The 57671-nt window shown below is 40.7% G+C and carries 51 protein-coding genes and 1 pseudogene (1 of these 52 cut by a window edge); 32 read left to right on the top strand and 20 right to left on the bottom strand.

The annotated features are described in order from the left end of the window. From ATS71_RS03775 to greB, 4 genes are all read right to left on the bottom strand, one after another. Window positions 1-241 carry the beginning of a Tex family protein gene (locus tag ATS71_RS03775; RefSeq protein WP_058403606.1) on the bottom strand. It extends 2084 nt beyond the left edge of the window, so 241 of the gene's 2325 nt are visible here — the first part of the coding sequence; its start codon is at window positions 239-241; the stop codon falls past the left edge of the window. 166 nt (window positions 242-407) lie between these two features. Then, complete coding sequence (locus tag ATS71_RS03770) at window positions 408-989, bottom strand: CBS domain-containing protein (RefSeq protein ID WP_058403605.1); 582 nt, start codon at window positions 987-989, stop codon at window positions 408-410. Window positions 990-1041: 52 nt separating this feature from the next. Then, window positions 1042-1347 (bottom strand): hypothetical protein, encoded by a 306-nt coding sequence (locus ATS71_RS03765; protein WP_058403657.1) that lies wholly within the window; start codon window positions 1345-1347, stop codon window positions 1042-1044. A 110-nt stretch (window positions 1348-1457) separates the two neighbouring features. After that, entirely contained in the window at window positions 1458-1940 is a 483-nt protein-coding gene (greB, locus tag ATS71_RS03760) for a transcription elongation factor GreB (protein ID WP_058403604.1), read from the bottom strand. 194 nt (window positions 1941-2134) lie between these two features. Here greB and ompR point away from each other — a divergent pair, with 194 nt between their 5' ends. The 3 genes from ompR (at window position 2135) to ATS71_RS18780 (ending at window position 6412) form a co-directional block, all read left to right on the top strand. Then, on the top strand, window positions 2135-2854 hold the full coding sequence (ompR, locus tag ATS71_RS03755; RefSeq protein ID WP_006793806.1) for an osmolarity response regulator transcription factor OmpR: 720 nt from the start codon (window positions 2135-2137) through the stop codon (window positions 2852-2854). Window positions 2855-2859: 5 nt separating this feature from the next. Next, window positions 2860-4176, top strand: a complete 1317-nt coding sequence (gene envZ, locus ATS71_RS03750) for a two-component system sensor histidine kinase EnvZ (RefSeq protein WP_006793807.1) — start codon at window positions 2860-2862, stop codon at window positions 4174-4176. A 286-nt stretch (window positions 4177-4462) separates the two neighbouring features. Continuing rightward, window positions 4463-6412 (top strand): RHS repeat domain-containing protein, encoded by a 1950-nt coding sequence (locus ATS71_RS18780; RefSeq protein WP_235591405.1) that lies wholly within the window; start codon window positions 4463-4465, stop codon window positions 6410-6412. A gap of 1056 nt (window positions 6413-7468) precedes the next feature. On the opposite strand, the gene ATS71_RS03735 is transcribed toward ATS71_RS18780, so the two are convergent. Beyond that, a complete protein-coding gene (locus tag ATS71_RS03735; RefSeq protein WP_058403602.1) occupies window positions 7469-9505 on the bottom strand; it encodes a glycoside hydrolase family 97 protein in 2037 nt (678 codons plus the stop codon). A gap of 162 nt (window positions 9506-9667) precedes the next feature. Between ATS71_RS03735 and ATS71_RS03730 the strand changes: the two genes are divergently transcribed. The 3 genes from ATS71_RS03730 to ATS71_RS03720 all read left to right on the top strand — a co-directional run bounded on the left by ATS71_RS03730 (window position 9668) and on the right by ATS71_RS03720 (window position 13187). Continuing rightward, a complete protein-coding gene (locus ATS71_RS03730) occupies window positions 9668-10294 on the top strand; it encodes a methylamine utilization protein (RefSeq protein ID WP_058403656.1) in 627 nt (208 codons plus the stop codon). After that, entirely contained in the window at window positions 10284-11516 is a 1233-nt protein-coding gene (locus tag ATS71_RS03725; RefSeq protein WP_058403601.1) for a hypothetical protein, read from the top strand. Before ATS71_RS03730 ends, ATS71_RS03725 begins: the two co-directional genes overlap by 11 nt. A gap of 69 nt (window positions 11517-11585) precedes the next feature. Then, a complete protein-coding gene (locus ATS71_RS03720; protein WP_058403600.1) occupies window positions 11586-13187 on the top strand; it encodes a methyl-accepting chemotaxis protein in 1602 nt (533 codons plus the stop codon). A 51-nt stretch (window positions 13188-13238) separates the two neighbouring features. On the opposite strand, the gene speE is transcribed toward ATS71_RS03720, so the two are convergent. Next, the gene (gene speE, locus ATS71_RS03715) at window positions 13239-14102 is read right to left on the bottom strand and encodes a polyamine aminopropyltransferase (RefSeq protein WP_058403599.1); all 864 of its coding nucleotides are present in this window, start codon (window positions 14100-14102) and stop codon (window positions 13239-13241) included. A 197-nt stretch (window positions 14103-14299) separates the two neighbouring features. On the opposite strand from speE, the gene speA reads away from it, so the two are divergent. Genes speA through ATS71_RS03695 form a run of 4 tightly spaced genes read left to right on the top strand, consistent with a single transcriptional unit; the run spans window position 14300 to window position 19314 of the window. Beyond that, window positions 14300-16180 (top strand): biosynthetic arginine decarboxylase, encoded by a 1881-nt coding sequence (gene speA / locus ATS71_RS03710; protein ID WP_010557735.1) that lies wholly within the window; start codon window positions 14300-14302, stop codon window positions 16178-16180. A gap of 57 nt (window positions 16181-16237) precedes the next feature. Beyond that, entirely contained in the window at window positions 16238-17122 is an 885-nt protein-coding gene (locus tag ATS71_RS03705; protein ID WP_058403655.1) for an acyltransferase, read from the top strand. 18 nt (window positions 17123-17140) lie between these two features. Continuing rightward, a complete protein-coding gene (locus tag ATS71_RS03700; RefSeq protein WP_058403598.1) occupies window positions 17141-18061 on the top strand; it encodes an acetyltransferase in 921 nt (306 codons plus the stop codon). Continuing rightward, window positions 18058-19314, top strand: coding sequence for a mechanosensitive ion channel family protein (locus ATS71_RS03695; protein WP_058403597.1), 1257 nt, complete (start codon window positions 18058-18060; stop codon window positions 19312-19314). The genes ATS71_RS03700 and ATS71_RS03695 overlap by 4 nt, the downstream gene beginning before the upstream one ends. Here the strand turns inward: ATS71_RS03695 and chrA are convergent. Further along, window positions 19277-20431 (bottom strand): chromate efflux transporter, encoded by a 1155-nt coding sequence (chrA, locus tag ATS71_RS03690; RefSeq protein WP_058403596.1) that lies wholly within the window; start codon window positions 20429-20431, stop codon window positions 19277-19279. The two genes, ATS71_RS03695 and chrA, sit on opposite strands and share 38 nt — an antisense overlap. Window positions 20432-20609: 178 nt before the next feature. On the opposite strand from chrA, the gene ATS71_RS03685 reads away from it, so the two are divergent. Further along, window positions 20610-21242: an OmpA family protein gene (locus ATS71_RS03685; protein WP_058403595.1), complete on the top strand. Its 633-nt coding sequence runs from the start codon at window positions 20610-20612 to the stop codon at window positions 21240-21242. Here ATS71_RS03685 and ATS71_RS03680 read toward each other — a convergent pair. Beyond that, window positions 21239-23017 (bottom strand): ABC transporter transmembrane domain-containing protein, encoded by a 1779-nt coding sequence (locus tag ATS71_RS03680; protein WP_058403594.1) that lies wholly within the window; start codon window positions 23015-23017, stop codon window positions 21239-21241. The genes ATS71_RS03685 and ATS71_RS03680 overlap by 4 nt on opposite strands. 88 nt (window positions 23018-23105) lie before the next feature. On the opposite strand from ATS71_RS03680, the gene ATS71_RS03675 reads away from it, so the two are divergent. The 7 genes from ATS71_RS03675 to ATS71_RS03645 all read left to right on the top strand — a co-directional run bounded on the left by ATS71_RS03675 (window position 23106) and on the right by ATS71_RS03645 (window position 33427). Then, the gene (locus ATS71_RS03675; RefSeq protein WP_058403593.1) at window positions 23106-23504 is read left to right on the top strand and encodes a DUF3224 domain-containing protein; all 399 of its coding nucleotides are present in this window, start codon (window positions 23106-23108) and stop codon (window positions 23502-23504) included. Window positions 23505-23521: 17 nt separating this feature from the next. After that, a complete protein-coding gene (locus ATS71_RS03670) occupies window positions 23522-23704 on the top strand; it encodes a hypothetical protein (protein WP_058403592.1) in 183 nt (60 codons plus the stop codon). Then, a complete protein-coding gene (locus ATS71_RS03665) occupies window positions 23705-24322 on the top strand; it encodes a LysE family translocator (RefSeq protein ID WP_058403591.1) in 618 nt (205 codons plus the stop codon). Window positions 24323-24478: 156 nt separating this feature from the next. Beyond that, window positions 24479-27358 (top strand): TonB-dependent receptor, encoded by a 2880-nt coding sequence (locus tag ATS71_RS03660; RefSeq protein ID WP_058403590.1) that lies wholly within the window; start codon window positions 24479-24481, stop codon window positions 27356-27358. A gap of 22 nt (window positions 27359-27380) precedes the next feature. Beyond that, window positions 27381-31685 carry an alpha-1,6-glucosidase domain-containing protein gene (locus ATS71_RS03655; RefSeq protein WP_058403589.1) on the top strand — a complete coding sequence of 1435 codons (4305 nt, stop codon included), beginning with the start codon at window positions 27381-27383 and terminating at the stop codon, window positions 31683-31685. 327 nt (window positions 31686-32012) lie between these two features. After that, complete coding sequence (locus tag ATS71_RS03650) at window positions 32013-32558, top strand: PH domain-containing protein (protein ID WP_058403588.1); 546 nt, start codon at window positions 32013-32015, stop codon at window positions 32556-32558. Between the two features lie 107 nt (window positions 32559-32665). Further along, window positions 32666-33427: a hypothetical protein gene (locus ATS71_RS03645; RefSeq protein ID WP_058403587.1), complete on the top strand. Its 762-nt coding sequence runs from the start codon at window positions 32666-32668 to the stop codon at window positions 33425-33427. 82 nt (window positions 33428-33509) lie between these two features. On the opposite strand, the gene ATS71_RS03640 is transcribed toward ATS71_RS03645, so the two are convergent. Together ATS71_RS03640 and ATS71_RS18370 are read right to left on the bottom strand one after the other, a co-directional pair. Beyond that, window positions 33510-33854 (bottom strand): rhodanese-like domain-containing protein, encoded by a 345-nt coding sequence (locus tag ATS71_RS03640; RefSeq protein ID WP_058403586.1) that lies wholly within the window; start codon window positions 33852-33854, stop codon window positions 33510-33512. 5 nt (window positions 33855-33859) lie between these two features. Continuing rightward, complete coding sequence (locus tag ATS71_RS18370; RefSeq protein WP_006794224.1) at window positions 33860-34048, bottom strand: YgaP family membrane protein; 189 nt, start codon at window positions 34046-34048, stop codon at window positions 33860-33862. Between the two features lie 131 nt (window positions 34049-34179). On the opposite strand from ATS71_RS18370, the gene ATS71_RS03635 reads away from it, so the two are divergent. Genes ATS71_RS03635 through ATS71_RS03625 form a run of 3 tightly spaced genes read left to right on the top strand, consistent with a single transcriptional unit; the run spans window position 34180 to window position 38826 of the window. Further along, entirely contained in the window at window positions 34180-34482 is a 303-nt protein-coding gene (locus tag ATS71_RS03635) for an ArsR/SmtB family transcription factor (protein WP_058403585.1), read from the top strand. Between the two features lie 5 nt (window positions 34483-34487). Next, complete coding sequence (locus tag ATS71_RS03630; protein ID WP_058403584.1) at window positions 34488-37763, top strand: efflux RND transporter permease subunit; 3276 nt, start codon at window positions 34488-34490, stop codon at window positions 37761-37763. Further along, the gene (locus ATS71_RS03625) at window positions 37753-38826 is read left to right on the top strand and encodes an efflux RND transporter periplasmic adaptor subunit (protein WP_058403583.1); all 1074 of its coding nucleotides are present in this window, start codon (window positions 37753-37755) and stop codon (window positions 38824-38826) included. Before ATS71_RS03630 ends, ATS71_RS03625 begins: the two co-directional genes overlap by 11 nt. On the opposite strand, the gene ATS71_RS03620 is transcribed toward ATS71_RS03625, so the two are convergent. Further along, window positions 38819-39496 (bottom strand): nitroreductase family protein, encoded by a 678-nt coding sequence (locus ATS71_RS03620; RefSeq protein ID WP_058403582.1) that lies wholly within the window; start codon window positions 39494-39496, stop codon window positions 38819-38821. The two genes, ATS71_RS03625 and ATS71_RS03620, sit on opposite strands and share 8 nt — an antisense overlap. A 188-nt stretch (window positions 39497-39684) precedes the next feature. Here ATS71_RS03620 and ATS71_RS03615 point away from each other — a divergent pair, with 188 nt between their 5' ends. The 4 genes and pseudogenes from ATS71_RS03615 to ATS71_RS03600 all read left to right on the top strand — a co-directional run bounded on the left by ATS71_RS03615 (window position 39685) and on the right by ATS71_RS03600 (window position 44946). Next, entirely contained in the window at window positions 39685-40566 is an 882-nt protein-coding gene (locus ATS71_RS03615; RefSeq protein ID WP_058403581.1) for an ABC transporter ATP-binding protein, read from the top strand. Between the two features lie 9 nt (window positions 40567-40575). Next, a pseudogene (locus ATS71_RS03610) lies at window positions 40576-44137 on the top strand (ABC transporter permease/M1 family aminopeptidase). A 171-nt stretch (window positions 44138-44308) separates the two neighbouring features. Next, window positions 44309-44620 carry a Bor family protein gene (locus ATS71_RS03605; RefSeq protein ID WP_058403580.1) on the top strand — a complete coding sequence of 104 codons (312 nt, stop codon included), beginning with the start codon at window positions 44309-44311 and terminating at the stop codon, window positions 44618-44620. After that, window positions 44617-44946 carry a Bor/Iss family lipoprotein gene (locus ATS71_RS03600; RefSeq protein WP_058403579.1) on the top strand — a complete coding sequence of 110 codons (330 nt, stop codon included), beginning with the start codon at window positions 44617-44619 and terminating at the stop codon, window positions 44944-44946. The genes ATS71_RS03605 and ATS71_RS03600 overlap by 4 nt, the downstream gene beginning before the upstream one ends. A 13-nt stretch (window positions 44947-44959) precedes the next feature. On the opposite strand, the gene ATS71_RS03595 is transcribed toward ATS71_RS03600, so the two are convergent. From ATS71_RS03595 to ATS71_RS03555, 9 genes are all read right to left on the bottom strand, one after another. Then, the gene (locus ATS71_RS03595; RefSeq protein ID WP_058403578.1) at window positions 44960-46198 is read right to left on the bottom strand and encodes an ABC transporter permease; all 1239 of its coding nucleotides are present in this window, start codon (window positions 46196-46198) and stop codon (window positions 44960-44962) included. Next, window positions 46191-46898 carry an ABC transporter ATP-binding protein gene (locus tag ATS71_RS03590; protein ID WP_058403577.1) on the bottom strand — a complete coding sequence of 236 codons (708 nt, stop codon included), beginning with the start codon at window positions 46896-46898 and terminating at the stop codon, window positions 46191-46193. Before ATS71_RS03590 ends, ATS71_RS03595 begins: the two co-directional genes overlap by 8 nt. Further along, window positions 46898-48064, bottom strand: coding sequence for an efflux RND transporter periplasmic adaptor subunit (locus tag ATS71_RS03585; protein ID WP_058403576.1), 1167 nt, complete (start codon window positions 48062-48064; stop codon window positions 46898-46900). The genes ATS71_RS03590 and ATS71_RS03585 overlap by 1 nt, the downstream gene beginning before the upstream one ends. A 55-nt stretch (window positions 48065-48119) precedes the next feature. Further along, on the bottom strand, window positions 48120-48833 hold the full coding sequence (locus ATS71_RS03580; RefSeq protein ID WP_058403575.1) for a YIP1 family protein: 714 nt from the start codon (window positions 48831-48833) through the stop codon (window positions 48120-48122). A gap of 266 nt (window positions 48834-49099) precedes the next feature. Further along, window positions 49100-49765 (bottom strand): hypothetical protein, encoded by a 666-nt coding sequence (locus tag ATS71_RS03575; RefSeq protein WP_058403574.1) that lies wholly within the window; start codon window positions 49763-49765, stop codon window positions 49100-49102. A 169-nt stretch (window positions 49766-49934) separates the two neighbouring features. Continuing rightward, a complete protein-coding gene (locus ATS71_RS03570; protein WP_058403573.1) occupies window positions 49935-50621 on the bottom strand; it encodes a TorF family putative porin in 687 nt (228 codons plus the stop codon). 282 nt (window positions 50622-50903) lie between these two features. After that, window positions 50904-52067: a hypothetical protein gene (locus tag ATS71_RS03565; protein WP_058403572.1), complete on the bottom strand. Its 1164-nt coding sequence runs from the start codon at window positions 52065-52067 to the stop codon at window positions 50904-50906. 139 nt (window positions 52068-52206) lie between these two features. Next, on the bottom strand, window positions 52207-52407 hold the full coding sequence (locus tag ATS71_RS03560; protein ID WP_058403571.1) for a helix-turn-helix transcriptional regulator: 201 nt from the start codon (window positions 52405-52407) through the stop codon (window positions 52207-52209). 8 nt (window positions 52408-52415) lie between these two features. After that, window positions 52416-52835 (bottom strand): hypothetical protein, encoded by a 420-nt coding sequence (locus ATS71_RS03555; protein ID WP_058403570.1) that lies wholly within the window; start codon window positions 52833-52835, stop codon window positions 52416-52418. A 230-nt stretch (window positions 52836-53065) separates the two neighbouring features. Between ATS71_RS03555 and ATS71_RS03550 the strand changes: the two genes are divergently transcribed. From ATS71_RS03550 to ATS71_RS03520, 7 genes are all read left to right on the top strand, one after another. Further along, on the top strand, window positions 53066-55036 hold the full coding sequence (locus ATS71_RS03550) for an AsmA family protein (protein ID WP_058403569.1): 1971 nt from the start codon (window positions 53066-53068) through the stop codon (window positions 55034-55036). Between the two features lie 272 nt (window positions 55037-55308). Beyond that, a complete protein-coding gene (gene rplN / locus ATS71_RS03545) occupies window positions 55309-55677 on the top strand; it encodes a 50S ribosomal protein L14 (protein ID WP_002959498.1) in 369 nt (122 codons plus the stop codon). A gap of 10 nt (window positions 55678-55687) precedes the next feature. Then, window positions 55688-56002 (top strand): 50S ribosomal protein L24, encoded by a 315-nt coding sequence (gene rplX, locus ATS71_RS03540; protein ID WP_006794243.1) that lies wholly within the window; start codon window positions 55688-55690, stop codon window positions 56000-56002. A gap of 16 nt (window positions 56003-56018) precedes the next feature. Beyond that, window positions 56019-56558, top strand: a complete 540-nt coding sequence (rplE, locus tag ATS71_RS03535; RefSeq protein WP_006794244.1) for a 50S ribosomal protein L5 — start codon at window positions 56019-56021, stop codon at window positions 56556-56558. Between the two features lie 10 nt (window positions 56559-56568). Beyond that, window positions 56569-56874, top strand: a complete 306-nt coding sequence (gene rpsN / locus ATS71_RS03530) for a 30S ribosomal protein S14 (protein WP_006794245.1) — start codon at window positions 56569-56571, stop codon at window positions 56872-56874. 21 nt (window positions 56875-56895) lie between these two features. Next, a complete protein-coding gene (gene rpsH / locus ATS71_RS03525) occupies window positions 56896-57288 on the top strand; it encodes a 30S ribosomal protein S8 (protein ID WP_006794246.1) in 393 nt (130 codons plus the stop codon). A gap of 13 nt (window positions 57289-57301) precedes the next feature. Then, the coding region (locus ATS71_RS03520) for a 50S ribosomal protein L6 (protein WP_058403568.1) at window positions 57302-57671 on the top strand (370 nt) is incomplete at its 3' end.

The raw sequence follows: 57671 nt of genomic DNA, 5'->3' as shown, positions 1-57671 counted from the left end.
GCTTTTTTTGAGATTCAATGGTCGATAAAATAAAGCTACGACGTTCTTCAAGTTCTCGAAGGTAAGATAAGCGCTGCTCTAGCAAGCGTAATTGAGTGTCATCTAAACCGCCGGTGACTTCTTTTCTGTAGCGGGCAATAAAGGGAACTGTTGCGCCTTCATCAAGTAATTTTGTTGCAGCAACAACTTGTTGTTGTTGTGCATTTAGCTCACTGGCTAAACGTGCAGAGATATAGCTCATGCAAAAACCTTTTTAAACAAAAAATAAGACCAGAAATAAATATCTGGGTCGGCTAATTGCTTGAATAATATCACATGAAGTTGTAATAAAAAGCTCTTAAAGCAAGCTATTTAACTTGCTTTAAGACGGTTGCTTTGGTTGAGACAGTTAAGCGATAAAACAGCCTCTAATGAGGGTGGTCTACGCTTTCTAGTACGTCGCTAAACGAGTTGGCAATTGGGCTAATATGCAGCGGAATATGCAATGTTTTAGCTATTTGGCGAGCTGAAATTAATCCACATATTTCGTTATTAGCTGTTGTGACTAATAAAAACATCGACCCTTGATGCTCCATTGTTTGCAAAGCATCGCCCACACAGGCATAACTTAAGCTTTGCATGCTGACACCTATTAGCTGGTTTATTGGTGTCATTATATGGCGAAGGCTTACTTCATTTCGTGGTGTATTTAAACGTTGAGCAATAATAGTAATTTTAGCGCTTTGTAAATCAGCACTTGAAACAATACCTATTAGCTTGTGGTCATCATCTATCACCAATACAAAGTCAGACTGTTGGCTGCTCGTTTGTTTAAGCGCATCAGCGATTGTTGTTTCGTGATGTGCTCGAACAGGTGTTTTTTGCGTAAAGTTATTCACCATTTTTAAAGCGGGTGAGGCTAAATCGATTAACGGTTGATTGTCAGCAAATGGTTTTGCAATAACCCCATGAGAAACATTTTGGGTACGTAATTCTTTAAAGTTAGACATAATATCCACCTATTAGTTAAAAATTTAATTAAATTGAAAGTAATAAATTAAATTAAATAACAGGGGGCCCACGTTGGTACGCAGTGCTAAACGGTCTACTAAAAGATGAACTCTTGTAAAAAGAGTGAGCGCCTTTAGGGAGTGGTTGAGCTGCCTTAAGGGAAGTGACATCAACAAATGAATCTTCGTCAAAGTCAGGGGTTGCCTGATCGGGAATATCTAGGGCAATTAAATTATTTAAAACGGTTGGGTGTTCTAGGGTGGTGTGTTGGTTGCTGGCATGCAAAGTTAAACTCACACTCATAAAAAGTGCAAACAATACGGCATTACTAAATATGCGCTGTACTACGTTTGACATAACCATTACAACCTTTGCTAATCTCACATTAAAATTATGTGCGAGCTATTTATTTATAGCCTAATGCCATAATTTAAACAATCAAAAGTTAATATGATCTGAATCAAATGCTACTTAGCCGTTTTTTGATACTCAATTGAGTTTATGTACCATTCTTTTTTTCCCTGCGGAGTCATTACTACAAAATCGTCATCAACTTGTTTTTTAATCAGTGCCCGGGCCATGGGTGAGTCGATAGAAATATAGTCTTTTCTGTCGTAAATTTCGTCGGGACCGACAATTCTGAACTTTTTTATGTCGCCTTGCTCATTTTCTATTTCGACCCACGCACCAAAAAATACTTTTCCGTCTTGCACGGGGGAGTAATCAATAATATTTAAATCGGGAATACGCTTTCGTAAATAACGAACGCGTCGGTCTATTTGGCGCAGCAGTCGCTTATTATATTGATAGTCGGCGTTTTCAGAGCGATCGCCTAAGCTTGCTGCCCAGCTAACTATTTTTGTTACTTCAGGGCGTTTTACATTCCACAGGTGGTCGTGTTCTTGTTGCAGTTGCAAATAGCCTTCACGGGTAATTAAATTTGTTTTCATCGACTTTTAATTATTAGCTTCAATGATGGGCACGGTAATAAACTTAGAAAAATTTGTCGAGCTTAAAGTGTTTAAAGCAGCCATTATTGTTGTTTGAAATGTTCAGTAACAATCTAAGGCCGTAATTAGTTTTTGATTATTTGGTTTTTCATTTATATTAATACTTAATTGGATATAAAAATAAGAAACAGGTAATGGGACACGAAACGACAAAAGTATTGGTTGTAGACGACGATATGCGCTTGCGCAGCTTATTGGAGCGTTATTTAGTAGAGCAAGGTTTTATTGTTAGAACCGCTGCAAACTCAGAGCAAATGGATAGGCTTTTAGAGCGAGAAAACTTTCACTTAATGGTGCTCGACTTAATGCTTCCCGGTGAAGATGGCTTATCTATTTGCCGTAGGTTACGCCAAAAAGAAAACGAAATCCCAATTGTTATGCTCACCGCTAAAGGCGACGAAGTCGACCGTATCATTGGCTTAGAGCTTGGCGCAGATGATTACATTCCAAAGCCATTTAATCCTCGTGAGTTACTTGCGCGCATTAAAGCCATATTACGCCGCCGCGCTAAAGAAGTGCCAGGTGCGCCCGCCGCAGAAGAAAACCTAATTGCCTTTGGTAAATTTACGCTTAATTTAGCCACTCGTGAAATGAGCGAAGGCGATAAAACAATATCGCTAACCAGCGGCGAGTTTGCCGTACTTAAAGCGCTTGTGTCACACCCAAGAGAGCCGCTTAGCCGCGATAAACTTATGAACTTAGCGCGTGGCCGAGATTACAGTGCCCTAGAGCGTAGTATTGATGTGCAAGTGTCGCGCCTTCGCCGCATGATTGAAATAGATGCGGCTAATCCGCGTTATATTCAAACCGTGTGGGGATTAGGGTACGTGTTTGTTCCTGACGGTGAAAAGTAGTTTTTATGGGATTTTTTCCACGTAGTGCGTTTGGGCAAACTGTATTTTTGGTGGCGGCGTTATTACTTATAAACCAAGTTGTATCTTACGTAACAGTTAGTTTATATGTTGTAAAACCCACCATAGAGCAAGTTAACTTAATGCTTGCTAAGCAAGTTAAAACCGTTTTTATTGACTGGGAAGACGGTATAGAAATAAACGACGACTTATCAGAAAAGTTTTTTGAAATAACCGGTATTGATGTCATGACCCAGCGCGAAGCTATGCGCCAAGGGCTTGGTCAAACCCGTGAGTACCCAATGCTTTCACGTAGTATGTCTGCGCAGTTAAATGGCTCGGCGCGGGTGCGTATTACGCAAACTGGCCCACTCGTTTACTGGATAGAGGCCCCGCAAGCGCCTGGCTATTGGGTTAAAATTCCGCTTTCAGGGTATCAAGAAAACAACCTCGAATTTTTAACGTTTTACTTATCAAGTATTGGCTTTTTGAGTGTACTAGGTGGTTGGTTATTTGCACGTCACCTAAACCGCCCGCTTAAAGCACTGCAACAAGCGGCAGTAAAAGTAGGTAAAGGCGATTTTAGCACCAAACTAGAAGAAGAAGGCTCTACCGAAGTCATCGAAGTAACGCGTGCGTTTAACCAAATGTCGCGCGGTATCGCTGCTCTTGAAAACGACCGGCGTTTACTTATGGCGGGTGTATCTCACGATTTACGCACACCACTCACACGTATTCGTTTAGCAACCGAGATGATGAGCGACCAAGACGAGTATCTTCGCGAAGGGATTATTTACGATATTGAAGATATGAACGGTATTATCGATCAATTTATTGAATATTTACGTCACCACAAACGCGAAGAACTCAGTTGTGAAGATATAAACGCGTTAGTGGGTGAAGTCGTTAATTGTGAGTTAAAGCATCAGCGTTCTATAACCTTTAAAAGTAACCCAAGTATAGAGAGTATTCCGCTCAGCAGCGTGGCTATAAAGCGTGTTGTAACTAACATGATTGAAAATGCTATTCGTTATTCTGACGGCGATATAGAGGTACTTAGTTATTATAACTCCAATAAGAAATACGTGGTCATTGCTGTAAACGATAATGGCCCAGGTATTCCTGAAAGTGAATTAGAGTCGGTATTTGAACCGTTTAAGCAAGGTGATGCTGCGCGAGGCAGTGAGGGCAGTGGCCTAGGCCTTGCTATTATTAAGCGCATTGTTGATATGCACGACGGCAAAGTAAAACTTGAAAACCGGCCTGAAGGCGGCTTAAGTGCACAAATTTATCTGCCTATAAAAATACAAAACTCTGCACAGTAACTTGTGCAGAGTTTGCTATTTGTAACACTTAAATATCTGTAAAACTGATATAACCGTTGAGCTTAAAGTGCTTTAAAGCGGATGGCAGTGCCACCGCAACGACAGTCGCGGTCGCCCAAGGGGTCAAACCATTGCAGGCAGTGGTAAAAGCTATACCACAACCACCTTCTACGACAGTAATTATGGCCGTGTAAAAGGGCTGCGTTACCCTAACAACCTCACACTTGAGTACAGTTACAATGATGTAGGCTATCAAACGCAGGTAAAAAATGCGGCTAGTGGTTATGTGTATAAAAATATAACTGAATTCGACATATTTGGTAATGGCTCTCAAAATACGCTAGGTAATGGACTCACTGAAAATACTGCTTACAGTAACAAAAGTGGGCAAATGCTCCTAAAAACAATAGCTAAAAATAATAGCAACATTATGAACATCGATTACTCCGCGTACGATGGTTTTGGTAATTTAAAAGCAGTTGATATTACGACAGGTAATATTGGCAATCAGCACAGCTTTAGTGAAACATACGATTATGACGCACTACACCGTTTAGAGAGTAATGCCGTTAATGGTATCACCACCATTAACTATAGCTATGATGCGGTGGGTAATTTGTTATCAAAATCAGACTATGCAACGCAGTATGATTATGAAAACGGCGCAACAGGCGGGCCCAATGCAGTTAAACGAATTCATCGCAGCGGCAGCTGGAAAACCTTTGCTTATGACGCCCGAGGCAACATGGCACAAGGTGACGGGCTCACAAGCGCCAGCTATAACGCGATGGATAAACCCACACAAATAGTAAAAGACGGTAAAACCCTCAATTTTACCTATGGCCCGCAGCATATGCGCTTTAAACAAGTAAATGGCAGCGTGACTACTTTTTACAGTGATAAATTATATGAAGAAGAAGTTACTGGCACAAAAACCACCTGGCGGGCTTATATAGACGACATAGCCGTAATAAGCCAAACCACTAATGAGGGCGCAACTATCCGCTATACCCACCGCGATCGCCTAGGCAGTGCGCGGGTATTTACCGACCACAACGGGCAAGTAGAAGCAGAGCGAAACTACGACCCATTTGGCAAACCACGTTTAGCCAGTGGTGGCTTAAAATCATTTGGGGCTTCAAAACTAGGTGATTTGGCGGATGCAAAAACAAATCGAGGCTTTACTGACCATGAGCATTTAGATAGTGTAGAGCTAATCCATATGAACGGTCGGGTGTACGATTATAACCTTGGTCGGTTTATGTCGGTTGACCCTGTTATTCAAAGTCCAACGAATAGCCAAAGTATTAACCCGTATTCGTATATTATGAATAATCCGTTGGCTGGAACCGATCCAACTGGCTATTCTAGCTGTAACCCTGAGGATTCAGATGGTTGCCAAAGCGAGCCGAAGGCATTAGAAATTGTAATTACTGATGGTCCAAATAAAGGGGAGTCATCTTCTAGTCCTAATGCCGCAGGTGGTGATATTGGGAGAAAAGGCAATAGTGATAATCCAAATGCACCAATTGCTAACTCTTCCAAAAGTTCTATGCCGTCAAATGGTAATGAGAATACTCAGAAGAGCCAAGGTAAAGTAGGAAGTGCTATTAGTGATATTGGTTCTCCCAGTACAATCACAAATAATAGTAGTACAGCTCCTTCGTCAGGAAACAATAGTAGTAAAGGACTATTTCCCAATATACCTACACTACCTGCGCCACCAAATGCTAAAAATCATATGTCTGGGATGAGATCTGCTCTGGGTTATGTGCAAAAATATGGTATGAATGTGCTTCAAACTATAGGGGGGGCTGGGCAGGCATTGTTAGGTGCTAGTTTGATGAGTAACCCAATAACTTTTATATTTGGTGCTTTAATTTTAGCGCATGGCTTTTTTAATACTGCTCAAGGTGTTGGTTTAACAGAAAGTAATTATGCTCAAGAAGGGTGGAGGTATGCATTGGGTGAACAATATGGTGATTACGCATATTTTGGTGTTGACATAACTAGCGCAGGTTGGGCAGCTTTAGGGAGAAAAATAGGACAATTTGGACTACGAGCTTCAGGCACAAACACCATTCATCATTCAAGAAATTTAACTAATTCTTTGGGACGGGATCGTATCCACTTTAGAGGAGATTATGTGAGAAATTATCAAACAGTATCGGGAGCCTCATTGGCTATTAATGATGGTTTAGTCATTCAGTATGGGATGAGAAGTAATGCTAACTAACGACATATTAATATGGCTTGTCCCTGCTATTTTTATTTTGGACTTATTTCTTACGATATGCGTCAAACTAAAAAAGCTAGCTGATATTAACTTGGTTGCATTAGTAAGGTTTGTAACACTAGTTTTGGGGAGCATATCAACGTGGTTATTATTTTTTGATGCGCCTTCACAAGGTATTTTATATGATTATTTACTAGGGCTAGTGCTATTGTATTACATCCCTGTTAGGTTGATATTTATACGATAATTAATAGCTAGTGGAAGCTTATTTTGTTTTTCTAGCGGTTATAGTTCCCCAATAGCCCTCGCAGTGGACTTTTTTGGAGTTATGCAGAATGCTAACTGAGAACCCGTTAGTTACATTAGTTCCTTTAATTTTTATTATTGACTTAGTTTTAACTGTGGCAGTTATAAGGAAAAAAGTAAAAGATAGGAATGTTGTTCCTGTGCTGAGGTTTTTGTTAATGGGATTAGGGGTCGCAAGTTCTTGGATTTTGTTCTTCAACTACCCATCATTAGGTCACTTATTTGATTATATTTATGGAAGTATTTTGGTTTACTTTTTAGTAATTAGAGTATTTTTACTGAGATCCTAATAAACACAAGGGAATCAAAATATGGCCGCGACTTACTCACTATTTGACTTTAAAGTGTGCAGCCAATCCCAGTAGAACTGCGCACTTGCTAGCAGCAGGCCGTGCAATCTGTGTCAGTGCCACCAATTAGTAGCACTGGCTCAAATAGCTAGCTCTGCTGTTTTAAAGTGACACTGGGGTCCTTATGGGCCAGGTCTTGTTTTTTGCTTTTTAGCCGACTAGTGCTTAATCTTTAGTTATTAATTTACTAACATAGATAGGTAAAAAAGTGGCTAGGCCGTTAATATTAGAGTTCGAAGGTGCTTTGTATCATGTTACGTCGCGAGGGAATGAGCGAAGAAAGTGGCTTAAGTGCACAAATTTATCTGCCTATAAAAATACAAAGCTCTGCACAGTAACCTGTGCAGAGTTTGTTATTTGTAACACTTAAATATCTGTAAAACTGATATAACCGTTGAGCTTAAAGTGCTTTAAAGCGGATGGCAGTGCCGCCGCTTGTTGCTAGTTTTAAAGTTAGCTTATCGTTTGCACTAACTACGCGCTTTTCGATATCTAAATCGTACGGGTTGTTTTTCCATTCTGCGTTTTTACCGTCTTGGTATATATGCGCTTCAAACTTTTTACCTTTTTCTAAAAAGTCGAGTTTTACCTCAATGGTGCGGGCTTTTTCGTCAGTCACTGCACCTAAGTACCAATCGTTTCCTGAGTATTTATCGCGTTTTCGTTCTTTACGAGCGAATACAATGAAGTCGCCCACCTCGCCATCAAGCGCAATACTCTGCTGCCAATCGGTTGGTACATCTTGAATAAATTGAAATGCATCTGGCTTAGCTAAGTAGTTTTTGGGTAGGTCGGCAGCCATTTGAATCGGGCTATACAGCACAACATAAAGTGCAAGTTGCTTGGCAAGCGTTGTTTGTGGGCGGTTTGTATCATCGCCTAAGCCATTAAAGCCCATATCAAATATACCGGGGGTAAAGTCCATTGGCCCTGCCAGCATACGGGTAAACGCAAGCATAGGGATATGCTCTGGCGGGTTAGGCGGTGTGCCCCATGCATTAAACTCTTGCCCACGAGCGCCTTCGCGCGCAATCCAGTTGGGGTAGGTACGGCGCAGGCCAGTGTCTTTTATAGGTTCGTGAGTGTTAATACTAATTTTATGTTTAGCAGCGAGCTTTACGTTATAAAGGTATTCGTTAACCATAAATTGGCCGTCGTGCCACTCATGGCGGGCAATATCGTTTTCATCTATGCGTTTTATGTTACCGCCATCGGCCACATAGCCCGTTTTAACTTGGCTTACGTTTGACTTTTCGTAAAGGGCAAAGGCATCTTCCATTTGATTGCGATAGTTAGTTACATTGCCCGAGGTTTCGTGGTGGCCAATTAACTGCACCCCTTTTTGTTTACCGTAGCGGGTAAGCTCCTCAATATCAAAGTCGTCGTAGGGTTGTGTAAAACTAAACACATCGCCATTAAAAAACCAGTCGCCATCCCAGCCTATGTTCCACCCTTCTACTAATACGCCGTCAAAGCCATATTCTGCGGCAAAGTCCATGTAGTATTTGGTTGTTTGAGTTGTAGCACCGTGTTTTTCACCACTGCCCCATGTTTGCGTATTTATGTGCATCCCCCACCAGATACCGACGTATTTACCGGGTTTTACCCATGAAACATCACCTAATTTATTTGGCTCATTAAGGTTTAAAATAATATCCGAGTTAATCAGGTCGACCGCTTTACTGCCTATTTGAATAGTACGCCACGGTGTATTAAATGCGCCTTGCTTTTTTACTGCAATGCCGTCAGACCACGGTGTTAAATCAGCTTGAAAAACACCTGGTCGACGCTGGTTAAGGGTCATACCTGCATAATCGACAAGGGCTGCTTCGTGAATGCTAACGTGTACGCCCTCTTTGTTTTTAAACGTAAAAGGGGTATGTACTAAGGGGGCGTCGTTAAGTGGGGTGGTGTTATAAACATATTCGTAACGGTTCCAGCCTCGGGCTGGGATCCACCACGCTGTTGCACTTTGGCTGTCGGTAATGGCAAATTCGGTAAGTTCTTTTGTGATTTCTATATTTTCAAAACCGGGTTGCTTGGGTACTTCGTATCTAAAGCCCACGCCGTTGTTAAAGGCTCTAAATTTAACGGTAAATACGCCGCCTTGTGGTTTTTTAAATGTAATAGCAACTTCGTTATGATTGTCGGTAACGATTTGTCGTTCGCCCCAAGGTTGCTGCCACTGGGTGTTTTGTGTGTTTTTTTGTGTATGGGTTATTTTAAAGCCTTCGCTAAAAGGGGCTTGTTGTTTAAATTTAAACCCCAGTGCGGAGTGATTAATAACCGGTTTGTTTTTAAAGTCGATTGAATAGCTGGGGGTCGTTAATTCGTCAGAAATAGTTATTTTAATATTGCCGTTGGGCGATTGTAATGTGGCTGTTTGTGCAAAACAGCTGCCCGAAAAAGCGAAAAGCAGAAGTGCTGATGTTCTCATTTAAGAGATCCTTACTGTGTCAGTGTGACTTATCAGAATAAAGGCTGTTGTTAGCAAATACGAATGTCTACATACGTATTCATTATCAAATAAAATAGAAAGAAATAAGTCACCTAATAGGTCTATACTGTAAATAATTTGAAAAATAAGAATAGTAAGATGATGTTCAAATATTTAACGTTAATTATTGTCATGTTATTAACTTGGCAGGTACAAGCGGTTTCTATCACGGTTAACAATAATAAAAATGAGCCTATGGCTAACGCCGTGGTGTGGTTGACTTCTGAGGTGCTTTCTAGTCAACCTAGTCAAGCAGATACACTTTATTCTATGGTGCAAAAGGATAGGGAGTTTACGCCGCGCATTTTAGTTGTACCACAAAATGCAAAAGTGGAATTTCCGAACGCCGATTCAATTTTGCATCATGTGTATTCGTTTTCTGAGGCAAAAACGTTCGAATTAAAGTTATATAAGGAACAACCCAAGGCGCCATTAGTGTTTGATCAAACAGGTGTTGTTGAGTTGGGCTGTAACATTCATGACTGGATGCTTGGTTATATTGTGGTTGTTGATAGCCCTATTTTTGCTATTACCGATAACAGCGGACATGTAAATTTAAGCGCAGAGCCAGGCGAGTACACCCTTAATGTGTGGCATTCAGGGTTTGGCGATATAAGCCATGTTGAGTCTAAAAAAGTCACCATAGGGCAAGCTTCATTTATTTATAAAGTGAAACAAGCCATAACCGAGCAGTTTGATTTTGCTACGGATGAATTTGATGATTATTAACCACATGCTTAAATATGCGGTTGTAAGTGGTGTGTTTTTATTTAGTGCATCAATTAGTGCACAGGTTAAGGGGCTGCTACAAGTACGTGCAGTTCAAGGCGACACGCTAAAAAGCTTTCAAGACGGAGGCACTGGCTTATACCGGCACGATACTAAAAGCGATAGCGTGTTGTTATCGCAAGGTATTATTGATGTGCGCGCCGATTTAGCAACAAGTTGGTCTGCTCATGGTGTGTTAAACGTTAATCAGGACCCTGATGTAGGATTAGGTTTAACACAAGCCTATTTTACATATAAACCATTAATCAGTAGCGCTTATAAGTGGCATGTGCGAGTGGGTGGTTTTTATCCGCTAATGTCGCTAGAGAACCCAGATATTGGCTGGACATCTCCTTACAACTATACCAATTCAGCAATTAATAGTTGGATTGGTGAAGAGCTTAGAACCGTTGGCGCAGAGGTAACAATAAAACGCCCAGCTAAACGTTTTAACAGCCCGCATAGTTTTAGTTTAGTGGGGGCAACATTTAAAGGTAACGACCCTACAGGCACGCTGCTGTCTTGGCGCGGTTTTGCCATGCACGATAGGCAAACTACATTTAACGAAGGTATTAGGTTTGCACCCGTTGCGGCACTTGATGACTTTTCACTGCGTTGGCAGGCAAACCAGGTTTTACCGTTTGAAGAAGTTGATGGGCGCTTTGGCTATTACCTAGGTGCACACTGGGATTTTTTAAAACAGTCACAATTTAGGATTTATTATTACGACAATAACGGTGATCCGACTAAACTAAACATTAGTTCTGGGCAATATGCATGGCATACACGCTTCACCAGCGCTGCTTGGTTATATAAATTTAATAATAAAACGCGTTTTATAACGCAGGTATTAACGGGTAAAACCGAAATGGGGCATAACAAATTAATAGATAACGCCTTTTATAGTCATTATTTAATGTTAAGCCATAAAGAAGGTAAACATAGAGTATCGGTACGGTACGACTACTTTAAGGTAACCGATAACGACACGACAGTATTTGACCCAAATGCAAGCGATGGCGAAGGGTTAACAGCCTCATGGCGTTACGCGTTTAGCAAACATGGTCAACTAGGTATTGAAGGCTCAGCACTAAAAAGCTTTATAGACAATAGAGCTGCAATGGGGTTACAGCAGCGAGTTTCGCAGCAGCAAGTAATGATTAACACGCAATGGAAGTTTTAGGTTTTATCAACCTACTGCAATTTTAGGTTTAATTTGTAATAGGCGTTTAGGGCCTTGTAGGATGATAAAATGAATTTGCATAGTATTCGCGTTAAAGTGTCGTTTCCTATTGTTGTATTAGGACTTGCCATACTCTCGTTAATTGTGGGGTATACCTACTTAATAACTTTACAAAAAAATGCACTTGATGTGCAGTCTGAAAAGTTTATTAAGGCGCTGTCTCTTGCTTTAAACGCAGACCGCGACCTATACCAAGCTAAAGTTGCCGAATTAAATTTAGTAACACATTCAAAAAATACAGAAAAGTACCAGGCAGAGCACGAAGAAAATGCAATGCAAGTTACTGATAAACTTAATCAGTATTTATCTTTAATGAAAGATTACCCCAGTATAGCTAAAGAGCTAAATGGCTTTGAAAACGACTTTAATACGTGGCTAGCAGCGTCAAAAAGCTACATAGCCGATAAGAAAAACCAAGCCAAACAAACGAATTCAGAGCAAGCATTTGCCACTTTAAGGATTAAGCTTGATAAAGCCGGCGAGCTGGCTGAAAAAACCTCTGAGCAAGAAATCATCACGCTTTCGTCTAATATTATTTCAACCAAAATTATGATGTTAGTCATCGTTGTTATTATTTTAATTGCAGCGAGTTGGTTTAGTTACAGTGTGCCTAAACAACTCACTCGGCAAATCAATTATGTAACTAAGCGCATTAGTGATATTGCCTCCGGGGATGGCGACTTAACTGGGCGCATACAAGTTACGTCTAAAGATGAGTTTTCTGACTTAGCCACCGAATTTAATACTTTTTTAGATAACTTACAGCAATTGATACGCGATATATTAGAGCAATCTAAAGAGTTAAATGGCTTAGGTGTTGAGCTAAGTAAAGTGGCCACACAAAATAACAATGTAAACCAAGCCTTGGGGCAAGCGTCAGAGTCTATTGTAAGCGCAGTACATGAAATGAGCACTGCCAGCAAGGAGGTGGCAGGTGTTGCGCAGCAGTCATCAAGCGAAGCCGATAACTCGTTAAAACTGGCTCAACAAGGACTTAGTGCAGTGGCTAACTCTAGTTCGCGTATAACTTCCCTTTCTAACAATATGGAGCAAGCAATGGCTCGCTCTACAGAGCTACAGCAAAGCTCTGACAATATCGCTAAAGTTTTAGAGGTCATTCGCGCCATAGCAGAGCAAACAAACTTATTAGCACTTAATGCGGCAATAGAGGCGGCACGCGCTGGTGAATACGGGCGAGGCTTTGCGGTTGTGGCTGACGAAGTAAGAACGCTTGCTACGCGCACACAAGATAGTACCAACGATATTCAACAAATGATTGAGCTGTTTGCATCGAGTGTATCGCAGTCAATTAAAGCCATCGATGAAAGTAAGCAATTTGCAGATGATGCTGTGGAGTCGTTTTCACAAACTAACGATATACTCAATGCTATGCAAAGCTCATCGACTAAAGTAAACGATATGGCGATGCAAACTGCGCAAGCTACGGAAGAGCAAACAACGGTTTCTGATGAAATAAGCCATAACTTATCGTCACTTAACGATCAAACCTTAGAGGGTGGGTCGCTGGCGCGCACAACGCAAGATGTATCAAATAAAATGGAGCAGCTAACAGATGAACTTAATCGATTAGTTAACCGGTTTAAGGTTTAATATAACAAAAAGGGAGCCTGTAGAGCTCCCTTTTTGGCGTATTAACATTTATTATTTTTTATCAAACGCGCGTTTCATAAAGTTAGGTGTTGCTAATGCACCATGGTGAATACCGCTGTTGTAGTATTCACTTTGCTCGGCTATTTGTGCTGCGCCATCTTCTCTGAAGCCGTTAAAGGTTTCAGACTTACGAGCAAGAGTTACCGACCATAAACCGCTTGGGTAAATTGGTTGTGGGAATGGTAATGTTTGTAAATCGTTAAAGCCAACACTTAGCATCGCTTCACGCATTTCAACCAGTAGTGGCATATGCATAAGTGGCGATTCACTTTGCTGTACTAAAATACCACCAGGGCGAAGTGCATTTAAGCAGCTTGTGTAAAATGCATGGTTAAATAGACCTTCGCCAGGTCCTACCGGGTCTGTGCCGTCAACAATAACCACGTCGATAGACTCACTAGCTGCTTCGCGCATGTACTTAATACCATCGTCAAACATAACTGTAGCGCGTGCATCATTATTAGATTCGCACAGCTCTGGGAAGTATTTTAACGACATTTGTGTGACTACTTCGTCTATGTCAATTTGCGTTACGCTTTCTACGCCAGGGTGTTTTAATACTTCACGTAACGTGCCGCAGTCGCCGCCGCCAATAATAACCACATTTTTAGGATTTGGGTGTGCCAAAAGTGCAGGATGGCTGATCATTTCATGATAAAAAAAGTTTTCGCGGGTTGATACCATGGTACAACCGTCGATGATCATTAAATTACCAAAGTCTGTGGTTTCGAACATTTCTACTTTTTGAAAAGGAGACTGTTTTTCATCTAACTTTTTGTTAATACGTAATGAAAATGCGCTGCCGTCACGATCGCTAATTTCAGTAAACCACTTACTTTGATCTAAGTTTGCCATAGTTGCTGATACACTTTTTAGGTTGAGGTAAAAAAAGGGCAATTCTGCCAGTGCTTGGCAGTTTGCTCAATGACATTTTAACTGATTTAGCGAATAAAGTTAGTTAGGAGTGAGTGAAAGTTCAATTTTTGTTAGCCTAGGAGATAGCGACGTATTAAAATGCGCCTTTATACCTAATTGACGAAAGAAGAGTTGCCATGACCTGGGGTTTAGAAACAGCACGTGCCACTTATAATGTTGCTCATTGGAGTGATGGTTATTTTGATATTAATGCACAAGGCGAGTTGGTTGCCTACCCCGACGGCGATCAAAGCAAAGCTGCAATCTCTTTAACCGATTTAACTGAGCAATTTAAACAGCAAGGGTTAACACTGCCTGTTTTAGTGCGCTTTACCGACATTTTAAAAAATCGTGTTGATACGCTTACTAATGCTTTTACTAAAGCGCGCAGTAGTCGTGAGTACAATGGTAAATACACCTGTGTTTATCCTATCAAAGTAAATCAGCAGCGCTCTGTTGTTAGTAAATTATTGGCGCACCCAAGCGGGTTAGTTGGCCTTGAAGCGGGCTCAAAACCAGAGTTAATGGCTATTTTAGGTGTGGCAAAAGAGCCAATCACTATTGTATGTAATGGCTACAAAGACAGTGAGTTTTTACGTTTAGCGTGCATTGGCCAAGCTATGGGGCACAGCGTAAAAATAGTAGTAGAAAAGCTATCTGAGCTAACCACTTTACTTGAAGAAATCGATAATTTGGGGATTGAACCTGCAATAGGTATTCGCATTCGCTTAAATTCGGTGGGTAAAGGTAAGTGGCAAAATACCGGTGGCGAAAAAGGTAAGTTTGGTTTAACTGCAGGGCAAGTATTAAGTGCGGTAGAAGTGCTTAAAAAACACAATAAATTACACTTGATGCAAATGGTGCATTTTCATATTGGCTCTCAAATTGCCAATATACGTGATATACACCGCGCACTTCGTGAATGTGCGCGTCACTTTGCAGAATTAACACAGCTAGGTGTGCCGCTCAATACCGTAGATGTTGGGGGCGGTTTAGGCGTAGATTATGAAGGGTCGGGCTCTCGTAGTGCGTGCTCAATGAACTACACAGTGGAAGAGTATGCTCGTAATGTAGTCAATGCGTTTGCTGAGGTGTGCGACCAACACGATTTAACCCATCCGGCTATTATTACAGAATCAGGCCGTGCTTTAACCGCGCATCATGCGGTACTCATCACCGATGTGATTGACGTTGAAAAAGCACCCAATCATTTAAATCCAGAACCACCGCTTGAAAACAGCGTGTTAGTGCTTGATGAAATGTGGCAATGCTTACAGCGTTTAAATCCGCGCATGGCGCTAGAAATTTACCACGATGCGATGCACTTATTTAGCGAAGCTCACGATCAGTACGTACATGGTTTAGTAAGCATGTTAGAGTGGGCGAAAATAGAGCAGCTTTATTTTACTATTTTACACCGCGTGCGTGCATCGCTTAGTAATAACGCCCGCGCACACCGAGAAGTACTTGACGATTTAAATGAAAAATTAGCCGATAAACTGTTTGTTAATTTTTCACTGTTTCAATCGTTACCTGATGTGTGGGGCATACAGCAGTTGTTTCCGGTTATGCCAATCGAAAACTTAACGCAACCGCTTACTCAGCGCGCCATTATCCAAGATATTACTTGTGACTCGGATGGGCAAATACGCGAATACGTTGAAGGTGCAGGTATTGAAACCAGCTTACCAATCCCTGAATATAAGCATGGCGAACAATACCACCTTGCTATGTTTATGGTTGGCGCGTATCAAGAAATTTTAGGTGACCTACATAACCTCTTTGGTGATACCGATTCAGTGCATGTTGAGCTAAACGACGACGGCTATGTATTAACCAATGCCATAAAAGGTGATAGCGTTAAGGATGTATTAAAGTTTGTTGATTACGATAGTGCTATTTTAGCTGAAAATTTTGCTTATCAAATTAATAAACTAGACGCCTCAGAGCAGTGTAAAGCGGGTTATTTAGCCGAGCTCAATGCGGGCCTTGAAGGCTACACCTATTTTGAAGATTAATTTTTAAGTATAAAAGCGCAGTGTTTAATGCTGCGCACCGTTAAAGGAATAGAAGTAATGTCAGTTATTCGTAGTGTTTTTAGTCTTATTTTTTATGCATTAAACACACTTTTTTGGTTTATACCTATTTTTATTTGTGGCTTATTAAAGCTTATTCCTATCAAACCATTACAAAAGTTATTGAGTTGGGTTGCTAAACAGTGCGCCACTATTTGGGTGTCGTTCAACACTTTAAACCAGTTGTTACTTACACCAACAAAACTTAACGTAACGGGCTTAGACTCTCTTAAACTAAAAGATTGGTACTTGGTGATTGCCAATCATCAAAGCTGGGTAGACATTTTAGTATTACAGCGTGTATTTAATCGTAAAATTCCGTTTTTAAATTTCTTTTTAAAGAAAGAGCTCATTTATGTGCCTGTGTTGGGATTATGTTGGTGGGCGCTCGACTTTCCATTTATGACGCGCACCAGTAAAAGCCAGCTTAAAAAGAACCCTAAACTACGTGGTAAAGACTTAGAAACAACACGTAAAGCATGCGAAAAATTTAAAGAAATGCCTGTGACGGTAGTTAACTTTGTTGAAGGTACGCGCTTTACGCAAAGTAAACATGCAAAACAGCAAAGTCCGTTTCCGCATTTATTAAAACCAAAAGCTGGTGGTATAGCCTTTGTTATGCAAGCAATGGGTGAGCAAATTTCTCAAGTTGTGAACGTTACATTGCATTACCCTGACGGTATTCCTACGTTTATGGATTTTGCTGGCGGAAAAGTAAAAAATATTAATATACACGTGAATGTTATGCCGGTAAGTGACGAGCTAATTGGTGATTACACGGGCGATTCTGAATTTAGAGTTCGTTTTCAAGGCGAGTTAAACCGTTTATGGGAAGAAAAAGAACAAACATTGCAATCACTTGACGCCCCAACAAGTACAAAATAACACGGTGAGCTTACAGTTATGCTAAAAAAATGGTTACCAAATTGGCTAAATGGCCTAATTGTAGGCTGCGTATTATTTACTAACCTTATAATTTTTGGCGTATTGGTATTACTTTTAGGATTAGTGAAGTTATTACTGCCTATCCATGCTGTTAATCTTTTATTACATAGCGCTTATCGGGGGTGGTGTAACGGTAATCGATTGGGTTTATGGCTAGGCTGCCCAGATATTAAAATTGATGTAAAAGGTGATTTAAACTCAAAAAGTTGGTACTTACTAATTTGTAATCATATGAGTTGGTTAGATATTACGGTACTTAGTTCGATGCATGCGTTACCCGCCCCTAAGTTTTTTTTAAAAGACGATTTAAAGTATGTGCCATTTATTGGCACTGGCGCATGGGCGATGGGAATGCCATTTATGAAGCGTGTAAGCAAAGCGCAAATAGCTAAAAACCCAAAGTTGAAAGGGTTAGACATAGAGCGTACCAAAAACAGCTGTCGTAACTTTCGTAACCACCCAACAACTATTATCAACTTTGTTGAAGGAACGCGTTATACCCCCGCTAAACATGCACAACAGCAAAGCCCGTTTAAGCACTTACTAAAGCCAAAGGCTGGCGGAATTGCCTTTGCACTGGAAGTACTCGGAACCCAGTTTGATGCTATGTTAAATACCAGTTTGGTCTATAGCGGTAAGTCAGATCATGTGTGCCGCAACTTATTAAAAGGTGAGCTAGACTCTATTCACGTATCAATTGATGTAATGGCTATTACCGACACTATGTTAGGTAGCTATCAAACAGATGAAGCGTTCAAAGCTAACTTTCAACAATATGTGAACGACTTATGGGTTGCAAAAGATAAGCAATTGGCAGGTATTTATGCCCAGCAGGCAATGCCAGATGCACAAATTAGTAAGGAAGCCAAAACACTATGACCAACACCCATATACAAGAGCTAATTGCTCCTTGGTTTGAAAATGTCCCCGACGCTGCTTTTTTTAGTGCACTAACGGCTACCGCCATTGGCATTTGCTCGTTACTTGTTGTGTATTTATTTACTCGCAGGCTTATGCTGCCAGGTATTCAAAAGGTGGTTACTAAGTTATCGCCTGAGCGTATTGGCGCGCTTTCCCCAATGTTAACTAAGCTTAATAAGCGTATTGCTGGGCTCCTGTGTTGTGTATTGTTTTTAGCCACCTTTGACAGTTTTTATCCGGTTGGTGAGTTAGCGGCTGAAATACTTAAAACCATAGGCCAAGCCTTATTAATTATTTACACTGGTTTTATTATCAGCAGTATTGTTAGTATCGCTGCTGCTATTTATAACCAATTAGACTTTGCCCGAGAAGTTCCCATTCAAGGCCTTGTTCAAGTTGTAAAACTAATTACCTTTATTGTGTGTGGCATTTTAATTGTTAGTATTGTGCTTGAAAAATCACCGACATATATTCTTTCGGGTTTTGGTGCTATTGCCGCCGTCACTTTATTAGTATTTAAAGATACGATTTTAGGGTTTGTTGCCAGTATACAAATTGCGGCTAACCGATTAGTTACTTATGGTGATTGGATCCAAGTTGATAATTACGGCGCCGATGGTGAGGTAATAGACTTAGGCTTAAATACGGTAAAAGTACGTAACTGGGATAACACCATTACGACGATTCCTACGTACATGCTGGTGGCCGGGTCGTTCAAAAACTGGCGAGGTATGCAAGAGTCGGGTGGGAGGCGGATTAAGCGCTCACTCAATATTGATATGAACAGTATTTGCCTAGTAAACGACGAGTTTAGAGCGCAAATTGATGCGGCTATTCCGCTACATGAGTATATTCGAGTGTCGGCATTACCAGAGCCTGTGTCTAATTTAGGGCTGTTTCGCCGTTATGCTGAAGGGTATTTAAAGCAGCATAGTAAAATAAACTCTTCGCTTACTTTAATGGTGAGAGAGCTTCAACCGTTAAACCACGGTTTACCTATTGAGTTTTACTGTTTTAGTGAAGATAAGCGCTGGATCTCTTACGAACATTTGCAAGCCGAAATAATGGATCACTTACTTGCCGTGCTGCCTATTTTTGGATTACGTGCTTATCAAAGTGTGAGTGGGCAGTTAAGCCCACCAACCAATGCGGGGCAAACTGAAAAGCCCAGTATTAAAGTGCCCAGTAATGCTGTGCAAGACCCACGCTAATAAAGAATATTAATAGCCACCAAATAGGTGGCTTTTTAAATTGTAGCCATGCAAAAGCCACAACAACTAACCCAACATGTAACCAGCTGTGCACTGCCGATGTCCAAATAGGTGAGTATAAAGCTGCGGCCAAAAAGCCCACAACGGCAGCATTAAGTGCGGCAATTGAACTAGCAAAACGCGGTTTATTAGCCAAGTTAAGCCAGCTTTTTTGAAATGCTAACATTAATAAAAAGCCGGGTGAAAAAATTAATAACGTAGCAACCAGTGCGCCAAATAAAGGCTGCGCAGTATTAAGTTGTGCACCTAAATAAGTAGCAATAGTAAACATAGGGCCAGGGATTGCTTGAGCGCTGGCATAAGCACTTAAAAATTGGTCATTACTCAGCGCGGGTACACCAGCTTGCAATACAGGTAATACAACGTGCCCACCACCAAACACCATAGCGCCTGCTTGGTAAAAAGGAGCAAATAAAGCAAATTCTTTTCCAAGGGGGGCAAAGCTAATAGCCAGTAACAATGCAAATAAGCTCAGAGCAACCCAGTTAATATTACTTTTTGTGTCGGTATTCGTATTTTGATTTGCCTCGCCTAATTTTAATAAAGGCCATATAGCACCAATAGATGCAGCAATAACTAAAACTGCAATTTGCGTGCTTAACACCGGAAGTAGTACAAGCGCTAAGGTGCTTAATACGGCAAGTAACTTAAGCACCGCACTTGTGCAAAAGCTTTTAGCCATAGACAGTGTGGCATCAGCTACGATGACCACGGCAAATAGTTTCAAACCCGCAATAATGGCATAATAAACGGCATCAAATTGGTGTGCACTAATGGCCAGTATCACCATAATTAAAAAAGATGGCAGCGTAAAACCAACAAACGCAGTAATACCGCCTAATATCCCTGCGCGTTCAACGCCAATAGCAAAGCTTACTTGGCTCGAACCAGGCCCCGGCAACGCTTGGCTTAAACTAATTAATTGCGCGTAGCGTGTGTTGGTGATCCAATTTAATGTATCTACAAAGTGGCGCTTAAAATAGCCTAAGTGTGCCGCTGGGCCACCAAAGCTCATGCAGCCAAGTAAAAAAAACTGTCTAAAAATAGCAATCAGCATTGCGCTTTTATCCTTTTTTGAATTCATTAAATTGTCACAAAGGAATATGACATATTTATTAAAACTCAATTTTGTAGGGTTAATAACAAAATTATAAGGTGATTGTTACGCACTTCATAGTTTGTTCATACAGGTAATTACATACTGTTGCTAATTTCTAAATGAATAGGACATCATCATGACATTAACAAAATCACTTTTAAGCGTTACAGTAGTAGCCGTATTACTTTCAGGTTGTGAAATGAATAATACCGGCAAAGGCGCGGCAATTGGCGCAGCTGCTGGTGGCGTGCTAGGTAAAGCAACGGGTAACCACAAAGACAAGCGCATATTTATTGGTGCTGCTATTGGTGCATTAGCAGGCGCTGCTGTGGGTGATTACATGGATAAGCAGGAAGAAGCGTTTCGTGATGAATTAGCCGGTTCGGGTGTTGAGGTGGTACGCGAAGGCGATAACTTACGCTTGGTTATGCCCTCTAATATTACGTTTGCAACCGACCAATCATACATTTCAACAGGGTTTAACGATACGCTAAACGCCATTGCTAAAGTTATGAACAAGTATGAGAAAACCTACCTAAGCGTAGAAGGGCATACAGATAGCACAGGGCAAGATAGCTACAACATGAACTTGTCGCGCGAACGCGCTCAAAGTGTAAAGGCTTACTTAGCCAACCAAGATATTATGGCAGCACGCATTAGCACTAGCGGCTTTGGTGAAACACGCCCAATTGCCACTAACGACACTGCAAACGGGCGAGCTCAAAACCGTCGTGTAGAAATTCAAATAGTGCCAAATACAGAAGGTTAATCCTTATTAAACTGTAATTCACACAGCTTTTGATACAGCGGGTTGCTTGCCACTAACTCTTGGTGAGTACCCGTTGCAATAATTTCTCCATTTTCCATCACTACAATCATATCTGCATGAATAACTGTTGCTAGCCTATGTGCAATAATAAGCGTGGTTCTATTTTGCATTAAGTGCTCAAGCGCGGCTTGAACATGGTGCTCACTTTGCGCATCGAGTGCGCTGGTTGCTTCATCAAGAAGGAGTATTTCAGGGTCTTTCAAAATAGCCCTAGCAAGTACTATACGCTGCTTTTGCCCACCGGATAACCTAACGCCTTGCTCGCCTAAAAAGCTGTTGTAACCTTGTGGTAATTGTTTAATAAATTCATCGGCATGAGCATGTTTTGCAGCAGCGTATACTTGTTCATCAGTGGCGTTTGGGTTGCCGTAACGAATGTTATGCATTACATCTGAGCTAAATAAAATAGGGTTTTGTGCCACCATGCCCATTTTGTCACGCAGGGTGTTTAAAGAGAGCGACTTAATATCAATATCGTGAAATTTTATTGCGCCACTAGCTGGGTCGTAAAAGCGCTGTAGTAGCTCAAATAAGGTTGTTTTACCTGCGCCAGATGGGCCAACAATAGCCACTGTTTGACCTTGCGAAATGCTTAAGCTTATTTTGTTAAGTGCACTGACATCCGGGCGAGACGGATAATTAAAGCTGATATTTTCAAGCGAGATTGCAGGCAAGCTTGCGTTATTTTGTAGCTGAGCGTCTTGCGGGTTTTCAGGATTTTCAATTTCACTTTTTACCGCAAGTAATTCAAGTAAGCGGGCGGCTGCACCTGCCGCTCTTTGCAATTCGCCGTACACTTCTGCAACCGTAGCCACCGACATTGCCACCATAATAGCGTAAAACACGAATGCACCCAGTTCACCCCCGGTCATAGTGCCTGCCAGTACATCACTGCCGCCAACCCACAGCATTGCGCTGATGGCACTAAAGGTTAAAAATATTACAGCAGCAATTAAAAACGAGCGCTGTTTAATGCGGCTTTTGGCAACGTTAAAGGCTTTTTCGGTTTCAAGTGCAAAAGCATGTTGCTCTTGCGTTTCGTGGCTATAACTTTGTACCACTTTAATATTTTGAATGATCTCGCCGGCATAGGTGCTTATATCGGCAATGGCGTCTTGGCTAGAGCTTGCAAGCCTACGCACCTTTTTGCCAAATACCATCATCGGCACTAATACTAGTGGCACACACGCAACCACAACTAGCGTGAGTTTTAGGTTAGTTATTAATAACATGACCAAACCGCCAACCAGCATTAATGTACTGCGCAGCGCCATTGAAAACGAGGAGCCAATAATAGATTGCAGTAAAGTGGTGTCGGTTGTTAAACGCGACATAAGCTCGCCACTGCGGTTTTCTTCAAAGTAGCTTGGATGCAATGTCACAATACGGTTAAACACGGCCTTACGAATATCGTTACTCACTCGCTCGCCAATCCACGACATTAGATAAAATCGGCTAAACGTGCCTACAGCCAATAAGCTAATTAAACCAATAAGTACCAATACAGCTTGTTTAAGTTGCGCTTGAGATCCCGCAATAAAGCCATGATCTATAACAAATTTAACCCCTTGGCCTAACGATAAATTAACACCAGCCGTTACTAATAAAGCGCCAAGGGCTGCTACGACCATCCATTTATAGGGTTTAATAAATGCAAAAATAGGCAATAAACTGCTAAATGCAGCTTTTTCGGTTGCGGGGGTAATGTTTGGCATAGTGGATTCTTTTTATAAGTTGAGGTATAGATATGGCATCATTGAATTAAAAATCAATAGCTTTAAAAATCATCAATAAGGAATCGTTATGACAAGCAACATAATAACAGGCCAATTTACGGTGGCATTAGCCCCAATAGATGGCTATGCCAAAGGTCAAAACGGCATTAATTTAGGGCGTATGTCTATTGATAAAACATTTAAAGGCGCACTTAATGCTACTAGCCAAGGCGAAATGTTAAGCGCCATGACGCCAGTGCAAGGCAGTGCCGGTTATGTAGCAATTGAGCAAGTAATAGGCGAGCTTGAAGGCAAAAAAGGCAGCTTTGTATTACAGCATTTTGGCACAATGGATAAAGGCCAAGACAGCCTAATTTTAAATGTAATTCCCGACTCAGGCACTGATGAGCTAGAAGGATTAGCGGGTAGTATGAAAATACGCATTGAAAACGGTGTACATAACTACGATTTTCAATACACGTTATAAAATACACAGGGATTTAAATGCAAAAAGTAATCGAATTTAGAAAGACCCGCTTTATGGGTGGGGTAGACATAGCGGCGCTGAATGATCGCATACAGGAATTAAATCAAGATGGCTGGAAGGTAATTAGCGCAGTGCCAATAACCGGTTTTTATGGGCAAGTGCATGGTTATACATTATTTATTGAAATTGACGAGCTGTAAATGACTCTTTCTATGTGGTTAGGCCTAGTGGCTATTTGTATGATGGGCGCAATGTCGCCGGGTCCAAGCCTTGCGGTTGTATTAAAGCATTCGCTTAACGGCAGTATGAAAAACGGCATGCTAGCGGCGCTAAGTCACGGTATTGGAGTGGGATTATATGCGGGAGCCTCATTACTTGGTTTGGGTGCGTTAATGCTGCAGTTTCCTACTGTGTATCAGGTGTTAGTGTATTTAGGCGCTGCCTATTTAGCTTACCTAGGAATTAAAATTTTATTGTCTAAACCCAACAATGATGAACTTAAAATACAAAATAGCGAAGTAAGTAGCATTAAAGCATTACAAGATGGGTTTGCCATTGCCTTTTTAAATCCCAAACTTGCTATTTTCTTTTTAGCCTTGTTTTCACAGTTTATTGATCCAGAAAATCTTACCCTAAGCATTGCAATGGTGATGTGTTTAACTGTATTTGTGATTGATACCGGTTGGTACTTACTTGTTGCCGCCCTAACAGAGCTTTCTAAAAACCGTTTTGGGTTTACTAAACACAATCCATGGTTAGACAAAGTACTGGGTTTTGTATTTGTTGCCTTAGCCATTAGGGTGGTAGTGAGTATTTAAGCTATTGCTAACTAAATTGCTCAAAATAGCTACAGCCTAAGTGGGCTATACTGCATACGTATTCATCACAAAATATTCACCTTTTGGTTACAATTTGTTGGGTGTGTTTTTACTGCACTGACACACCACACAAAACAATAACCAAAAGGCACACACATGCAAAAGTTTAAATTAAATGCGCTCATGCTGGCATTATTTGCCGCCAATAGTGCTATTGCAGCTACTGAAGAGCCACCTGAAGACACGAGTAAACCCGCTCAAGTTCAAACCGATGTAGAAGTGATTGAAGTGCGCGGCTTTAGTCGCAGCTTAATTCAATCGCTTAACCAAAAGCGATTTAGCGATACCGTTTCGGAGCAAATTTCTGCTGATGACTTAGGCGCCTTGCCTGATATTTCAATGGCCGATGCATTGACTCGTTTACCGGGTATTTCAGCTGTGCGTACTGGTGGGCAGGCTGCACAAATTAATATACGCGGGCTTTCGGGCGGCTTTGTATTTTCAACACTGAACGGTCGTGAGCAGGTATCTACAAGTGGTAGCCGCAGTATTGAGTTTGACCAATACCCATCAGAATTAATTAGCTCTGCGGCGGTATATAAATCGCCAAAGGCATCGCTTATAGAAGGTGGTGTGGCCGGTACGGTAGAGCTTGAAACTGCCAGCCCGCTTAATAATGATCAAAAACATAAATTTGTAGCTAATGTGCGCGGTATGTATAACGACCGTGCATCTGAGGTATCGGATGCCACTGAATTTGGCGACCGTATTAGCTTTTCGTATCAAGGTAAATATTTAGACGATACATTAGGTGTGGCACTGGGGTTTGCGCGTTTATTTCAACCAAGTGTAGCAACACAGTTCATTGGCCTTGCATACAACGATAGAAAAGATGTTGATGGCGCACCAAACGACACAAATGGCCCCATAGATAGCCCAGAAAGTGAATACATTAGCGAAGGCTTTGAGTTACAGCATTTAGGCGGTGAAGAAACCCGAAATGGTTATTTAGCTGCCATAGAGTGGGCACCGGTAGATAATTTTAAATTAAAAGGTGATGCGTTTTTATCTCGCTTTGATAAAGAGTCATTTGCCCGTGGTTTTAGGGTTAAATTAGGCGGCCCCTCGGCAGCATACGCAAATGCACAACTTGATGGCAATGCTGTAATTGGTGCAGCGGTTAATCGTACTTCGCAAAGTTATACCCGTGTTGAAATAGTGAATGACGACAACCAAGATTTTGACGAAGTAGACAGCTTTGGCGTTAATGCCGACTGGCAAGTAACCGATAGACTAAATGTTAATGCCGATGTAGCGCTTTCTCGCGCAAAAAGTAATTTTAGAAATGGCTTACTGTGGAGCTTAGTAGCAGAAGATGCCAATGCAGAAACGCCAGTATTTGATAACAACGTTGCAATTAACTATCAGTTAAATGGCTTAAATTTACCTGACGTTGGGTTTAATCAGGCGGCCGCCTTTAGTGATATAGACCGAGTAATGGTCAGTAAATATGGTATTTACCCTGATCAAACCGAAGATGAAGTAACGGCATTTAGACTCGATTTTAAATACGAGCTAGAAAGCGACATATTTAGCTCAGTTGAGTTTGGTGCGCGCTATTCAGATAGAGAATACAGCCGAAAGCGTTCGGTATTTGAGTACGGTAACGACGGGGCATTTTCATCAACGCAGCCCCCTTTGCGTTTAACCGACGATATGGCATCAGTGGTTGATTGGCAGGGCGACTTTAGTTATTTTCCATCGTATTTAGCCATTGATTTAAATAAAGCGCTTAATGCGTGGTTTCCAGATGGCACGCCACAGCCCGTTCAAACCTGGGGCAACGCCGATGGCGTAGACGACGCGCAAGGTTACACAACGAACTACTCGTGGTCAGTGTTGCAAAGCGGCTCGGTATTTGAAGATGTGTTAGCCGCGTACGTTATGGTAAACATTAACACGCAAATTGCCGGACTTGACCTATCGGGTAATGTGGGTGTGCGCCGTATCGAAACCGATCAATCGGCAACCGTACTTGAAAACGTAGCAGGCGATGCGCGCTTAGGTGCGCAAAATATTGTTGATGAGAATGGCATTGTAAATGATTTATACGCGCCTAATGTATTAGGCACTAAATACACCGATTACCTGCCTTCGCTAAATTTAAACCTGCAACTTAACGACAACTCGCTAGTTCGTTTTGCTGCGGCTAAAGTCATGTCGCGTGCACCAATAAACCGCTTAGCGGGCGATGCCAGCGCAAACGTAAGTGACGATGGTGTTATTAACGGTTCAAGTAATAACAACCCATTTTTAAAACCCTTTTATGCTGACCAGTACGACTTATCTTACGAATATTATTTTGAAGAAGGTAACGGTACTATCGCTGCGGCGCTATTTTATAAAAATATAGACTCGTTTGTAGAAATCTTATCAATCGAAAACTTCGATTTTAAAGGAAATGGCTTTAACGTACCTGACTCAATAGAAGATCCAGTCAGTGGCGAGCAAGTTGCAACGACCAACGGTATTTATACCACGGCAGTTAATAATGGCGAGGGTGGCTACATTAGAGGGCTAGAGCTTGCTTATACGCAAGTGTTTACCTTTTTACCTGAACCATTTAATGGTTTGGGCGCTAACGCAAGCTACTCATACACAGAAAGTGAAATTGAATCGATCACCAGTTTAGGGGGCGATACTCTCGTTCAATCTTTACCTGGGTTGTCTAATAATGTGCTAAATGCCACGTTATTTTATGCCTTAGACGATTTCGAAACGCGCCTTAATGTGCGTTACCGCGATGAGTTTGTATCAGAACAAGTTGCCATTAACGAACAGGTGGTTAATTTTGATGCTGAAACCGTCATTGATTTTCAAACGTCTTATCGCTTTAGCGATTCACTCACCATGCTTTTGCAAGTTAATAACTTAACCGATGAACCAACCCAAAGTTACTTTGGGTCGCAGCAACGAACAGGGACTACTCAGTACTTTGGTCGTCAGTTTTATCTTGGTTTTACATACAGTCATTAATTAGCAAACGGAGCGTTTAAAAATGAAAATTATAACAATGTCTAAATATTTGCTAATAGCCTTAGGGTTAATGATATTAGCAGGATGTGGTGGGACAGATGAGGTTGAGTCAGGACAGCAGCTTTTAACCTGCAATGTGCCACAAGTACCAAATGAAGCAGGTTCGCAATGTGTGGACCCTGAGCCTATAACGTGTGCAGCGCCGACTGTACCAGATGAAAAAAACGAAAGCTGTGTTGTGGGCGCCGACCCAACATTGCCTGATCCTATTGTATTTGCAGGTGAAGGTGAGGCGGTTTTATTTTATAACCGTTTAGCTGACGATAACTACGAAGGTTACCGATTACATTCGTGGAATAATGATGTGTGTGATGCTTATGCACCTCCATTTGACACGAGCGATTGGGCTAACGGCCATGAATATGATGGCATTGACCCAAACTACGGTGCCTACTGGATAATTAACCTCAAAGAAGGTTATAACGAGTGTGCTAATTTTATTGTGCACATTGGTACCGAAGGATCGGGTAAAGCGTTTGGTGATGTTGATTTAACCATGCCGCTTATGCAGGACGATGAAAAGTTTCAGCGTATGAACTTTACCATCCATGGTGAGCCTTCGGTGTTTGAATACCCTATTCTAAGCTTGGGCGAACGTCCGGTAGCGATAGATGGTGCATCAGCACATTGGATTGATTTAAATACAGTATTGTATAAGCCAAGTAATGAGCTTACACAAATTATTAAGTTGCATTCTTCAGCAACCGCTGACTTGGTGGTTGATTTAGACACTGGACTAAATGGTGAAACTGTTGAGCTGACTGCAACCGAGTTAAGTGATGAGCAAGCTGTAAAAGTACCGCATTTAATGGATTGGACTGCTTATCAGGGAAATTGGGATGCAGATGCTGCAAAGCAGCTTATAAAGCAACAGCTTGTTGTTGCAGGCTACGATGCCGATGGCAAGCTACTAGAAGCGACCTTTGTACAATCAGCAAAAGCATTAGACGCACTTTACACTCAAGGTGAAAGCGACGCGAATGAAGCCATGCTAGGTGTGCATTATAATAACAATGCAATCGATGTATCGGTTTGGGCACCCACTGCAAATAATATGATGATCACGGTTTTCGATGCTGATAAAACGCAAGTTGATAGCAGTGCGATGACTTTTGATAGCAACACAGGTATTTGGTCTATCAGTTTAGATAGCAAATACGATCGTCATTATTTCCGTTTTGCATTTGATGTTTATCACCCAACCACTAAAGCAATTGAAAGCTTATGGAGTACCGACCCATACTCACTCAATGTATCGAGTAATGGGCTTTATTCGCAACTAATCAACTTAAGCGACGACGACACTAAACCCGAAGGCTGGGATGAGCGTATCGTGCCTACTATTACTAACCCAGAAGATGCGGTTATTTATGAAGGCCATGTACGTGACTTTAGTATTCGCGACCAGTCAGTAAGCGAAGCAAACCGCGGTAAATACCTTGCATTCACTGAGCTTGAAAGCGTGCCAATGCAGCACCTTAAGCAATTAGCAGATAAGGGCTTAACACACTTTCATTTACTCCCAGTAACTGATATTGGCACCATTGAAGAAGATGCCTCACAGCGTGTGGAAATTACAGACACCTTAGGTAAATTATGTGAGCGTATTAACGATGAAGCGGATGCGTGTAAAATCGAAGATAAAAGCAGCACCATTGTCGATATTATGCAAAGTTACCTACCTGGCTCAGATGATGCACAAGCACTAGCCAGTGCGATGCGTGATTTAGACGGCTTTAACTGGGGTTATGACCCTCATCACTTTATTGCGCCTGAGGGCTCGTATGCATCAAGCAGCGATGGCATTGCTCGCGTAGTTGAGACTCGCGCTATGGTGCAATCACTGCAAGAAGTAGGACTTCGTGTTGTACTTGATGTGGTTTATAACCATACAACGTCGTCGGGTATCTGGGAAAAATCAGTGTTTGATAAGTTGGTACCGGGTTATTACCACCGTTATAACGAAGTAAGCGGTGAAATAGAGCGCTCAACCTGTTGTGAAAACACAGCAACTGAACATGTGATGATGGATAAGTTTGTTGCAGATTCAATGGTTATTCTTGCTCGTGACTTTGGTTATGACAGCTTTCGTTTTGATGTAATGGGCCATATGCCTAAATCATCAATATTAGCTGCGCGTGAAGCAGTGCAAGCAGTCGACCCTGATAACTATTTTTACGGTGAAGGCTGGGATTTTGGTGAAGTAGCTAACAATCGTTTATTCACACAAGCTAAACAGGCTGATATGGCAGGCTCAGAAGTCGGTACATTTAACGACCGTATTCGTGAAGCTGTGCGTGGTGGTGCAATGTTTAGTAATAACCCGACAGATGGCAACCTAGCCGAACAAGATACGTTACGGTTATCGCTGACGGGCAACTTACAAAATTACATTCTTAAAGACTTTAAAGGTAATTCATCTAAAGGAAATAGCTTTACTTGGAATACGCAACCAACAGCGTATGCATTAGACCCAGCAGATAGCATTAACTACGTGTCTAAGCATGATAACGAAACACTGTGGGATCAGTTGCAATACAAACATGCATCAAGCATGAGTATTGAGCAACGTGTGCGCGCGCACAACATGGCATTGTCTATTCCACTTATTAGCCAAGGCATTCCATTTATGCAATTGGGCGCTGATTTACTGCGTTCTAAGTCAATGGATCGTGATAGCTATAATGCCGGTGATTGGTTTAATGCTGTTGATTTAACCAAGGAAAATAATAACTGGAACATTGGTTTACCAAACGCAGAGAAGAACCAAGAAAAATGGTCTGAAATTATGCCTATCTCTGCTAATCCAGATGCACAGGCAATGCCGCAAGACATAGCCTATGCAGGTGATGTATTTAACGAGTTTTTACAAATACGTAGCAGCAGCCCACTATTTAGATTAACCACGGAGCAAGATGTTATTGAGCGAGTGGGTTTTCATAATGTGGGTAAAAACCAGCAACATGGCTTAATTGTAATGAGCATTGATGATGGCGAAGGGCTAACAGACTTAGACCCAGCACTTGATGCGCTTGTTGTCGTGATTAACGCAACCGAGCAAACTCTTAGCCATACTATTGCTACCGCAGCGGGCTTTGAATTACACGATGTATTAAAAAACAGTGTTGATACAAGCATGATCAGTGCTAATTTTGCTGCTGGCGAAAACGAAGGCACATTTACTGTACCGCCTTACACGTTAGCTGTTTTTACTAAAAACCAAGGTAAGAGCCAAGGTACTGGTTTAAGTGCAAATGCAACCGTAGGTGCACCTGATGTTGTACCTTATGGCAGCACCGCAGTGTTTGTTCGTGGTACGTTAAACGACTGGGGCACACGCGATGCATTCGACTATATTGGCGAAGGTGAATACCGTATAGCAATTGCGCTAAGCGCTGGCGACTACGAATTTAAAATTGCCTCTGAAGATTGGTCAACGGTTGATTTTGGCGCGCTTTCTGATGCCGATAAAGACGTTGTTGAAAATCAAAGCGAGCCATTAACGCGCTCAGGTGCAAACATGACCTTTAGTGCTGCTATTGATGCAACTTATGTATTTTCGCTTGATGCTTCAAACCCAGAAAATCCAACGCTTACTTTATATAATGAAGAGCCATTTGTAGGCACTGCCATCTATGTGCGTGGGACGCTTAATGGGTGGGGAATAACCGATGAGCTGAGCTATCAAGGTAAAGGTATTTATACTTTTACTAAAACACTGAGTGCTGCAAGCTATGAATTTAAAATAGCGTCTGAAGATTGGAGCACGGTTGATTATGGCTCTGGCGAGAGTGATGCAATTGTAATGATAGGCACTGCAGAGCAGTTATCGGTTGCAGGCGCAAATATGACCATGGATATTGCAGAAGAAGGTGAATACCAGTTTATATTTGACGCCAGTGATTTAAATAACGTATCACTGAAAGTACTTAACGCTGAAATGTTTGCACAAACACCGGTGTTTATTCGCGGCAGTTTAAATGGGTGGGGTACAGACAACCCACTGATGTACGAAGGTAATGCGGTTTACTCTACATCCATAGAGTTAGAAGCGGGCGACTATGAGTTTAAAGTAGCGTCTGAAGATTGGAGCACCGTTGATTATGGCGGTACAGGTGAAGCACCTTTAGCCACTGTTGGTCAGCTTACTTCACTCGAAGCCATAGGCGCTAATATAGCACTCAATATTACCGAACAAGGTAATTACACCTTTAAGGTAATAGGTCCAGATAGAGAAAATGTGAGCATACTTATAGATAAACAGTAGCAGTTATATTTTCCCAGACCTAAGCCGAGCATACCTTTGTATGCTCGGCTTTTTTAATGCCTTATTAAATGCATATTAAAAACGGGTGTTAACCCATGGTATTCGCGTTCCAATGTGAAAATAAACTTTATGTAAAGTGAAGCCAGTTCAGAGCATAGGTTGAAGATATTTTTTGTTTAAAAGGAGGTTATAAAAGGAAGTGTGACAATTTATTTCAATGCAAGAAGTTAAATTGCATTAAAGTTACTGTTCACGTAACTTAAGTATCTAAAGGCGTAAAGCGACCTAGTTCAGGGTATACGCTCTCATGAAATTAAGGATAAATTTATGAATAACCTCGTTTTAAAAAGCGCATCTTTCGACCCCAAAGTTCAGCAATACTGGATGCTAATGGCCACTTTTTTTAGTGTGTTAGCACTGGTGGCCATTCCGTTATTACCCATTGTTTTAGCGATTGTGTGGCTGGTGGGAGGGCGAATATTGGCGGCTATGTCGGCACAATTACTCACGCAAAAGCTCGTTGTAAAACGCGGGATATTTTTTAAAGAAGAAAAATCAATACCGCTAGAAAAAATAACCGATGTAGGCCTAAGTCAAGGCCCAATAATGCGCATGTTTGGTCTGTATCGGTTAAGTTTTGAAACAGCAGGGCAGTCTGGCCACGGTGCATTAGTGTCATTACTTGGTGTTGAAAATGCCAGTGAATTCAGAGAAGCCATACTTGAGCAAAAAGATAACTTAACTGCAAACACACCAGTAAAATCATCAAATGAAGAAACCCCGCAAAGCCAACTAGAGTTAATACGTGCACTTACCTATAGCGTAAAAAACATAGAGAATATGCTTGTTACGCTACTTGATGAAAAAAAATAGCTTTTGCTACACAAAAAAGCACTTACTAAGGAACTTAAAAAAGTATGCTGAGATATGGACTGTTTTTATGTTTATTGATTAATACGGTTACGATTAAGGCCAGTGGCATGCCACCTTATTTTAATGAGGATATAGACGCAGAATATAGAGCATTGCTAAAGCATGCTGGAGATATATTACCTAACAGTGATTTACCTCTCGCGTATCTGCCGTTATTTTATCCTTTTAGTTTTCTTGATATTCATCCGACTAAGTTTAAAAGTGATAAAGATAAACAAGCGTTTGCAAACTTTAATTTAGGTGTTTTGGGTCGTAATTTTTTAAATATAAATAAGGCACAACTCTCCAAATTACCTGCTGTTACGATATGTAAAAAACAAGCATGCAAAGAAGAACGGTTAGGCTTAATTGACGACTTTTTAAAAGTAACGATGAATGAGCTACTTAAATTCAATCAGTCAAAAGATTTAAATCTTATTCAGCAAACAGACATGTTTGTTTATCGAATAAATAATACATTTTTCACGCCAGCTCAACTTGTTACTTATTATCCATCTAAGTATGCGGGATTTGTTCCCTCAGCTAATTATAAAGTTTTTGAGTTAGGTGAAAATGAAGAGTTAATGACGTTATCAGCAGAAACTAAGCAAGTTAGGGAGTTAATGAATGCTTATAATGTTGCTGCTATCACTAAAAATGATGACAAAAGCATGAGCATAATTTTTGGAGGAGTGAGTGATAACCATTGGGGTGTTGTTGTTAATTACAGTTCAAGAATGCCAACTCAAGGTGAGTATAACCACATGGGCTTAGAATATGACATTATTGAAAAAATATCAGAAACGCACTTTTATTTTCAAACAAATTAAGTCCAACCTGAATAAGTCAGCTCGACAATTTTTTATCGTCGAGTCTACTAACTAAGGCTCTAATTATTTGGGTGTATAATAATTAAAAAGCGTCACACACCTGTGCTGCGTTACAAGTAATAACGGTGACGTTTTCGTATCCTATACGTGTGATTGCTTCAGCACTTAATGTTGCACGCGCGCCACTAGCGCAATGTAAGTAAATAGGACGGGAAGCGTCTTTTTCTATTTCCATTAACTTCATTTCTAGTAATCCGCGCGGAATATTAATTGCGCCTACAGCAGGATTGGTGGCATGTTCTGCGGGTTCGCGCACATCAATAAGTAAGCCCTTGTTTTCGCTAATCTCTTGTTTTGCTTGCTCAGCGTCGATACGTCGTTGGTTAGGTGTAATAACTTTTAGTAAATCGGGGATAGAAGTAAGCATTATATTTATTCCTTAACGCCAAATTTGCGTAGTAGTGTAATCATAGGGCACCAGCTAGTGAAAGCCGATTGCATTAAGTTTAGGGCAATAAACACAGTAAAATATACCCACCTAGGATCGTGATAGGTTTGTAATAAAATTGAGATCACAATCATTATGCCTGCGATCAGACGAAGCGCATTATTGAGTTTCATTATAGTCGGTCACTTATCCAGTTAAATACATAATTACTATAATCGTATTTCATATATTAGTAAATCCTAATATTAGACTTTTCTAATGTAACAATTTATACTGCTATCACATTAGATTATTAGAGCTTTATATGAATATTGATTTTACTGCTATGGCGGGGAATGTTGATCAAGCAGAGCAGCTATTAAAAATTTTAGCTAATAAAAATCGTTTAATGATTTTATGTTCATTGCAAGATACCGAAATGAGTGTAACGCAGCTTAATGAAGCGGTACCGTTAGCGCAGTCGGCACTTTCTCAGCATTTGGCTGCCCTTAGAAAAACGAATATTGTTGCTACTCGCCGTGAAGGACAAACTATTTATTACCGTGTGATTGATCAAAATGCTATTCATCTTTTGGGCACATTGTATGGTTTGTTTTGTAAGGGGTAGTGGCCATGAATATGATTGATAATGCAGTAAAAAGCAGTTTAACGGGTCGTATTCCAGTTATTATTTTTGTGTTATCAATTTTGTTAGGTCTGTTTGCTTTAAAACAAACACCTCGCGAGGAAGAACCGCAAATAGTGGTGCCTATGCTCGATATATATGTATCGGCTCCTAACGTTGAAGCGCCTGAAGTGACACGGTTGGTGACTCAACCACTTGAAAAGTTACTTGCCCAGCTTGGCGGTGTTGAACATATTTACTCAACCACACAAACTGGCGCTAGCGTGGTGACACTTAGGTTTGAGGTGGGCCATGATCGTGAACAAGCTATTTTAGATACCTACGCCAAGCTTAATAGTTACCAGCATACAATGCCTTCTGTTATTGAACACTGGCAAATTCGGCCCATTGAAGTTGATGATGTTCCCATTGTTATGCTTGGGCTATACAGCAAAGATCCGCAGCTGTATGGCGATTACGAATTAACGCGATTTGCAAACGAAATTGCTAATGGTTTACAACGTATTGAAAACACTAGCGAGGTAAAAGTGATTGCTGGGCGTAAACGCACGCTCACCGTCAATTTAAATGCCAGCGCGTTGGCTGCTCACCAAACGACTATAAACGATGTACTTTATGCATTAAATATATCTAATCAGCTCACACAGGTGGGCAGTGTTATAAATGGCCAGCAAAAAATAGCCCTGCAAGCAGGTGACGTTTTACGTAATAAGTCTGCAGTAGAGCAGCTTGTAGTTAATGTAGTAAATGGTAAAAGTGTTTACTTACTTGATATTGCAAACGTGATTGACGGCCCTGGCGAGATTGAACATTACCAATGGCTTGCACAATCTTCTAATGAGCAACACTCACCTATGGTCACATTAAGTGTGGCTAAGCAAACAGGCACGAATGCTGTGGCGGTTGCAAACGATGTTCATCAAATGATGGCTGAGTTATCACGCACGCTTTTACCGCCCGAGGTGAGTTATTCGGTATTAAGAGATTACGGGCAGACCGCCAATGAAAAAGTAAATAATTTAACATCAAGCTTGGTGTTTGCTGTATTTACGGTAGTGATTTTTGTTGGGGTGTTTTTGGGGTGGCGACCCGCCATTGTTGTTGGGTTAGCTGTGCCTATTTGCTATGGCATTACACTGTCACTGGATTTTGCGTTTGGTTATACCATTAACCGAGTAACGTTATTTGCACTTATTTTATCGTTAGGGTTATTGGTCGATGACCCAATTACAGGCATTGATAATATAAGCCGTTTTTTAGATAAAAAAGGCAATAAAAAACAGCAAATAGTTGGCGCAATGAGCGAAATTCGCGGTGCGTTACTTATGTCTACTTTAACTATTATGATGGCATTTATTCCGCTGGCATTTATTACCGGCATGATGGGGCCATACATGGCACCGATGGCATTTAATGTTCCAATCAGCGTGATGGTGTCTACCATTGTGGCGTTTTTTGTAACGCCTTGGCTTGCGATGAAGTTACTCAAGCCCAATACAGATACCCACACAGAAGTTGAGCCAAAAATAAGTATTTATCAAACGTTATTAAGCCCATTGCTTGTCTCAAGGCAGCGCGCAAAATGGGTATTATGGGGCACATTAATTTTATTTATTATTAGCGCCATGCTACCTGTTATGCGTTTGGTGCCTTTAAAGCTATTACCATTTGATAATAAAAACGAGCTACAAGTATTAATAGATATGCCAGAGGGAACACATTTAGAACGAACGGCTGCCTTTACTCAACAGGTGCAAACACTCACATGGCAATTAAACGAAGTAAGTGAAATAGCGGCGTACGTTGGTAAGCCTTCAAGTATGGATTTTAATGCGATGGTACGTGGCTATTATCGGCGTGAAGCTGCACATTTAGCAGAGCTAAGAGTGTTATTGATTGATAAGTCTGAACGCGAGCATCAATCACATGCTGTGGTTATGCGCTTACGCAAACAGCTCGCACCTTTAGCAAAACAAGGCATAGTAATAAAAGTTGTTGAGGTGCCTCCTGGGCCGCCGGTATTAAGTACTTTAGTTGCTGAGGTTTACCGAGATGATTTTGTTGATCAGCAAACTCATTACCAAGCAGCTAAACAATTAGCTGAACGTTTAAAGCAAGAGCCACACGTAGTTGAAGTGGATACCTCTTTGGTTGCACCTTCACTTTTGCAGCGTTTTGTAACCGATAAGAGCAAAGCAGCACTCAGTGCCATTTCCACTCAAAATATTGCTCAATCGTTAAGTGTTGCCACACTAGGTGAAACCGTGGGGGTGCTTTACGTAAGTAACGAAACAGAGCCTGTTGATATTAAATTACAGTTACCATACAGCGAGCGTAATCAAATTTCGCAATTACTTGCACTGCAAGTCAGGGGGGATAAAGATTTAGCTAAAACCAGCAATGAATTTGGCTTACAAAGTGCACCAAGGCCATTAGTGTCGCTTTCAGAATTAGGTAAATTTACGCAACATCAGGTTGCTGACATTCGGGTTCGTAAAGATCAACGCGATGTAATTTATGTTATGGCTGAGCTAAATGGGCGAACGCCCGCAGAAGTTATTGCAGACGTAAATGCTGACTTTAACGCCGAGCCTAACTATTTTGAAAAAACACCGTGGATAAACCGCCACTTTTTTAATAATGGCGGTACTGTGCCATGGCAGTTACCTAAAGGCACTTATGCTAACTTTAGTGGCGAGGGAGAGTGGCGCATTACCATAGATGTGTTCAGGGATATGGGAATTGCATTTGCCTTCGCACTTAGTGCCATATTTATTATTTTACGTGTACAAACACAATCTGCGAGCTTGTCGTTAATTATTATGTCGGCTATTCCGCTCACTGTTATAGGTATTATGCCAGGCTTTTGGTTTTTAAATCAGTTTGGAGAGCGTGTTATAGCCGGCGCTCCTGAGCCGGTACTATTTACCGCTACAGCGATGATTGGGATGATTGCCCTTGCTGGTATTGTGGTTCGTAATTCGCTTATTTTAGTTGAATTTATTAATCAAGCACGAGGCCAAGGCATGGCTATAAAAGATGCGCTGGTTGCTGCAGGAACAGTGCGTATGCGTCCTGTATTATTAACCGCAGGCACGACCTTATTGGGTAACTTAGTAATCACACTAGACCCGGTATTTAGCGGGCTCGCGATTGCGATAATTTTTGGTATTGTGGCGTCTACTGTATTTTCGTTATTTGTAGTGCCACTTGTTTATTATTTAGTGTTTGCAAGTTCAGAGGGTGAAGCGCATGCAGGGTAAATCAAAACTAATCGGCGCTTTAATCGCTTTATTGGTAATTATTATGGCTGTGCTTTACATGGCAGGCAGCTTTTCTGATCAACAAACTGCTGGTTTAAAAGAATCACAACACAGTAATTATCAGGGCGAGCGCGTCACCATTGCGCTGCAAAGCATTAACGGTAGTGAGCAAGTGCCGGGTAGTGTAATAGCAAAACAAAATACGCAAATTTCATCAAATGTGATGGCGCAGGTTGAGCAGTTAAAAGTACGAGCGGGCGATAAAGTCACTAAGGGCGATTTACTTATTACCCTCAAGCAAGATGATTTTAAAGCGGCGTTGGCACAAAGCGACGCTAATATTAACGCCGTGCAAGCATCGTTGACGCAAGCTCAAAAGCAATTAGCCAGACTGACTAACTTAAATGCTAAAGGGTTAGTATCTGTTAGCGAAGTAGATGACGCTAAAGCTAAATTTGATAACCTCACGGCTAATTTAGCCGCCGCTAAGCAGCAACAAGCACAAGCCAAAGTGGCATTAAATTATACTCAAATAACGGCACCCATTTCGGGTGTGGTGGTTGAGCGCTTAACAGAGCCTGGCGATACCGCAACACCGGGTAAGCCACTCATTACTGTATATAACCCATTGCAATTACAGGTTGAATTTAATGTACGTGAACAACAAGCAGTAAAATTAAAACTAGGGGATAACTTAAACGTAGTACTGCCATCGCTCAATTTAACTATTTCGGCTACAGTGAGTGAAATAGTCCCTGTTGCGGACAATAGCGCGCGCAGCTTACTTATTCGTTTAGACACGAATACACAATTAGGCTTGATCCCTGGGCTTTACGCACAGCTACAATTGCCCACAAAAAACGCTCAAGGTATTTTAATTGAGCCAAGCTGGGTGCATGAGTTTGGTCAATTAAGCATGGTGTATGTATTGGAAAACGAAACGCTAGTTAAACGTTTCGTCCGTTTAGGCGCCAGAGTAAATAATAAGCAGCATGTGGTTGCTGGCCTGAAAGAAGGGGATGTACTGGCTATAGATTATGCCCCCTTGCAAAGTATTAAATAAAACTGGCTATTTCATCAATCGTTTTTTTATCTAGGGCATGCATTGGTACTGTTGCATGTTCATCGGGGTAGCCTGTAATTAATAGCATGTAAGGGCGTTCGTTGTCTTTATCTCGGTCACAAATGTCCGTTAAAAAGCTCATCGGTTTTGGGGTGTGGGTCAGTGTCGCAAGGCCTGCACGGTGCAGAGCTTGTATTAAAAACCCCGTTGCTAGCCCAACAGACTCATGCACATAATAATTTGTATTTTTATCATCGGTACTCACACCGCCCTTTTTTTGACTAAATACAGCAATAAGCCAAGGTGCATGCTCTAAGTAGGGTTTGTTAGCATCGGTGCCTAAAGGCTTTAATGCATCTAACCATTCATCGCCTGCTCGCCCTTCGTAAAAAGATCGCTCTAGCTTTTCAGCCGCGTCGCGTATTTGCTTTTTAACATCTGCACTATTAATAGCCACAAAATGCCAAGGCTGGTGGTTTGCGCCACTGGGTGCTGTACCTGCTGCTTTTATGCAGGTTTCGATAATCTCTTTTGGCACTGGGCGGTTGCTAAAGCTGCGAATACTATGACGACGTTGGCTTGTTTGTAAGAATTCATTTGCACGGGCCAACATTTCATCCTGTGGATATTCTATGAAATCGGTCAATGGCTGGTTTTTATGTTCTTGCATGGCTTTTCGCTTCTTATCAGTAATGTGTGGTTTTTATACCGAGAGGCTCACTGCTAAGCAAGTGTTATTAGAATGAATTGTTGTTTATTTATTGTTACAAAGTTAACTGGTTACTAACTTATGTTCCCGTTTTTAATGTGGTATAAAATGGTATAAAAAATAATACTTACAATTCAAGGAAGTAAAAAATGCTATCAATAACAGGGTTATCAAAAACCTACGACAACGGCGTACACGCATTGCAAGGCGTTGATTTATCGATAGGTAAAGGTATGTTTGGACTACTTGGGCCAAATGGTGCCGGTAAGTCATCATTAATGCGCACCATTGCAACGTTACAATCTGCCGACGCGGGTTCAATTACCTTTGATGGTATTGATGTGTTTAAAGACCCACAAGCACTGCGCCAACGCTTAGGTTACCTTCCACAAGATTTTGGTGTTTACTCACGTGTTAGTGCTTACGACTTGTTGGATCATATGGCTGTTTTAAAGGGGATTCATAATAAGGCTGAGCGAAAAGAGTCGGTTGAAGGCCTACTAGCACACACTAATTTATATCAACATCGCTCAAAAGCGGTTAGTGGTTTTTCGGGCGGGATGCGCCAGCGTTTTGGTATAGCACAAGCATTGCTGGGCGACCCAGATTTACTCATCGTTGATGAGCCAACCGCAGGGCTAGATCCTGAAGAGCGTAACCGTTTTCATAACTTATTGGTAAGCTTAGGCGAGCAAAAAGTCGTTATATTATCAACCCATATAGTAGAAGACGTGGCAGAGCTATGCCCTAATATGGCCGTACTGGCAGGCGGAAAAATATTATTAGAGGGTAACCCCATTGCCCTTACCGATAAACTCCAAGGCCAAATTTGGCGCAAAGCCATGAGCCAAGAAGAAGCGCAAGAGCTTGAGCCACAGCTACCTGTTATTTCTAAACGCTTATTTGCTGGGCAAACCATATTGCATGTATTAGCCGAACAAGCTCCTGAAGGTTTTCAACCAAGCCATGCAAACCTAGAAGACGTGTACTTTTCTACTTTGCTCAATCATCGTAATAGCCAAGTAGCATAAGGGGGCGTTATGTTTTTTAATATGCTCGCGTTTGAGCTGCGCTATTTTGTGCGCCAGCCTTCGTTTTATATTGTTTCATTAATGTTCTTTTTTATGGCGTTTTTTATCAGCTCTTCTAGCAAATTTCCGCTAGGCGGCGCTAATGTACATATGAATTCGCCCTTCTCAATTATGATGTTAACCATTACATTTTGCGTATTTGCGATGTTTTTGGTAGTTAACTTTGTTGCCAGCTCCGCTATTAGAAATAGTGAAAGTAAAATGGACGAACTGGTTTTTAGTAAGCCTGTTAATCCTATTCCTTATCAAACTGGGCGTTTTTTTGGTGCTTACTTAGTGGTGCTAGTTGTATTTTTAACCGTGCCGTTAGGCGTGCTTTTAGGGTCGCAATTTGGCTTATCAGTTGGGTGGCTCGATAGTGAGCTAGTAGGGCCAAATAAGTTTGTGTATTACGCCGCACCTTATTTTTATATTGCAGTGCCAAGTTTACTGGTGCTTTCGGCTATTTTTAACAGCGTAGCTGTCTATTTTAAAACCATGATGTCGGTGTATGTAGCAGCCGTTGTTATTTTTATTGCTTATCAAATCGCCAGTGCTTATTTTGATGATTTAGCATTTAGAAATATAGTTGTTTACGCCGATCCATTTGGGCTAGGGTCTTTAATTGATTTGACGCGTTACTGGACTGTGAGTGATAAAAATACAGAAGTGCTCACTCTCAGCGGTGATCTGTTAGTTAACCGTATTTTGTGGGTTGTACTGGGCTTAGCTATGTTTGTTAGCCTTGGAAAATTAAGTAACCGCATAGTAGCTAAAAAACAGAAAAAGCAATTTGTTGTATCTACGTTTGTAAAAAATAAACAGGCAGCACTTATTAGCAGCGCTAAAAATTACAAGTCAAAAGGTGTAAGTACGCAATCTCAGCTAGTAATGCGCAGCTTATTTGAACTTAAACAAGTTATATTTAGCGCGCCATTTATGATTCTAGCGGGTGTAAGTATTGTAACGCTTATGATTCCGCTGTTTGCTCCCATTGGCGCTTACGGTACAACTAACTGGCCAATTACCGCGAATATGGTCAATATTATTAGCGGTATTTCGGGTTTGTTTTTGTTTGTTATTATCGCTTTTTATAGCGCTGAGCTTGTTTGGCGAGAACGTCAAAGTGGTATGGGCGATATTGTTGACAGCTTTCCAGTACACAACAGTGTTTTTTGGGTATCAAAAATACTGGCGTTAATAACAGCTATTTCAGGCTTGTTTATTGTTGGAATGATACTAACAATCACAGTGCAGTTATTTAAAGGGCAATTTAATTTAGAGTTAGGGCAGTATTTATTCAGGATTGTTTATTTATCGCTTTTACCGTTAATTATGCTTACGGTGCTTGCCTTCTTTTTACAAATTATTAGCCCAAATAAATACGTAGGAATGGGGTTATTTATTTTGTACTACATAGTGCAAATGGTAATGGATTCGTATGGATTTGAACACCATATGTATCATTTTTCGAAAAGCAGTAGCGTACCGTACTCTGATATAAACGGCTATGGACACTTTTTGCAAGCAGCGCATTGGTACACATTGTATTGGGGCGCGTTAAGTCTTGTTTTGGCTATTGTAGGATTTGCGTTATGGCATAGAGGACCTTCACAAACGCTGCGTACACGCCTGTCTATGCTTCGTTATAATATGTCGTTAAAGGGGCAAGTAATTGTTTGTGTTAGTGCACTGGTGTTTGTTGGTGCAGGTTATAACATTTATTACAATACGCGTGTTTTAAACGAATTTACCACAAGCGATGCGTTTCAAGACAAGCAAGTAAGCTATGAAAAACAGTTTGCACAATACAAAGATTTAGCCGTGCCTATGGTGACCGATGTTGACTTAACTGTTGATATTTATCCTAAAAAGCGTGCTTTGAGTGCAGTTGCAAAAATAAAGTTTACTAATACATCTAATGAGCCAATTTCGCGAGTGCTAATAAGTTCACCGCAACACGCCAAAAGCTGGGATGTAACGATGGCTGGCGGTAAAATTGTTGAAAAATTACCAGCGCTTTATTCTGCATGGTTTGAATTTGATCAGCCCCTTATGCCAAATGAAATAAGAGAAGGGCAGCTGTCTGTCACTCGCGAGCATACAGGCTTTACCGATAGTGGCTCTGATACACAGTTAGTGGCTAATGGCACGTTTATTAATAACTGGGAGCTTTTTCCCAATTTTGGTTACAACCGTCGTTTACAGGTGGCTGATAAATTTGAGCGCCGTAAACATGACTTACCAGAGCTAGAACGAGCAAACAAACTTGAAGATAGCCAGTACTATACACAAAGTGATTTTGGTCAAGCCACGGGATTTATTAACTTTAAAGCAACGGTAATTTGCGATCACGCCTGGTTATTTACAAAGTGAAAGTGTAAAAGATGGGCGCCGAACCTTTGTTTATGAAATGGATGCACCTATTATAAACTTTTATGCGGTGCAGTCGGCCGAACTGGAAAGTAAAAAGGTTGAGTATAATGGTGTAAATATTGAGGTTTATTTCCATAAAAGTCATGCGTGGAATGTTGACCGCATGATTGAATCGGTTCAGGACTCAATAGATTATTTTACACAAGCATTTGGCCCCTATCAGCATAAGCAATTACGTATTATTGAATTCCCTCGCTATCGCTCATTTGCGCAAAGTTTTGCTAATACTGTTCCTTATTCAGAAAGCATTGGTTTTGTTACAGACTCAAGGGATGAAAGTAAAATTGACCTACCTTACTATGTAACCGCACATGAAGTGGCGCATCAGTGGTGGGGTCATCAAGTATCAGGCGCCAATGTAGAAGGCGCCGCCGTTATGTCGGAGACGCTTTCACAATACAGTGCGCTTATGGTGCTTGAAAAACGCTTTGGCCCAGAAAAGCTACGTAAGTTTTTAAAATACGAGTTAGATAGGTACTTAATGGGCCGCACAGGGGAAGCGTTTGAAGAAATGCCGCTATATAAAACACAAGCCCAGCAATACCTTCATTACAATAAAGGATCTGTGGTGATGATGGCGATTTATGATCGCTTAGGTGAAAAACGTTTAAACGCTGCCCTTAAGGCATTTTTAAATGAGTTTAGATACCAATCAACGCCATACCCAACAACGCTTGATTTACTCAGTTATTTAAAACAAGACGCAACGCAAGCTGAGCAAAACTTTATTGATGATCAGTTTAAATATATCACTTTGTATGAGCTAGAAATGAAAGAGGTTTCAATTTCAGACGAAGCCGACAGTGATGGCTTTTATAGCGTTACGTTAAACGTTGAAGCTGTTAAGCAACGTGCTGATGGTCAAGGTGAAGAAACAGAACAGCCACTCGACGAGTTAATTGATATTGTGTTGTTTAGCGATGATCCTGAAAACCTACTCGCTGAAGATTTTGTGATTTATTCACAAAAACACCAAATAGTAACGGGCACTAATATCATTGAGTTAAGGGTAAAAGAAAAACCTTTATTTGCAGGAGTCGATCCGTACGTAAAACTGGTTGATAAAGACAATGTAAATAATTTGGCTAAGTTTTAATAGCTGACACAATATTTACTCAAAGGCCGCAATTTTGCGGCCTTTTTTTGTGTAAAAAACTGTTTGAAATCTGTAAGGTTGGCTACATTTTTCGCACAGCTTTTTACGCATTAAGTTACTGGTTTACTGTAAAGTTTATTTACTGAAAGTGAGTACCAAGTAAGGACAAACATGAAATCATTAATAATGGGGTTTGTAGTATTAGGCTTAAGCGCCTGTTCTGCGGTTACCATACAGCCACACGCTATCGCAAAAATTACAAGTAAAGCAACCTACGAGGATAGCCGTCCATTTTACTTATGGGGGTTAGTAGGGGAGGAACGCGTGGATGTAAAACAGATTTGTACAGATACACAAGCTGCTCAAATGCAGTCGCAGCAAACATTTAGCGATGGTGCGTTGAGTTTAATTACGCTTGGTATTTATTCACCACACACAGTAAAAGTATGGTGTGAAGAGCAAAATACGCAGGAGGCGTTATGAATCTTAAATTAATTTTAGGCAGTATTACATTTGCTATGTTAACTGGTTGCACAAATATTTATTTTGATAATGGTGTACCTGAAAAAGTTAACAATCAATCACATAATAGCTCTCAGTGGCATCATAATTTTGCTTTAGCTTTGTATGAGGGATCTGATGCGGTTGATTTGAGTGAGCATTGCCCGCAAGGACAATGGCAGACGGTGCATACTTATAAGTCATTTAGTAATGGAGTGGCGGAGATTGTAGTTAATCAGGTAGGCCCAGCTTGGTACCCTAAAACAGTTGAAGTAAGCTGCACTAAGGTACCTTTTAAAGCTGAGTAGCGATTGATGCCAACTATTCGTATCGTAATGCTTCAATAGGGTTTAGCCTTGCTGCTTTAATAGCGGGGGCTAAGCCAAATACAATACCAATGAGAGACGTAAAACCGAACGATAACATCACAGCCCAACCAGGTATGTAAGCATCGGGCATACTGGGAACAATAAACGAAATAAATGTGGCAGCACCATAGCCTATTGCTAAGCCAATGAGTCCGCCAAACAACGACAGTACCACTGCTTCCACCAAAAACTGTAGCATAATAAAGCCGGGTGTTGCGCCCAATGCTTTGAGTGTACCTATTACTCGGGTGCGCTCAGTCACCGATACCAGCATGATATTCATTACGCCAATACCTCCTACAACAAGGCTTATACCAACAATACCGGCAGTGATCGCCGTGGCGCTACCCGTAAACTTATCAACATTAGCACGGGCTCTTTCTGCGGTTTCAAATTCAAAGTCGTTTTCTTCACCGTCTTTTAATTTATGTAATTGGCGTAAAATACGTGTTATTTTGGCTAAAGTAAGCTCTTCATCGACTCCTTCTTTAAGTCTAAACATTATTTGTACGTTACTCGTGCTGCTAGCGCCCTCTAGCGCGCTCATAGTACTGATTGGAATATTTATATAATCATCTTGATCAAAGCCAAATAAGCTACCTTGTTTTTCGGCTACTCCAATGATCCTAAACCATTCGCCACCAAGTTTGATATATTCTCCTACGGGGTTGTCGGGTAAATTTAACTTTTCAATAATAGAAGGACCAATAAACGCAACCCGACGGCGTTTTTCGTCATCTTCCGTGCGAATAAAGCGGCCTAATTCTGGAAACGTACGGTATGCTTTTTGATAATCTTGTTCTGTTCCCATTACCCGTGATGAATGACTTTTATTTCCGTATTCAGCGCCACCAGAAAAACGCCATGTAAACATAAGCGCGGTTAGTGTTTCGGCTTCTTTTATGCGTGCTTTTAGTGTTAAAAAGTCGGAGTAAGTCAGCTTTGCGTTTTTACCAACCATTTCTTGCTCAATGCTTGTGAATGGTTTGATTGAGGTTACATCGGGTGCCATGTCAGCAAGTTGATCGTTAATTTGTTTAGTAAAGCCCTGCATAACTGCAACCACAGTTATAACGGCTGCAACACCAATAATAATACCTAAACAGGTTAATGCGCTGCGCATTGCGTTGGCCTTAATAGCCATTAATGCTGCTTTTGTTCCTTCCATAATGGCAATGGCAGATTTAAACATGTTGTTTTTCTCCTTCGCCTTTTTTTACATCACTCACTACCTTACCATCTACCAAGCGGATAACCCGTTGGCAATGGTCTGCAATTTCTTGCTCGTGGGTCACTAAAATAATAGTGTGCCCCTCATTATGTAGTTCATCAAACAAGGTCATTATTTCTGCTGTGGTCTTACTATCAAGATTCCCCGTGGGTTCATCTCCTAGTAAAATATGTGGTTTAGTTACTAATGCGCGAGCAATAGCTACACGTTGACGTTGCCCACCTGAAAGCTGACTGGATAGGTGATCAACCTTGTCGCCAAGACCAACCCGTTGCAATGCTTCAAGTGCTTTTTGTTTGCGTTGTTTTGCGGGTATAAAACGATAAACCAAAGGTTGCATTACATTTTCAAGTGCAGTTGCCCTAGGCAATAAGTTAAAGCTTTGAAAAATAAATCCGACGCTTTCATTACGTTGATGCGCAAGTTCGGTTTCGGTCATACTTTTTACAAGTTTATCTTTTAAAAAGTAATCGCCACTAGTGGGGGTATCTAAGCAGCCAAGTAAGTTCATTAAAGTTGATTTACCTGAGCCTGAAGGGCCAATAATGGCTACATATTCATTTTCATTCATGACGATATTTACATCATCTAACGCTTTAAATACCTGCTCGCCCATTACATATTGTTTGTTAATGTGTTCTAACTTAATTACCGCAGACATTATATTGCTTCCTCGTCTGCATCATTTTTAAGTGAAACAACATCGCCTTCTCGCAGCTTACTAATTGGTCGAGCAGGGCCAATAACCACATTATCGCCTTTGCTTAGCCCTTCTGTTATGGCTTGCTCAATGTCAGACGAAATACCAACACTTACTATTACTTTACTCACGGTATTATCGCTATTTAAGCGCCATACAAAGGTTTTACCCTCTTCTTTTTGTATAGCTTCAATAGGGAGCTTTAAGCCGTTTTCGGCAATGCTTGTAGCAATTTCTGCCCGGCAACTCATACCTGCATAAAGCTGGCGATCTGTTGGGTCTAATAGTACTTTAACTCTAAAAGAAAGCCCTTGCGACCCTGGTTGGTTTTTAGCTGATGTACCAATATTAATGACTTTGCCGCTAAAAGGTTTGTTAGGGTAAGCTGCGGCATAAATATCAGCTTGTTGATTTAGTTTTATGCTGGCTATATCTGTTTCATCAACTCGAAGCTCTGCTAAAATAGCGCTAGGGTCGGCAACAAGCATAAGGTCTGAACCAATAATATTAGTTGTGCCTGCAATAACCGTTTCGCCTTCTTTAATATTAACCGATGCTAGTAAGCCACTCATTGGCGCTCTAAATACACTTTTACTTAGGCGATCTTGTGCTATTTGAAGCGACGCTTGTGCTTGGTTATATGACTCTTTGCGTGATTCGATATCTATTTTTGCTAGATCGCGAGCGCTTTCTATATTTTCAAAGCTTTCTTGATTTCCTAATCCAACATCGTATAGCTCTTTTTGCCTTTTTAATTGACGCTCTAAATTAGCAAGACGAGTTTGGCTATGTTTTATTTCAATTTCGGTTGCACGAAGAACAGCTTGGTTTCGGTTTACTTCTGATTCGAAGGCCGTTGTATCAAGGCGCATTAAAATATCCCCTTGCTTAACGCTTTGCCCTTCTTCTACAAAAACCTTATCGACACGACCAGTTACCTCAGAGCGCAATTGCACTTGGGTATTAAAAACTAGATTGCCCGACGCCATGATTGAATCAGCAATACTTCCTTGCTCAACCTGTGCAATATTTACTAGTGCTTGCTTTTTATCATCTGTTACTTGCTTAGAAACTATTAGGCCTATAAACGCGACTACAGCTATCGTTATTATTATTGCTTTTTTCATATATACATCTGTCCGTGAATAAGTAGCGCAGAGGTAAAATACCTCTGCTTATTAATTACATTGCAGCAATAATTGCCCAAATACCAAAAATAACCAATGTTGGAAGCGCCGAGAAAAGTAACGCTTTATTTGTTGAAAAATTTGTCCAACATTTTAAGCCAACCATTCCTAGTCCAATCCCCCAAAGACTACTTAGCTTTAATGATTCTAGTAATGTATAAAATGGGCTGCCGGGTTCTAACCCAACAACAAGCTGATTAATTGAATCAAAGTTAAATACTGCTGTTTGAGATATTTGATCGGTACTTGCACTAAGTACAAGCGCTAGCGTACCTAGACTTAAAACAATATTTGGCATTATTGTCCAAATAGTAAAACCATACCAAGCACCATAGCTGTGCTCTGATTCTGGGTCTAATTTAGCAATGAGCATATAATACACAGCCATTATCGCGGCTATGATTGCAGTACCTAATACGATTGATATCATGCTAATCCATACTTGTATTTCGGCGTTTTGTTCAATGCTTTGGCGAATCATTTTTTGCTCGCCAATTGTTGCATCAACACTTGCAGCTGCAAATTGCTCGTTAATCAAAAACTGCATATCAACGGTAGAATAAAAAATATAAATACTCGCCATTGAAACTAAAGATATTGCTATAAAAGCAAGCCATGACCAACCTTTGGCGTGTTCAACACCATTGAAAGCTTTGCTTGGGCTAATGTAAATATCGAGTAGGGCGCTAAATGCGTTAGGTGATTTCATTATTATTCCTTAATAACCTATATGTGATTTGGTAAACACGTGATACCAATGGATAGATTAATAATATAGGAAAAAGTATGTACTAATTTTATTCAATTGTAACCGATTGTTAACAAAGGTGGGCATTGTAAAAGTAATAAGTAATAGACGTATTACTAAGTCCTATTGTTGCTATGTGGTTTTAATATGATTGACCTAATCAGGAGTAGAGCTTAATAATCACGTTATTATGGCTGTATCTAATGCAAATACAGCCATTCATTTAATTAGCTATCAGATAAGCTTAAACCGCTAGGGTTATCTGTTGCGATATACAATGCTTTTAGTTTTTTATCACCACTTTCGGTTTCAGTAAATTGCTGAAAAGAATAGTTTTTAGAAAAGCTTGAAAGGGTGTCAATAGATGCTTGGTTACTACTTTGCGTATAAGTAAGTTCTATCGCGCAAACCTTTCCTGCACACTCTAGGTCTTGTTGTAAAATGGTAACGTCTTTTAATTCATTTATAATAAATTCGTTTAGCTTATCTTTACGTATCTGGGCGACTTCAGAGTATTCAATATTAGACATGCGTTGCAGCAATAGTGAGGTGTCATTTTTAAATACGTCATCTAATGCTTTTTTTGACACAAACTCTTTGCCATTTTCGGTAGAGACAAACTCATCAGAAAATACTTCAGCAGTTAAGACTTGTTGCTCTGGTTTATCTAACTGTTCTTGTGTTGTCGAATTGCTTTTATCGGTGATGGGCAACACGTTTTTACCTGTAGATAAAGTTTGTATGGGCTTCATATCAATTACTGGGATGTTTTTGTTGGATTCGATAGCTGATTGTTGAACCGATAGATTAGGCTCTTGTGAGTAATGTAATGTGAAGATAATCGCAAAACTAACTGCAATAACAGAAATAGTAATTAACACTTTATGTTTCATTTTTACTGTCCTTAGTAATCAAAAGCCTAAGCTTTGAAAAGTCCAATTCAACTTAACATAGTAAGAACCTACCTTCTAGTTATACAATCATGAATACTTAAACAAATTTGCCTTAGTATAAAAAAAGGGCCAAATGGCCCTTCAGTTGCAGCAAGTAACACATGTTTGTTTATAGGCTGAAGTCTACAGCGTAAGCAACGTAAACTTTTACATCTGACTCGTCCATATCAGTGTCTGATACGCCAAATGTAAATCCATCTTTTGATACAGAGATACCGTAATCAATGATGTCTTCATCACCAATGAAATCACCCGAGTAATGGCCTATATGTAAAGCAATTTCTGTACCATTACTGCCAACAGCAAAGCCGTAATCAGCTGTTAAATAAAGTGAGTCACCAAAGTCTGTACCGTCACCACTTGCCGCTGACGTAGCAAGCACTGATGCACCAAAGGTAAACCCTTCAACACTGATGCTACCGTAAATTTCAGAGAAATCAGCATCAGCACTTGATGCCGCGTCTGGGTAAGCATAGTAAATATAACCTACGTCATAACTAACGCCTTCGCTAATATCGCCACCAAAACCTGCGTAGAAATCTAGTTCGTAGGTCATTTCGTCAGCCCAAGATGCATTAGATACCCATGTACCAGCATAAAACCCTGACTCATCAGCGTAATCAATACCACCAGAGATAGCTGCGTCGCCGCCAGTTTGTTCTTGTCCACGCCATAAGTAGTTTGAGGTAGCGGCTACATTAGCAGACACTTCAGCATTTACTGCTGTTGATGTTAGTGATGTGGCAGCCATTAATGCTACGGCGCTAAAAGCGATTGTTTTTTTTAGTTTTAACATGTTCCATTTCCCGTTATATGATTTTTTGCATAGGAAGGCTTTTTATTATGAAGTACCGTAGCCTTTTGATTTATGCATTTTTATTGTTTAACTGAGAATAGAATTGCACTGTGTATGCCAGCTTGATTTATTTTGTTTGAAATTTAAAATTTATTGTTTATTAACAGCGGGTTGTGTTTTGGGTGGGTGGTTTACATTATGCGGAAGAAATATTCTATCGCACATCGCTGGTGCATAAAATAATCAAGCTGCACCATGAAAGTACAGCTTGTTTAGAATTATTTAGCCAAATATGGTGCGCATTAGACTAATTGTTTCGTTTACACTGCGACCTTTTTGAACTTCGCTGATTATTGAATCACGTTTGCTACGAATGTGCTCAGGAATATCATCAGCTGCTAAAGCGCGGTCAACTAAAATTTCAGCAGACTCTTTACCTCTGCGTTGTGTTTTACCCGTTTTAGTGGTGCTACGCTTTGGTTTATTGAGTAATTTAATGTAGTTAGAGCTATCTGGTGTTTTATTATCTGCGTAATAAAAAAAGCACGGAATAAGCGCTTTAATTGACACTAGTTGCTCTTCTAGTTCATTTGAAGCATTTGCCATTTTGTACCATGACATAGCTTGAATGCCTTTTACAATATCTTGCCAGTAACGCTCAAAATCACTATTTTTAAGTTTTGTAACCGCAAGCGCTGCGCATAATGCATCTAAACGACTATTTGTGATTGGCGTGAAAATATCAGGACGGCGCATTGCAAGTAGTCGTGTTGCCGGAGCAAGTGTTGGTTTTTCACTGCTATCAGTAAATACTTTGGTGTAAGCAGCTACGAATTGTTGGTACTCGTAATGGGTAATGTCACCTTCAAGAGGAATATTAGCCAGTGCGTCATCAAACGCACCGGGTAAATCACCAATGAGTTGATGAAAAGCTTTAGCGCTTTTAGTCGATGCAAACCACTCAACATCAAAGTCGTATGTGCTTGGATCAAGTGAAGCCATATGCTTGCCAGTAAAAGCAAGAAGGTCTTCAGGGATCATGTCTTTTAATGATTGCTCACGAATACTTTTTACGTAACTTGCTAAACGAAGTTGTTCATCAAGTGCAATAACGTCTTTATGTTGCTCTATAAATACACTTACCACAGGCCAAGGGGCTACACGAAGCGTTTTAACTTGTAAAAAGCTGATAGCCGAAATAAGCTGATCATGCAATTTTTTAAGAACAGGTAGCTGTTGTGGCTCAAGTAAATCGTAGTTAATACGGTCTCTACTTGCGTTTAATAGCTCGTAACACCAAGGTAAAAAATCATCAGGATGGTTTTCTACTTTCACGGCCATAAGGTTAAGGCTTAATTCTGAAGATTGTTTCAGAATGTTCTGATAGATTTGATTTTCTTGCTCGCCTAGTGTCATTTTTGACGGTGAAATTAGCAGTTTTTTCATGCCTTGTAGATACTCCGGATTTATATATATGTATTAGCATTGTTTATTTTAGCTCAAATACGCTAATAACAACAGCGCTGTCCTGCGCGCTGCAATATTATGGTGTTTAAAATTGGGGTTAATCTAATCTGCTCGGTTATTAATCAGCCTCATCTAATATGAAGAGGCTCTCAACGGGCACGTTAAAGTTAGCTGCAATTTTAAGCGCTATAATCACCGACGGCGTAAATCGATTTGTTTCTACAGTGCTTATTGTTTTACGCGATACGCTTATAGCATCGGCAAGTTCTTGCTGCGAAAGCCCTGCCTCTTTACGAAATTTTGCTATGTTATTTTGCACTTTTGTTCCTAATCTTTGCTTTGCCAAAGAATTGATACGCCATATATTAAACACATTACAGCAAGATAAAACGAGGCCATCATGGTGTGAGACACTTCTAAAGCCAAATCATCTGAGAATAAGTAAACGCCACCCATGCTAAAAAGTAAGCCAAGGACTACATGTTTATAGGCAATGGTGTCGATGGTGTTTAAGTACTCATCTTTGTAGGTAAGGTGGTATTTCATTTTCCATGTAAACCCGCCTCTGATCACAAACATACAGAATGAACCTAAAAAAGCAGCAGTGCCAAAAAACAACAGTGGGGCTGATGTTTGAGTAAGCAGTGGGTAAACACTGATGATTAATAAAGTGACTCCCATGAATAATGAGAACCAAGCATTTTGGCCCATAAACTTTTCTTCATTTTTAATATCATGATTTGACATATATCATTTCCTTTTAAAATTTAACATGATGTAACCTCTGGGTGTCAATGTAACCTTGAGGTATCAATGAGTCAATTATTTTTTGTAACCTAAAGGTATCAAAATGTTTCAGGAACGATTCATATGAAATAAGTAAACTGCTTTTGTGAGCTTTTTTGTATCTATAGCAATGCTTTTAGGCTTAACACTCGCTATGATAAAAACATAATTTGACCGCTTAAAGGACGAACATGAAAACCTTACTCAAAATTTTTGGTGTAATACTCTTACTCTGTATTGCTTTAATTGTGGCAGCGCCTTTTTTAATTCCTACCGATACCATTTTTAATAAAGTATCAGAGGAAGTTCAAAAAACGACGGGAAGAACGCTAACAATTAAGGGTGATAAAACGCTTAGTGTGTTTCCTGCCCTAAAATTAGAATTGAATGATGTTCACTTTGCGAATATGCAGACGGGTTCGCGAAATGATATGGCAAGTATGCAGCAGTTAGCGATACATATACCTTGGTTTTCATTATTTGGTGGTGAATTTAAGCTTGATAAGTTTGTGATTAACGAACCCGATATTTTATTAGAAACAGATAAGGATGGTAAAGCTAACTGGCAGTTGTTTGATGCTGTAGCAGAGCAACCAACAGAGCAAACTGAGCCTGGTGAGGCAATTAAGCTACCTGCTAGCTTTGATATTGAGCTGGGTGAGGTCGCTATTTATGGCGGTACATTTACATATCTAGATGGTCAAACGGGCGCCCAGCAGCAAATTAGCGATTTAGAGCTGGCTATTTTACTTCCTTCATTACGTAAAACCCTTGAAGTTAAAGGGGGGATTACCTATAGGCAGGAGCGATTTGAACTAGATTTAAAACTCGATACTCCTGCCAAAGCGATTGAAGGTCAGGTTTTTAATGTATCGCAAAATTTAGATTCGCGCTTGGTTGAATTGACATTTAATGGCTCAATCGCAAAACAAGGGCAAGACATAAAAGGTCAATTAGCACTCAATGGCAACTCTGTTAAAGACCTAGCAACTTGGCAAGGAATAGACTTAAACGCCAAAGAAAATGCGTTTAATGCCTTTAGTGTAAACGGTAAAATGCATCTTGCAGGTGAAACATTTAATCTTGAACAGTTAATCGCTACATTAGACGAGCTAGAAATAAAAGGTAAGAGTGAGCTTAATTTAGGAAGTCGCTTGGGCGTTAACGCTGACATTGACTTAGGCATGCTAGATTTAAACCCTTACTTATCAAAAGCCGTAGCAAAACAGCAAGAACCCGAAAGTAAAGAATCTAAGCCTACTCAGCCAATTGTATGGGACGATACGAAAATTGATTTAAGCGCATTAAATGCACTTGATGCTAATGTAGTTATTCGTTCAAGCGGGTTAAAAGCTAACGATATTGAGCTTGGTGCAAACCAATTTACAGTGGCTCTCAAAAATAGCGTGGCTAAATTAAGCCTTGATAGCTTTTCAGCGTATGAAGGCGCTGGTAAAGGTGTAATTACTATTGATGCTCAAATTGTACCTTATAAGATAGCTACAAACTTTAATTTAACAGATATTGATGCACAGCCGTTATTAACTGATGCAACTGGTTTTGACAAGTTACTCGGTAAAGGCTCTTTAAATTGGAATTTATCTACAGTTGGGCAAAGTCAAAAATCGTTTATAAGTGCACTTAATGGCCAATTAGGATTTAAATTTGCAGATGGTGCGGTAAAAGGAGCAAATGTCGCTGAAATGGTTCGTAAAGGTAAAGAAATTATATCAGGGAACTTTGGCGCAGCTTCAGAGGGATTAGATACTGGTTTTGAAGAGGCTGAACAAACAGACTTTTCTGCGCTTACTGGTAGCTTTAATTTTATAAACGGCGTGGGTAAGAATAAAGACCTGTCGCTAATAAGTCCTTTAATTCGTATTTCCGGTGAAGGGGATGTGGATTTACCCCTCACTAAAGTAGATTACCGCTTGGTAACGGGCATTGTGGATTCAATTGAAGGTCAAGGCACAACCGATGACAGTACAGGCTTTAAAATACCATTGCGTATAAAAGGACCATTTCACGATGTGGGTATAAATTTAGATGTAAGTAATGCCCTGAAAGATGAAGCTAAAAAGAAACTCGATGACGCAAAAGAAAAAGCGAAAGAGAAGGCCAAAGATAAAGTAAAAGACAAATTAAAAGGGCTATTTGGCTAAATAACCACTAGTAAAATAAACAAGGCACTTTTTAAGTGCCTTGTTTATTTTATAACCATTTAAAAAATAGTCACATAGCTTTACCAAGGTTAATAAAATTTCTTCAGTCCTTAAATTAATTAAAAAATAACCTATCGCTGCATGCTCAATGCTGGTACAATTGCCCGCCCTTAAGAGACAACTCGTTTGTTTTTGAGTGGGATTTAATCGAAATGTCTTGATTTTAAACAATTTTAAGACACGTTGTAATTACTACACCGGAGGTCATTAACATGATCCAAATGCAAACTCAGCTGGAAGTTGCTGATAACAGCGGCGCTCGCAAAGTGCAGTGTATAAAAGTCCTTGGTGGTTCACACCGTCGCTACGCAGCGATTGGCGACATCATTAAAGTTTCTGTAAAAGAAGCTATTCCTCGCGGTAAAGTGAAGAAAGGTGATGTTAAAAACGCGGTAGTTGTGCGTACCAGAAAAGGTGTTCGCCGTCCAGATGGTTCTCTGATCCGTTTCGACAGCAACGCGGCTGTTATCTTAAATGATAACTTGCAGCCAATTGGTACACGTATTTTCGGCCCTGTGACTCGCGAACTTCGTAATGACAAGTTCATGAAAATCGTTTCACTAGCCCCAGAAGTACTGTAAGGAGCCAATCATGGCAGCAAAAATCCGTCGTGGTGACGAAGTAATCGTACTAGCAGGTAAAGACAAAGGTAAGCGCGGTAAAGTGCTTTCAGTTGTTACTGAATCTGGTCGAATCTTTGTCGAAGGCATAAACTTGATCAAGAAACACCAAAAGCCGGTTCCACAATTGAACCAAGCTGGCGGCATTGTTGAGAAAGAAGCGTCTATGGACGCATCAAACGTTGCGATCTTCAACTCGGAAACGAGTAAAGCAGATCGTGTAGGTTTCAAGATTGAAGATGGTAAGAAATTACGTATCTTTAAATCTACTGGTAAAACTATCTAATAGTTGGAGTAGAATGATGGCGAAACTGCATGAAGTATATAAAGACAAAGTAGTAGCTGAACTTCAAGAGAAGTTTGGTTTCAGCTCTGTCATGCAAGTCCCTCAGATCGAAAAGATCACATTAAATATGGGCGTGGGCGAAGCCCTAGCTGACAAGAAAATTTTAGATCACGCTGTAGCTGATTTAACTGCAATCTCTGGTCAGAAACCTTTAATCACTAAAGCACGCAAATCTGTTGCTGGCTTTAAAGTGCGTGAAGGCTACCCAATTGGTTGTAAAGTAACCCTACGCGGCGAGCGTATGTGGGACTTTTTTGAGCGTTTGGTATCAATCGCTATCCCACGTATTCGTGACTTCCGTGGCGTAAGTGCTAAGTCTTTTGATGGACGTGGTAACTACAGCATGGGCGTACGTGAACAAATCATCTTCCCAGAAATCGATTACGATAAAGTAGACCGTGTACGCGGTATGGATATCACTATCACTACTTCTGCGAAATCTGATGAGGAAGGCCGTGCGTTGTTAGAAGCGTTTAACTTCCCATTTAAGAAATAAGGGTAGGGTTATGGCAAAGAATTCTATGAAAGCGCGCGAAGCAAAGCGCACAAAACTAGTTGCTCAGTATGCTGAAAAGCGTGCTGCACTAAAAGCTATCATCAGTGATGTTAATACATCTGAAGATGATCGTTGGGACGCGGTACTTAAGCTACAAGCTTTACCACGTGATTCTAGCCCTGCACGTCAACGTAATCGTTGTAACATTACGGGCCGCCCACATGGTTTCCTTCGCAAATTCGGCATGAGCCGTATTAAAGTTCGCGAAGCAGCTATGCGCGGTGAAATTCCTGGCCTTAAAAAGGCTAGCTGGTAATAGAATCATGGGAGTAAGACTATGAGCTTGCAAGATCCTATCGCGGATTTGTTCACACGTATCCGTAACGGTCAATCAGCGAAGAAAGTATCTGTAACGATGCCAACTTCAAAGCTGAAAGTAGCATTAGCTAAAGTACTAAAAGACGAAGGTTACATCGTAGACTACGCAGTTAACGGTGAAGTTAAACCTGAGCTTTCTATCGAGTTGAAGTACTTCGAAGGCAAAGCTGTAATTGAAAATATCCAGCGTGTAAGTCGCCCTGGTTTACGTATCTATAAGAAACGTGACGAATTACCGAAGGTAATGGGTGGTCTTGGTATCGCTATCGTATCAACTTCTAAAGGCCTAATGACAGACCGCGCAGCACGTAGTGCTGGTGTTGGTGGTGAAATCATTGGCTTTGTAGCTTAATCGGAGGGGAACTATGTCTCGCATAGCAAAGGCACCAATTAATGTTCCTGCCGGTGTAGAAGTTACATTGAAAGGCCAGGAAATCACAGTTAAAGGCAAAAACGGTGAACTTACTCGTACTATCAACGACGCAGTTGAAGTACAAGTTAACGACAACGTTATTACAACTTTACCTCGTGAAGGCGTAGCAAATGCATGGGCACAAGCAGGTACTGCTCGCGCTCTAATCAACAACATGGTTGTTGGTACGCATGAAGGTTACGAGAAGAAACTTCAGTTAGTAGGCGTTGGTTACCGTGCTGCAGCTAAGGGTAAAGTTTTAGACTTAACACTTGGTTTCTCACACCCAGTTAATTTCGCAGTTCCTGAAGGGATTACGATTG

The sequence above is a fragment of the Pseudoalteromonas sp. H71 genome (genome assembly GCF_001468485.1).
Classification (GTDB): Bacteria; Pseudomonadota; Gammaproteobacteria; order Enterobacterales; family Alteromonadaceae; genus Pseudoalteromonas.
The sequence above is the reverse complement of the archived record's forward strand: the minus strand, read 5'-3'. Positions and strand labels throughout refer to the sequence as shown.

What these genes read in the sequence shown, in the direction of transcription:
- ATS71_RS03770 (WP_058403605.1), bottom strand. Translation starts at nt 989, where the DNA reads ATGTCTAACTTTAAAGAATTACGTACCCAAAATGTTTCTCATGGGGTT.
- ATS71_RS03765 (WP_058403657.1), bottom strand. Translation starts at nt 1,347, where the DNA reads ATGTCAAACGTAGTACAGCGCATATTTAGTAATGCCGTATTGTTTGCA.
- greB (WP_058403604.1), bottom strand. Translation starts at nt 1,940, where the DNA reads ATGAAAACAAATTTAATTACCCGTGAAGGCTATTTGCAACTGCAACAA.
- ompR (WP_006793806.1), top strand. Translation starts at nt 2,135, where the DNA reads ATGGGACACGAAACGACAAAAGTATTGGTTGTAGACGACGATATGCGC.
- envZ (WP_006793807.1), top strand. Translation starts at nt 2,860, where the DNA reads ATGGGATTTTTTCCACGTAGTGCGTTTGGGCAAACTGTATTTTTGGTG.
- ATS71_RS03735 (WP_058403602.1), bottom strand. Translation starts at nt 9,505, where the DNA reads ATGAGAACATCAGCACTTCTGCTTTTCGCTTTTTCGGGCAGCTGTTTT.
- ATS71_RS03730 (WP_058403656.1), top strand. Translation starts at nt 9,668, where the DNA reads ATGTTCAAATATTTAACGTTAATTATTGTCATGTTATTAACTTGGCAG.
- ATS71_RS03725 (WP_058403601.1), top strand. Translation starts at nt 10,284, where the DNA reads ATGATTATTAACCACATGCTTAAATATGCGGTTGTAAGTGGTGTGTTT.
- ATS71_RS03720 (WP_058403600.1), top strand. Translation starts at nt 11,586, where the DNA reads ATGAATTTGCATAGTATTCGCGTTAAAGTGTCGTTTCCTATTGTTGTA.
- speE (WP_058403599.1), bottom strand. Translation starts at nt 14,102, where the DNA reads ATGGCAAACTTAGATCAAAGTAAGTGGTTTACTGAAATTAGCGATCGT.
- speA (WP_010557735.1), top strand. Translation starts at nt 14,300, where the DNA reads ATGACCTGGGGTTTAGAAACAGCACGTGCCACTTATAATGTTGCTCAT.
- ATS71_RS03705 (WP_058403655.1), top strand. Translation starts at nt 16,238, where the DNA reads ATGTCAGTTATTCGTAGTGTTTTTAGTCTTATTTTTTATGCATTAAAC.
- ATS71_RS03700 (WP_058403598.1), top strand. Translation starts at nt 17,141, where the DNA reads ATGCTAAAAAAATGGTTACCAAATTGGCTAAATGGCCTAATTGTAGGC.
- ATS71_RS03695 (WP_058403597.1), top strand. Translation starts at nt 18,058, where the DNA reads ATGACCAACACCCATATACAAGAGCTAATTGCTCCTTGGTTTGAAAAT.
- chrA (WP_058403596.1), bottom strand. Translation starts at nt 20,431, where the DNA reads ATGCTGATTGCTATTTTTAGACAGTTTTTTTTACTTGGCTGCATGAGC.
- ATS71_RS03685 (WP_058403595.1), top strand. Translation starts at nt 20,610, where the DNA reads ATGACATTAACAAAATCACTTTTAAGCGTTACAGTAGTAGCCGTATTA.
- ATS71_RS03680 (WP_058403594.1), bottom strand. Translation starts at nt 23,017, where the DNA reads ATGCCAAACATTACCCCCGCAACCGAAAAAGCTGCATTTAGCAGTTTA.
- ATS71_RS03675 (WP_058403593.1), top strand. Translation starts at nt 23,106, where the DNA reads ATGACAAGCAACATAATAACAGGCCAATTTACGGTGGCATTAGCCCCA.
- ATS71_RS03670 (WP_058403592.1), top strand. Translation starts at nt 23,522, where the DNA reads ATGCAAAAAGTAATCGAATTTAGAAAGACCCGCTTTATGGGTGGGGTA.
- ATS71_RS03665 (WP_058403591.1), top strand. Translation starts at nt 23,705, where the DNA reads ATGACTCTTTCTATGTGGTTAGGCCTAGTGGCTATTTGTATGATGGGC.
- ATS71_RS03660 (WP_058403590.1), top strand. Translation starts at nt 24,479, where the DNA reads ATGCAAAAGTTTAAATTAAATGCGCTCATGCTGGCATTATTTGCCGCC.
- ATS71_RS03655 (WP_058403589.1), top strand. Translation starts at nt 27,381, where the DNA reads ATGAAAATTATAACAATGTCTAAATATTTGCTAATAGCCTTAGGGTTA.
- ATS71_RS03650 (WP_058403588.1), top strand. Translation starts at nt 32,013, where the DNA reads ATGAATAACCTCGTTTTAAAAAGCGCATCTTTCGACCCCAAAGTTCAG.
- ATS71_RS03645 (WP_058403587.1), top strand. Translation starts at nt 32,666, where the DNA reads ATGCCACCTTATTTTAATGAGGATATAGACGCAGAATATAGAGCATTG.
- ATS71_RS03640 (WP_058403586.1), bottom strand. Translation starts at nt 33,854, where the DNA reads ATGCTTACTTCTATCCCCGATTTACTAAAAGTTATTACACCTAACCAA.
- ATS71_RS18370 (WP_006794224.1), bottom strand. Translation starts at nt 34,048, where the DNA reads ATGAAACTCAATAATGCGCTTCGTCTGATCGCAGGCATAATGATTGTG.
- ATS71_RS03635 (WP_058403585.1), top strand. Translation starts at nt 34,180, where the DNA reads ATGAATATTGATTTTACTGCTATGGCGGGGAATGTTGATCAAGCAGAG.
- ATS71_RS03630 (WP_058403584.1), top strand. Translation starts at nt 34,488, where the DNA reads ATGAATATGATTGATAATGCAGTAAAAAGCAGTTTAACGGGTCGTATT.
- ATS71_RS03625 (WP_058403583.1), top strand. Translation starts at nt 37,753, where the DNA reads ATGCAGGGTAAATCAAAACTAATCGGCGCTTTAATCGCTTTATTGGTA.
- ATS71_RS03620 (WP_058403582.1), bottom strand. Translation starts at nt 39,496, where the DNA reads ATGCAAGAACATAAAAACCAGCCATTGACCGATTTCATAGAATATCCA.
- ATS71_RS03615 (WP_058403581.1), top strand. Translation starts at nt 39,685, where the DNA reads ATGCTATCAATAACAGGGTTATCAAAAACCTACGACAACGGCGTACAC.
- ATS71_RS03605 (WP_058403580.1), top strand. Translation starts at nt 44,309, where the DNA reads ATGAAATCATTAATAATGGGGTTTGTAGTATTAGGCTTAAGCGCCTGT.
- ATS71_RS03600 (WP_058403579.1), top strand. Translation starts at nt 44,617, where the DNA reads ATGAATCTTAAATTAATTTTAGGCAGTATTACATTTGCTATGTTAACT.
- ATS71_RS03595 (WP_058403578.1), bottom strand. Translation starts at nt 46,198, where the DNA reads ATGTTTAAATCTGCCATTGCCATTATGGAAGGAACAAAAGCAGCATTA.
- ATS71_RS03590 (WP_058403577.1), bottom strand. Translation starts at nt 46,898, where the DNA reads ATGTCTGCGGTAATTAAGTTAGAACACATTAACAAACAATATGTAATG.
- ATS71_RS03585 (WP_058403576.1), bottom strand. Translation starts at nt 48,064, where the DNA reads ATGAAAAAAGCAATAATAATAACGATAGCTGTAGTCGCGTTTATAGGC.
- ATS71_RS03580 (WP_058403575.1), bottom strand. Translation starts at nt 48,833, where the DNA reads ATGAAATCACCTAACGCATTTAGCGCCCTACTCGATATTTACATTAGC.
- ATS71_RS03575 (WP_058403574.1), bottom strand. Translation starts at nt 49,765, where the DNA reads ATGAAACATAAAGTGTTAATTACTATTTCTGTTATTGCAGTTAGTTTT.
- ATS71_RS03570 (WP_058403573.1), bottom strand. Translation starts at nt 50,621, where the DNA reads ATGTTAAAACTAAAAAAAACAATCGCTTTTAGCGCCGTAGCATTAATG.
- ATS71_RS03565 (WP_058403572.1), bottom strand. Translation starts at nt 52,067, where the DNA reads ATGAAAAAACTGCTAATTTCACCGTCAAAAATGACACTAGGCGAGCAA.
- ATS71_RS03555 (WP_058403570.1), bottom strand. Translation starts at nt 52,835, where the DNA reads ATGTCAAATCATGATATTAAAAATGAAGAAAAGTTTATGGGCCAAAAT.
- ATS71_RS03550 (WP_058403569.1), top strand. Translation starts at nt 53,066, where the DNA reads ATGAAAACCTTACTCAAAATTTTTGGTGTAATACTCTTACTCTGTATT.
- rplN (WP_002959498.1), top strand. Translation starts at nt 55,309, where the DNA reads ATGATCCAAATGCAAACTCAGCTGGAAGTTGCTGATAACAGCGGCGCT.
- rplX (WP_006794243.1), top strand. Translation starts at nt 55,688, where the DNA reads ATGGCAGCAAAAATCCGTCGTGGTGACGAAGTAATCGTACTAGCAGGT.
- rplE (WP_006794244.1), top strand. Translation starts at nt 56,019, where the DNA reads ATGGCGAAACTGCATGAAGTATATAAAGACAAAGTAGTAGCTGAACTT.
- rpsN (WP_006794245.1), top strand. Translation starts at nt 56,569, where the DNA reads ATGGCAAAGAATTCTATGAAAGCGCGCGAAGCAAAGCGCACAAAACTA.
- rpsH (WP_006794246.1), top strand. Translation starts at nt 56,896, where the DNA reads ATGAGCTTGCAAGATCCTATCGCGGATTTGTTCACACGTATCCGTAAC.